Origin of the sequence: Pseudoflavonifractor sp. 60 (genome assembly GCF_009911645.1) — a bacterium.
GTDB lineage: Bacteria > Bacillota > Clostridia > Oscillospirales > Oscillospiraceae > Lawsonibacter.
In genome coordinates this window covers 1-57,324 of record NZ_QWKI01000097.1, presented here as the reverse complement: position 1 = coordinate 57,324, position 57,324 = coordinate 1, and the positions used below count along the sequence as shown (strand labels likewise).

56 protein-coding genes, 1 other RNA gene and 1 pseudogene are annotated in these 57,324 nt (G+C 59.1%); 50 read left to right on the top strand and 8 right to left on the bottom strand.

What is annotated here, in order from left to right; translation table 11 throughout:
• Positions 1 to 135: 135 nt before the first annotated feature.
• Together D1646_RS11370 and D1646_RS11365 are read right to left on the bottom strand one after the other, a co-directional pair.
• Entirely contained in the window at positions 136 to 2,217 is a 2,082-nt protein-coding gene (locus tag D1646_RS11370; RefSeq protein ID WP_160636563.1) for a HAMP domain-containing sensor histidine kinase, read from the bottom strand.
• 2 nt (positions 2,218 to 2,219) lie between these two features.
• Positions 2,220 to 2,912 (bottom strand): response regulator transcription factor, encoded by a 693-nt coding sequence (locus tag D1646_RS11365; RefSeq protein WP_160636562.1) that lies wholly within the window; start codon positions 2,910 to 2,912, stop codon positions 2,220 to 2,222.
• Positions 2,913 to 3,202: 290 nt separating this feature from the next.
• Here D1646_RS11365 and D1646_RS11360 point away from each other — a divergent pair, with 290 nt between their 5' ends.
• The 38 genes and pseudogenes from D1646_RS11360 to D1646_RS11170 all read left to right on the top strand — a co-directional run bounded on the left by D1646_RS11360 (position 3,203) and on the right by D1646_RS11170 (position 43,814).
• Positions 3,203 to 4,690 carry a leucine-rich repeat domain-containing protein gene (locus tag D1646_RS11360; protein WP_160636561.1) on the top strand — a complete coding sequence of 496 codons (1,488 nt, stop codon included), beginning with the start codon at positions 3,203 to 3,205 and terminating at the stop codon, positions 4,688 to 4,690.
• A 52-nt stretch (positions 4,691 to 4,742) separates the two neighbouring features.
• On the top strand, positions 4,743 to 6,110 hold the full coding sequence (locus tag D1646_RS11355; RefSeq protein ID WP_160636560.1) for an MATE family efflux transporter: 1,368 nt from the start codon (positions 4,743 to 4,745) through the stop codon (positions 6,108 to 6,110).
• 73 nt (positions 6,111 to 6,183) lie between these two features.
• Positions 6,184 to 6,849, top strand: coding sequence for a thiamine diphosphokinase (locus D1646_RS11350; RefSeq protein ID WP_160636559.1), 666 nt, complete (start codon positions 6,184 to 6,186; stop codon positions 6,847 to 6,849).
• A gap of 169 nt (positions 6,850 to 7,018) precedes the next feature.
• Positions 7,019 to 7,480, top strand: coding sequence for an SsrA-binding protein SmpB (gene smpB, locus D1646_RS11345; RefSeq protein WP_160636558.1), 462 nt, complete (start codon positions 7,019 to 7,021; stop codon positions 7,478 to 7,480).
• The gene (locus D1646_RS11340) at positions 7,480 to 8,793 is read left to right on the top strand and encodes a hypothetical protein (RefSeq protein WP_160636557.1); all 1,314 of its coding nucleotides are present in this window, start codon (positions 7,480 to 7,482) and stop codon (positions 8,791 to 8,793) included. The genes smpB and D1646_RS11340 overlap by 1 nt, the downstream gene beginning before the upstream one ends.
• A gap of 4 nt (positions 8,794 to 8,797) precedes the next feature.
• Positions 8,798 to 9,325, top strand: coding sequence for a peptidylprolyl isomerase (locus tag D1646_RS11335; protein ID WP_160636556.1), 528 nt, complete (start codon positions 8,798 to 8,800; stop codon positions 9,323 to 9,325).
• 291 nt (positions 9,326 to 9,616) lie between these two features.
• Positions 9,617 to 9,962: a transfer-messenger RNA gene (gene ssrA, locus D1646_RS11330) on the top strand.
• Between the two features lie 357 nt (positions 9,963 to 10,319).
• Positions 10,320 to 11,045, top strand: a complete 726-nt coding sequence (locus D1646_RS11325; protein ID WP_160636555.1) for a hypothetical protein — start codon at positions 10,320 to 10,322, stop codon at positions 11,043 to 11,045.
• A 318-nt stretch (positions 11,046 to 11,363) separates the two neighbouring features.
• Complete coding sequence (locus tag D1646_RS11320) at positions 11,364 to 11,513, top strand: hypothetical protein (protein WP_243154136.1); 150 nt, start codon at positions 11,364 to 11,366, stop codon at positions 11,511 to 11,513.
• Positions 11,510 to 12,730 carry an antirestriction protein ArdA gene (locus tag D1646_RS11315; RefSeq protein ID WP_160636554.1) on the top strand — a complete coding sequence of 407 codons (1,221 nt, stop codon included), beginning with the start codon at positions 11,510 to 11,512 and terminating at the stop codon, positions 12,728 to 12,730. Before D1646_RS11320 ends, D1646_RS11315 begins: the two co-directional genes overlap by 4 nt.
• A complete protein-coding gene (locus D1646_RS11310; RefSeq protein ID WP_160636553.1) occupies positions 12,727 to 13,848 on the top strand; it encodes a DUF6329 domain-containing protein in 1,122 nt (373 codons plus the stop codon). The genes D1646_RS11315 and D1646_RS11310 overlap by 4 nt, the downstream gene beginning before the upstream one ends.
• A complete protein-coding gene (locus tag D1646_RS11305) occupies positions 13,842 to 14,966 on the top strand; it encodes an antirestriction protein ArdA (RefSeq protein WP_160636552.1) in 1,125 nt (374 codons plus the stop codon). Before D1646_RS11310 ends, D1646_RS11305 begins: the two co-directional genes overlap by 7 nt.
• Before the next feature lie 74 nt (positions 14,967 to 15,040).
• Positions 15,041 to 16,372, top strand: a complete 1,332-nt coding sequence (locus D1646_RS23245; protein WP_243154135.1) for an LPD28 domain-containing protein — start codon at positions 15,041 to 15,043, stop codon at positions 16,370 to 16,372.
• Between the two features lie 4 nt (positions 16,373 to 16,376).
• A complete protein-coding gene (locus D1646_RS11290; RefSeq protein WP_160636551.1) occupies positions 16,377 to 16,934 on the top strand; it encodes a hypothetical protein in 558 nt (185 codons plus the stop codon).
• Positions 16,934 to 17,947 carry a hypothetical protein gene (locus tag D1646_RS11285; protein ID WP_243154134.1) on the top strand — a complete coding sequence of 338 codons (1,014 nt, stop codon included), beginning with the start codon at positions 16,934 to 16,936 and terminating at the stop codon, positions 17,945 to 17,947. The genes D1646_RS11290 and D1646_RS11285 overlap by 1 nt, the downstream gene beginning before the upstream one ends.
• A complete protein-coding gene (locus tag D1646_RS11280) occupies positions 17,940 to 19,109 on the top strand; it encodes a DUF4240 domain-containing protein (RefSeq protein ID WP_160636550.1) in 1,170 nt (389 codons plus the stop codon). Before D1646_RS11285 ends, D1646_RS11280 begins: the two co-directional genes overlap by 8 nt.
• On the top strand, positions 19,110 to 20,408 hold the full coding sequence (locus D1646_RS11275) for a DUF4314 domain-containing protein (RefSeq protein ID WP_160636549.1): 1,299 nt from the start codon (positions 19,110 to 19,112) through the stop codon (positions 20,406 to 20,408). It begins immediately after the preceding gene.
• On the top strand, positions 20,401 to 21,621 hold the full coding sequence (locus tag D1646_RS22705) for an antirestriction protein ArdA (RefSeq protein WP_201754645.1): 1,221 nt from the start codon (positions 20,401 to 20,403) through the stop codon (positions 21,619 to 21,621). The genes D1646_RS11275 and D1646_RS22705 overlap by 8 nt, the downstream gene beginning before the upstream one ends.
• On the top strand, positions 21,621 to 23,042 hold the full coding sequence (locus tag D1646_RS11265; protein ID WP_160636548.1) for a hypothetical protein: 1,422 nt from the start codon (positions 21,621 to 21,623) through the stop codon (positions 23,040 to 23,042). The genes D1646_RS22705 and D1646_RS11265 overlap by 1 nt, the downstream gene beginning before the upstream one ends.
• A gap of 14 nt (positions 23,043 to 23,056) precedes the next feature.
• The gene (locus tag D1646_RS11260) at positions 23,057 to 23,683 is read left to right on the top strand and encodes a hypothetical protein (protein WP_160636547.1); all 627 of its coding nucleotides are present in this window, start codon (positions 23,057 to 23,059) and stop codon (positions 23,681 to 23,683) included.
• A gap of 295 nt (positions 23,684 to 23,978) precedes the next feature.
• Positions 23,979 to 24,305 carry a hypothetical protein gene (locus D1646_RS11255; RefSeq protein ID WP_160636546.1) on the top strand — a complete coding sequence of 109 codons (327 nt, stop codon included), beginning with the start codon at positions 23,979 to 23,981 and terminating at the stop codon, positions 24,303 to 24,305.
• An 8-nt stretch (positions 24,306 to 24,313) separates the two neighbouring features.
• Entirely contained in the window at positions 24,314 to 25,183 is an 870-nt protein-coding gene (locus D1646_RS11250) for a DNA adenine methylase (protein ID WP_160636566.1), read from the top strand.
• A 22-nt stretch (positions 25,184 to 25,205) separates the two neighbouring features.
• Positions 25,206 to 25,712 carry a hypothetical protein gene (locus D1646_RS11245; RefSeq protein ID WP_160636545.1) on the top strand — a complete coding sequence of 169 codons (507 nt, stop codon included), beginning with the start codon at positions 25,206 to 25,208 and terminating at the stop codon, positions 25,710 to 25,712.
• Positions 25,702 to 26,460 carry a DUF3849 domain-containing protein gene (locus D1646_RS11240; RefSeq protein ID WP_160636544.1) on the top strand — a complete coding sequence of 253 codons (759 nt, stop codon included), beginning with the start codon at positions 25,702 to 25,704 and terminating at the stop codon, positions 26,458 to 26,460. Before D1646_RS11245 ends, D1646_RS11240 begins: the two co-directional genes overlap by 11 nt.
• 37 nt (positions 26,461 to 26,497) lie before the next feature.
• Positions 26,498 to 26,866: a SpoVG family protein gene (locus D1646_RS11235; RefSeq protein ID WP_016323227.1), complete on the top strand. Its 369-nt coding sequence runs from the start codon at positions 26,498 to 26,500 to the stop codon at positions 26,864 to 26,866.
• Between the two features lie 14 nt (positions 26,867 to 26,880).
• Entirely contained in the window at positions 26,881 to 27,915 is a 1,035-nt protein-coding gene (locus D1646_RS11230) for a cell wall anchor protein (protein ID WP_160636543.1), read from the top strand.
• Between the two features lie 36 nt (positions 27,916 to 27,951).
• Entirely contained in the window at positions 27,952 to 28,806 is an 855-nt protein-coding gene (locus D1646_RS11225; RefSeq protein ID WP_160636565.1) for a class D sortase, read from the top strand.
• A 127-nt stretch (positions 28,807 to 28,933) separates the two neighbouring features.
• Positions 28,934 to 29,713, top strand: a complete 780-nt coding sequence (locus D1646_RS11220; RefSeq protein WP_160636542.1) for a CAP domain-containing protein — start codon at positions 28,934 to 28,936, stop codon at positions 29,711 to 29,713.
• Positions 29,714 to 29,788: 75 nt separating this feature from the next.
• On the top strand, positions 29,789 to 36,568 hold the full coding sequence (locus D1646_RS11215) for a SpaA isopeptide-forming pilin-related protein (protein WP_160636541.1): 6,780 nt from the start codon (positions 29,789 to 29,791) through the stop codon (positions 36,566 to 36,568).
• An 89-nt stretch (positions 36,569 to 36,657) separates the two neighbouring features.
• Positions 36,658 to 36,990, top strand: a complete 333-nt coding sequence (locus tag D1646_RS11210) for a DUF3852 domain-containing protein (protein WP_160636540.1) — start codon at positions 36,658 to 36,660, stop codon at positions 36,988 to 36,990.
• Between the two features lie 16 nt (positions 36,991 to 37,006).
• On the top strand, positions 37,007 to 37,363 hold the full coding sequence (locus D1646_RS11205; RefSeq protein WP_160636539.1) for a hypothetical protein: 357 nt from the start codon (positions 37,007 to 37,009) through the stop codon (positions 37,361 to 37,363).
• Positions 37,364 to 37,369: 6 nt separating this feature from the next.
• Positions 37,370 to 38,269: a conjugal transfer protein TrbL family protein gene (locus D1646_RS11200; RefSeq protein WP_160636564.1), complete on the top strand. Its 900-nt coding sequence runs from the start codon at positions 37,370 to 37,372 to the stop codon at positions 38,267 to 38,269.
• A 16-nt stretch (positions 38,270 to 38,285) separates the two neighbouring features.
• Positions 38,286 to 40,248: pseudogene (locus D1646_RS11195) on the top strand (DNA cytosine methyltransferase).
• A 112-nt stretch (positions 40,249 to 40,360) separates the two neighbouring features.
• Positions 40,361 to 40,711 carry a hypothetical protein gene (locus tag D1646_RS11190; RefSeq protein WP_160636537.1) on the top strand — a complete coding sequence of 117 codons (351 nt, stop codon included), beginning with the start codon at positions 40,361 to 40,363 and terminating at the stop codon, positions 40,709 to 40,711.
• A gap of 47 nt (positions 40,712 to 40,758) precedes the next feature.
• Positions 40,759 to 41,025, top strand: coding sequence for a hypothetical protein (locus D1646_RS11185; RefSeq protein ID WP_016317197.1), 267 nt, complete (start codon positions 40,759 to 40,761; stop codon positions 41,023 to 41,025).
• Positions 41,022 to 41,393 carry a hypothetical protein gene (locus tag D1646_RS11180; RefSeq protein WP_016317196.1) on the top strand — a complete coding sequence of 124 codons (372 nt, stop codon included), beginning with the start codon at positions 41,022 to 41,024 and terminating at the stop codon, positions 41,391 to 41,393. The genes D1646_RS11185 and D1646_RS11180 overlap by 4 nt, the downstream gene beginning before the upstream one ends.
• An 11-nt stretch (positions 41,394 to 41,404) precedes the next feature.
• On the top strand, positions 41,405 to 41,983 hold the full coding sequence (locus D1646_RS11175) for a hypothetical protein (protein WP_160636536.1): 579 nt from the start codon (positions 41,405 to 41,407) through the stop codon (positions 41,981 to 41,983).
• Positions 41,976 to 43,814, top strand: a complete 1,839-nt coding sequence (locus tag D1646_RS11170; RefSeq protein WP_160636535.1) for a DUF87 domain-containing protein — start codon at positions 41,976 to 41,978, stop codon at positions 43,812 to 43,814. Before D1646_RS11175 ends, D1646_RS11170 begins: the two co-directional genes overlap by 8 nt.
• A 7-nt stretch (positions 43,815 to 43,821) precedes the next feature.
• On the opposite strand, the gene D1646_RS11165 is transcribed toward D1646_RS11170, so the two are convergent.
• The 6 genes from D1646_RS11165 to D1646_RS22700 form a co-directional block, all read right to left on the bottom strand.
• The gene (locus D1646_RS11165) at positions 43,822 to 45,231 is read right to left on the bottom strand and encodes a DUF4179 domain-containing protein (protein ID WP_160636534.1); all 1,410 of its coding nucleotides are present in this window, start codon (positions 45,229 to 45,231) and stop codon (positions 43,822 to 43,824) included.
• 14 nt (positions 45,232 to 45,245) lie between these two features.
• Positions 45,246 to 45,707, bottom strand: coding sequence for a sigma-70 family RNA polymerase sigma factor (locus tag D1646_RS11160; RefSeq protein WP_160636533.1), 462 nt, complete (start codon positions 45,705 to 45,707; stop codon positions 45,246 to 45,248).
• A 147-nt stretch (positions 45,708 to 45,854) separates the two neighbouring features.
• Positions 45,855 to 46,331, bottom strand: a complete 477-nt coding sequence (locus tag D1646_RS11155; RefSeq protein ID WP_160636532.1) for a hypothetical protein — start codon at positions 46,329 to 46,331, stop codon at positions 45,855 to 45,857.
• 43 nt (positions 46,332 to 46,374) lie between these two features.
• Positions 46,375 to 47,688, bottom strand: coding sequence for a hypothetical protein (locus tag D1646_RS11150; protein WP_160636531.1), 1,314 nt, complete (start codon positions 47,686 to 47,688; stop codon positions 46,375 to 46,377).
• A gap of 41 nt (positions 47,689 to 47,729) precedes the next feature.
• Positions 47,730 to 48,134, bottom strand: a complete 405-nt coding sequence (locus D1646_RS11145; protein ID WP_160636530.1) for an MmcQ/YjbR family DNA-binding protein — start codon at positions 48,132 to 48,134, stop codon at positions 47,730 to 47,732.
• Position 48,135: 1 nt separating this feature from the next.
• Positions 48,136 to 48,288: a hypothetical protein gene (locus tag D1646_RS22700; protein ID WP_201754641.1), complete on the bottom strand. Its 153-nt coding sequence runs from the start codon at positions 48,286 to 48,288 to the stop codon at positions 48,136 to 48,138.
• Positions 48,289 to 48,428: 140 nt separating this feature from the next.
• Between D1646_RS22700 and D1646_RS11140 the strand changes: the two genes are divergently transcribed.
• From D1646_RS11140 to D1646_RS11090, 12 genes are all read left to right on the top strand, one after another.
• Positions 48,429 to 49,217 carry a hypothetical protein gene (locus tag D1646_RS11140; RefSeq protein WP_160636529.1) on the top strand — a complete coding sequence of 263 codons (789 nt, stop codon included), beginning with the start codon at positions 48,429 to 48,431 and terminating at the stop codon, positions 49,215 to 49,217.
• 17 nt (positions 49,218 to 49,234) lie between these two features.
• A complete protein-coding gene (locus D1646_RS11135) occupies positions 49,235 to 50,638 on the top strand; it encodes an ankyrin repeat domain-containing protein (protein ID WP_160636528.1) in 1,404 nt (467 codons plus the stop codon).
• Complete coding sequence (locus D1646_RS11130) at positions 50,631 to 51,686, top strand: M23 family metallopeptidase (RefSeq protein WP_160636527.1); 1,056 nt, start codon at positions 50,631 to 50,633, stop codon at positions 51,684 to 51,686. The genes D1646_RS11135 and D1646_RS11130 overlap by 8 nt, the downstream gene beginning before the upstream one ends.
• A 23-nt stretch (positions 51,687 to 51,709) precedes the next feature.
• Positions 51,710 to 52,552, top strand: a complete 843-nt coding sequence (locus D1646_RS11125; protein ID WP_160636526.1) for a DUF6329 domain-containing protein — start codon at positions 51,710 to 51,712, stop codon at positions 52,550 to 52,552.
• A 13-nt stretch (positions 52,553 to 52,565) separates the two neighbouring features.
• The gene (locus tag D1646_RS11120; RefSeq protein ID WP_160636525.1) at positions 52,566 to 53,399 is read left to right on the top strand and encodes a hypothetical protein; all 834 of its coding nucleotides are present in this window, start codon (positions 52,566 to 52,568) and stop codon (positions 53,397 to 53,399) included.
• Positions 53,400 to 53,412: 13 nt separating this feature from the next.
• Positions 53,413 to 53,688, top strand: a complete 276-nt coding sequence (locus D1646_RS11115; RefSeq protein WP_160233597.1) for a DUF6103 family protein — start codon at positions 53,413 to 53,415, stop codon at positions 53,686 to 53,688.
• Complete coding sequence (locus tag D1646_RS11110) at positions 53,685 to 54,356, top strand: hypothetical protein (RefSeq protein ID WP_243154133.1); 672 nt, start codon at positions 53,685 to 53,687, stop codon at positions 54,354 to 54,356. The genes D1646_RS11115 and D1646_RS11110 overlap by 4 nt, the downstream gene beginning before the upstream one ends.
• Positions 54,357 to 54,376: 20 nt before the next feature.
• The gene (locus D1646_RS23240) at positions 54,377 to 54,688 is read left to right on the top strand and encodes a hypothetical protein (protein WP_243154132.1); all 312 of its coding nucleotides are present in this window, start codon (positions 54,377 to 54,379) and stop codon (positions 54,686 to 54,688) included.
• 135 nt (positions 54,689 to 54,823) lie between these two features.
• Positions 54,824 to 55,375: a hypothetical protein gene (locus D1646_RS11105; protein WP_016323202.1), complete on the top strand. Its 552-nt coding sequence runs from the start codon at positions 54,824 to 54,826 to the stop codon at positions 55,373 to 55,375.
• Positions 55,376 to 55,452: 77 nt separating this feature from the next.
• A complete protein-coding gene (locus tag D1646_RS11100) occupies positions 55,453 to 56,184 on the top strand; it encodes a hypothetical protein (protein WP_160636524.1) in 732 nt (243 codons plus the stop codon).
• A 427-nt stretch (positions 56,185 to 56,611) separates the two neighbouring features.
• Positions 56,612 to 57,058, top strand: coding sequence for a hypothetical protein (locus D1646_RS11095; RefSeq protein WP_160636523.1), 447 nt, complete (start codon positions 56,612 to 56,614; stop codon positions 57,056 to 57,058).
• A 20-nt stretch (positions 57,059 to 57,078) separates the two neighbouring features.
• The gene (locus tag D1646_RS11090; RefSeq protein ID WP_160636522.1) at positions 57,079 to 57,324 is read left to right on the top strand and encodes a hypothetical protein; all 246 of its coding nucleotides are present in this window, start codon (positions 57,079 to 57,081) and stop codon (positions 57,322 to 57,324) included.

The window sequence follows — 57,324 nt, the reverse complement described above, 5'->3', positions numbered from 1 at the left end:
TTTTCTTGTCTACATCATCGCCATAAGGCTTTTTTTGAACCACTCGCCTAGCGAGTGGTTTTCTTTATACAAAAAATCGCCCATCCCCGGACGGGATGGGCGAAGGAATCTGCGGCGATTTTGCGCCGGCCCGCCTCACGTCGCCTGAGGTAGGGTCACAATGGCTTTAAACAGGTCTCCGTCCACAGCCAGCTCGAAGAAGCCGCCCTGGAGCTCGGTAAGGGACCGGGCGATGGACAGGCCCAGTCCGGACCCCTCTGTGGAACGGGACTCCTCCCCCCGCACGAACCGCTCCATCAGCCGTTCAGCGGGGACGTTCAGGGGCTCCCGGGAGATGTTCTTCACCTGGAGCGCCACCTGGCCCTTCCCCCGCTCCAAGTCCAAATAGATGCGGGTCCCCTCCATGGCGTACTTGGCGCAGTTGGACAGCAGGTTATCCAACACCCGCCACAGGTGCCGCCCGTCGGCGTAGACCCAGGTCTCCCCCTCGGGCATGGTTGTCACCAGGGTCAGCTTCCGGCCAGCCAGCTTCTCCTCCCACTCCCCCAGGGCTTGGTCGATGAGCTGGGACATACCGATCTTCTCCCGGGTCACCGACAGAACCCCTGTGGACGCCTTGGAGGCCTCCACCAGGTCCTCGGTGAGCTTTTTCAGCCGCTGGGACTTGCGGTCCAGTACCTCGATATAGTCCCGCGCCTTGGGGTCGGTCTGTTCGGTGGACTTGAGGAGGTTGACATAATTGATAATGGAGGTGAGAGGGGTCTTCAGGTCGTGGGAGACATTGGTAATCAGCTCCGCCTTGAAGCGCTCGCTCTTCATCTTCTCGTCCACCGCCCCGGCCAGACCCACCGAAATATTGTTCAGGTCCTCCGCCTGAAGGCGCAGGTCGTAGGGCATCCTGCGGGTGTCGATTTGATACTCCAGGTCGCCTCCGGCAATGGTCTTGGTGCCCTGACGCAGGCGGTAGTAGCCGTAGGTCCACCAGGCTATGAAGCAAACAACCGCCAGTTGAATCACCCAGTAGATCAGCAGAAAGAACCCGTCATAAACTCCCCTGGCAATCAGCCAGAAGGTGAACAGCACATAAATTCCAAAGCCCAGCACCATCTTCCAAGTGAAGGGCAGGCATTGAACAAACTCATGGACGCTCCTGAGCGTCCATGACACCACCCTGCACAGCAGGGTGGTGTTGGCCAGGCAGCGGGCCTTGAGCCGGACCGCCAAAGTCCGCAGCAAAAGGGCGCTGCACCCCACCCCGGCGGCAAAAAGGGCCCCAGTCCCCATCACGCCCAGGTTGAAGAAGGTCTCAAAGTCCTCATTCTGTATGGCGTAGGAGTTGACGGTTCCCCAGTAGAGCTGATCCCCCGCCCAAATGGTGCAGCAGGCCAGCATGACAACAGCGGCGATGGCGGCGGCAGCGTACAGGTCAAAGAAGATCCGATCCTGCCAGCTGAGGACAACGCCCTCCTCTCCCTTTTTGTGTCCGGCGGTCCATAAAATCCAAATCAGCGCAAACAGCATCAGGCCCCCCAGCCAGCAAAAGCCGGTGAGATAGTGGTCGAAGAAGGCCCGGTCGTTCTGCCAGGCGGCCCGGATTATGGTGAACTCGTCATGGACAAAAACGCTGCCTGTGTTAATCTCCTCCGGGACCCCGTACTCCAGCACCACCTTGACGGCTTCGGCGCTCTCCCCCTCCACCTTCGGCGCGACAGGCGTTATGTCAGCTTCGGCATACGGGTCCTCATAGTAAACATACGACTCCCCCTCGCGGAGCTCAAAGGAGAAGTAGTGTACCGTCTGCACCACACCGGAAAGTGTTTCATCCTCCCTCAGGTTGGTGCCCAGAAGAGTCTGCCCGTTGTCGGTGAGTACCCGGAAGCGGAACCAGGTGTTGTCCCGGGAAAAGCGCTCCTCCACTGCGGCCCGCTGTTCCCGAAGGTACTCCGCATCGGCGTAGGCCAGAGGGCCGGCCCTTCCAGCCTCCATCTGCTGCTCCAGCAGTTCCAGCTCCTGGGACAGGTGTATTCCCTCCACCAGCTCCAGCCGGCGGTTTTCCACCGCGTTTTGGTACCGGACGCTGTCCTGCCAGCTGTCACTGACCACCGATCGGAAGCTGACTCGTGCCTGTACTCCGAACAACCCCGTCCCAAAGGCAGCGGCCAGGAGCACCACCCAGACGCAGACCTTGGCGGCCAGACTGTTTTGCAGCTTCTTCACAGCTAAGCCCCCTTCTCGATCTTATAGCCCAGGCCCCAGACCACCTTTAAATACCGGGGCTCGGCGGGGTTGATCTCAATCTTCTCCCGCAGGTGGCGGATGTGGACGGCCACCGTGTTCTCCGAGCCGTAGGCCGGGTCGTTCCACACCTGCTCATAGATCTGGGCGGAGGAGAACACCTGACCCGGATGGGACAGCAGCAGCTTCAGGATGTTGTACTCGATGGGGGTCAGGGAGATGGGCTCCCCGTCCACGGTGACCACCTTGGCCCCGTCGTCCATAGAGATGGGGCCGGCAGTAATCAGGCCCGGCCCCTTCTCCGCACCCCCCAGGGCAGTGTACCGCCGCAGCTGGCTCTTCACCCGGGCGATCACCTCCAGAGGATTGAAGGGCTTGGTAATGTAGTCGTCCGCCCCAATGTTCAGACCCAGAATTTTGTCCGTGTCTTCGCTTTTGGCGGTGAGCAGGATGATGGGCACATTGCTCCCCTCCCGCAGCTTGGCGGTGGCCCGGATCCCGTCCAGCTCCGGCATCATAATGTCCATCAGGATCAGGTGGATCTCGTGGCTCTCCGCCGCCCGAAGGGCCTCCCTGCCGTTGTAGGCCTTGAGGGTCTGGTAGCCCTCGCTGGTGAGGTAGATATCCAGCGCGGACACGATATCTCTGTCATCGTCGCAGATCAAAATAGTGTACATTGGCCGCTCCTCCCCTGTTTCTCTCCCAGTTTCATTCAGCCGGGCACTGTGTTTCTGGGATATAGGATAGCACAGACAGTTTAAATCGCAAGGGGGAAAATATTAAGAACCGCTTAATTTTTACGGGAGAACCCCAAATTTCTCCTCCCAATGGGAGAGAAGCGGGAAAATCCTGGCTTGCGCGGCGGAGCGGGCTGTGATATACTAAAATATTAGAGAAAACAGCACAGGGGAGGCGGACAGCTTCCCTGTTTTGTCGTGGATTTCTAAAAGAGAGGAGCGAAATACATATGGATAAGGCCCAGTTGCAGCTGACACAGGAAAAGCTGATGTTAAAGGCGAAGCTGTCCCCCAAGCTGCTCCGGCTGGACGAACCGGTAGACCCGGATTGGCTGGAGGCATTCGAGGCGGAGCGGAACATCGACCTGCCCTGGGACTACCGGGAGATTATTCTGAACTATGGGGACGGCGGCTATGTGCCCGACGTGCTGAGCAAGCGGTATTGGCGGCCCCTGGAGGAGATGGCGGAGATCGCGGGCCCTCTGGACGCACTCTTTCTGCCAACTGCGGCGGAGGACGTGACCAGGCTGCCCGGCCAGCTGCCCCTGATGGGCCACAAGGACCTGTGCTGGTCGCTGATCACCGCCGGCCCCTGGAAGGGGGAGGTGTGGACGCTGGGGCACTTCGGCGTGCTCCGGGCCCCGGCGTGCAGCTTCGCCCAATGGCTGGAGCTGGTGCTGGACGGGACTTTGGAGCCCTACCTCACCTACTGCCTCACCGGGGCCCAGGGGCGGCAGGCCTGGGTCCGCCCCCTGCCTGACTTGGGGAATGCAGCCCCCATCTGGGCGCCGGGGGAGGACCCGGTCCAGCGGTGCGCCCGCTGGCTGGAGGACAACCGCTTTGTCCACCAGGGCCCCAGCAGCAGCTGGAGCGACTATCTGCGGGGGCAGATCAGCCACACCCTCCACCCCCTGCCCCAGGAGCGGGACCGGCAGCTGGCTATCCGCCGGGAGGCCCAGAAGCTGCCGGACTGGCAGTGGGACACCGAGTGGACCAAAAAGTGGGCCCGCATCGGCCAGCTGATCCAGGTCATCCGGGCGGCGGAGGAACAGGGAGAGGCGTGGGCCGCCCAGGGCCCGGAGGAGGAGCTGTACCGTCAGGCGGCGGAGCTGCTCCACGCCAAGCGCTTTCAGGCCCGTGGGGAGGGGGTCCGGGACCTGTCATTCCTGGAGGGTCTGGCCCGGCTGAAGGAGCTGGACCTGTGGGACAACGACATCGAGGACCTGTCCCCTCTGGCCACCCTCACCGGCCTGCGGGAGCTGAGCCTGCCCTACAACCTGATTTCCGACCTGTCCCCCCTAGCAGGACTGGACAAGCTGGTGCAGCTGAAGGTCTACGGCAACCAAATCACCAGCCTGGAGCCCCTGCGGGGACTGACCAATTTGAACGTGCTGAACCTGCGGGGCAATCCCCTGGAGCCGGGGACCCTGGCCTGTCTGCGCAAGTGCAGGCGGCTGGGGATGCTGGACCTGGCCGGCACCGGCCTGGAGGACATCTCTGACCTGGAGTTCTGCCGGGCCTGGAATCTGGACTTGTACGACAATCCGGACCTCACCGGACTGGAGGTCATCTCCACCATGAAGAAGCTGAGCTGCCTCTATCTGGACACGGCCATTGCCCAGCGGTACGATATCCCCGCCCTGGCCCCTCAGCTCACCCAGCACGTGGAGCTGGGCGGCCTCTCCCTCTATGTCTGGCCGGAGAAGTATTTCGATTGAGCAGTCTCGAAGGGAAACGAGATCCTATCATAAAAAAGGGGGATACACCGCTATGCCGCACCTTCCCAACAGACACCAGGCACACCCGGACCAGCGCACCAAAATGCTGGAAACTCCCGTTGACAAGCTGATTCTCACCCTGGCGGCCCCCACCATCGTCAGTATGCTGGTGACCTCCATCTACAACATGGCGGACACCTACTTTGTCTCCCAGCTGAACACCAGCGCCTCGGGGGCGGTGGGGGTGGTGTTTTCATTGATGGCCATCATCCAGGCGGTGGGCTTCACCGTGGGTATGGGCTCAGGGTCCATCGCCTCCCGGCTGTTGGGTCAGGACAGAGGGGAGGAGGCCAACACCTATGCCTCCTCCGGTGTGGCGGCCGCCCTGGTGGTGGGAGCGCTTATGGCGGGCACAGGGCTGGCTCTGCGGGAACAGCTGATATGGCTATTGGGCAGCACCGCCACGATCCACCCCTATGCCATGGACTACGCCTTATACATCATCCTGGGCGCACCGGTGATGATCCTGTCCTTCACCCTGAACAATCTGCTGCGCTGGCAGGGGAAGGCCAATCTGTCCGTTTTCGGCCTGGCCACCGGCGGCATTCTGAACATGGTGCTGGACCCCATCTTTATCTACCTGCTGGATATGGGCATCGCCGGGGCGGGGGCGGCAACTCTGCTCAGCCAGTGTGTCAGCCTTTGTATTTTGACCTCCTTCTTTCTGCTGAATAAAAGTGATTTGAAGGTGACGCCGGGAAAGATCTCCCGCTCCCCCGGGATATATTTGGCTATTTTAAAGCAGGGAATGCCCTCCTTCTTCCGCCAAGGTGTTCTGTCCGCCGCCACCATGGCCCTGAACTACAACGCTAAAATTTACGGTGACGCGGCGGTGGCCGCCCTGTCCATCGTAACCAAGGTGTTTATGGTGATCCAGTCCATTGTGATTGGCTTCGGCCAGGGCTTCCAGCCGGTGCTGGGCTACAACTATGGGGCGAAGCGGCTGGACCGGGTCAAGGAGGCGGTGAGCTTTTCGGTAAAGACCTGTACCGTCATCCTCACGGTGGGAGCGGTTGTGGGCTTCTTTCTGGCCCCCCACATCATCGCCCAGTTCCGCCGGGATGACGCCATGGTGATTGCCATCGGGACCCGGGCTTTCCGCTATCAGTGCCTCACCCTGCCCCTGGGGGCGGTGCTGGTCTTTGCCAATATGTTCTTCCAGTCCCTGGGGAAATCCTGGCGGGCGGTGGTGCTGGCCGTCTGCCGACAGGGGCTGTATATCCCGCTGGTCTACATCATGTCGGCCCGGCTGGGCCTGTCAGGGCTGGAGATGACCCAGGCCTGCGCCGATGTGCTGTCCTTTGTTCTGTCCGCATCGGTGATTGTCCACTACTTTAAAACGGAGTTCGGGCGGGAATAGGGCGGGTTTTCGTCTTGCAACACCGCCCAGAATTTGGTATGATAGAGAGGTACATTTTTTGGGAGATGATGGTATGCAGCAAGGTATCTGCTATATTGTAGGGGCTATGTCCCTCACCCCCGACCTGCGGCCCTGCCCCCGCCGAGAGGACTATGTGATCGCCGCCGACCGGGGCTTTGACTCTCTGATGGCCTACGGCGTAAATCCCAACCTGGCAGTGGGAGACTTCGACTCCCTGGGCCACCGGCCCAACCACGCCAACGTCATCCAGCTGCCCACCGAGAAGGACGACACTGATATGGTCTTCGCCCTGCGCAAGGGGCTGGAGCTGGACTACCGCCGGTTTATCCTGCTGGGAGGCGTGGGCGGACGGCTGGAACACACCCTGGGCAACCTCCAGCTTTTGGACTGGCTGACCCTCCGCGGGGCCCAGGGCTTCCTGGCGGGGGAGAAAACGGCGGCCACCTGTATCCGGGACGGCCAGCGCCTCACCTTCCCCCCCTCCATGTCCGGCTACCTCTCCGTGTTCTGCAACAGCGGCAGGGCGGAGGGGGTCTCTCTGGCAGGGCTGAAGTTTCCGCTGGACCATGACACCCTTACCAGCAACTTCCCCCTGGGGGTGAGCAACCAGTTCCTGGGAGAGAGCGCCGTTGTCTCGGTGGAGAAGGGCAGTCTGCTGCTGCTGTGGGAGGACAAGGGGGATTTCTACTCCTGTCTGCCCAGGCTGTGGGCACAATAGGTCCCGCTCCTCCTCACGGTCTGGCCCGAAGCGGAGAGAAACGATTGATCTCCATGAGACAGGCATAATAGCTGGAGCTATAACTCAGGGGAAGCGGCAACTTTTCCCTTGCCTTTTTAACCCTAATGTGGTATAGTAATCTGACTTTTCCCGGGAGGAGGTGTCCGCTGTGGGCGAGGCGGTAAAAATTGTCGCCAAAAACAACAAGGCCTATCACGACTATTTCATTGAGGAGAAGTACGAGACCGGCATTGAACTGGCGGGTACCGAGGTGAAATCCATTCGCCTGGGCAACGTCAATCTGAAGGACTCCTTCTGCCTTATCAAGGACGGGGAGATTTCCGTCCTGGGGATGCACATCAGCCCCTATGAGAAGGGGAACATCTTTAACAAGGACCCCCGGCGCCCCCGGCGGCTGCTGATGCACAAGCGGGAGATCATGCGGCTGTTTGGGCGCATCAAACAGGACGGCTATTCCCTGATCCCCCTGGCCGTCTACTTCAAGGGCCCCCGGGTCAAGCTGGAGATCGGCCTGGCCAAGGGCAAGAAGCTCTATGACAAACGGGAGTCCGCCGCCCGCCGGGACGCTAAGCGGGAGATTGACCGGGCTATGAAGACCCGGAACCGGTAATGTCCCGCCTTTGGACCGCCTTTGCCGCCCTGCGGGGCATCCTGGGCGGGCTGCTGGGGGCCTGGCTGACGGCCCGGCTGTGGCTGTGGACCACCTGGAGTCTGGACTTTCTGGGTAGCTGCGCCATCCTGATCCTGCTGTTGGCCGGGGGTGCCGCCTGTCTGGGCTACTGGCTGCTGCGGGGTCTGCGGAACGGGCGGTTTGCCAGGTGGACCACCTGCCTCTGCACCGTTTTGGGAGCCGGCGCGGCGGTCGTTCAGGAATTGGGCGGTCAGTACGCTCTGGCGCTGGCAGTGGGGCTTGCCGCGGTGCCCTCCGCGGTCCTGTGTCAAAATACCCTGCTGCGGTACTCCGACCCCATCTGGTACGCCAATCCCAAACGGACCGCCTGTGTCCGGGCCGGCAACAGTCTCTACAACTGCCGCCTCTATGACGCCGATCAGCCCCCTCTGCCCCCCTCCTTTCAGGTGGGCGGAACCGGTATGCTGATCCATGTCAGCGGTATGACCATCCGCGTGGAGCACTTTTTCCGCAAGGGCTACACCTTTTCCGTAGACGAGGTGAAGGGGGTCATCGTGGGACCGCCCAACGGCAGCAACGTCCTCTACGACCGGGAATTTCGGGCGCTGGCAAAATTCGGCGCCTCCCAGCCCAACGGCCGCCTGTTTGTCCAGTACCTGGAGCACTGGGAAATTCCCTTTTATGATTACCGCAACAGCGTTCCGCTTATCCCGGAACAGAAGCAGGAGGCGGCTGTGGAGACGCCGCCCACCCCTGCTCCAGCGCCGGAATCCGCGCAGGCGCCCCCGCTGTACAGGCCGGACTCCTCTCTGCCCAACTACTTCTCCCTCCCCCTGCGTCTCCCCGCGCCCACCGCCTCTATCTGCATCATCGTGGCGGGATTCATCCTGAGCTTCACCGCCTTTGCGGCCATTCCGGTTTTGGTGGGAACCTTTGCCGCCCCAAGTCAGGTGAGCTTTCTGATGACCTATGTGTGGGGCCCCGTCTCTCTAGTCTTGATAGTGGGCCCCATTGCGGTGCTGACCCTCACCGGGCGTCTGCTTCCCGCTGAGCTGGAGGTGGACGACGGGCGGATATACCAGCTGGGCTTTTTCCTGAACCGGCGGGAGTTGACCGGGCAGATTGCCGCCTTTCGCCAGGACCGCTCCGACAACTGCTGGGTCCTTCTGGACCATAGAAACAGACCTATCGTCAAGTTCAGCGGAGACACCTTGGAGGCCTCCATGCTGCTGAAATATCTGAGAGAGCAAAATATCCCTTGGCTCCGCGACGAGAGCCAGGAAAGGAATTGATCTTATGTCTGACAAGAAAAATCCCATTGTCACCATTGAAATGGAGAACGGCTCCGTGATGAAAGCGGAGCTCTACCCCGAGACCGCCCCCAACAGCGTGAATAACTTTATCTCCCTGATTCAAAAGGGTTTCTACGACGGTCTAATTTTCCACCGCTGCATCCCCGGCTTTATGATCCAGGGCGGCTGTCCCCAGGGCACCGGCACCGGCGGCCCGGGGTACTCCATCAAAGGAGAATTTACCGAAAACGGCTTCCAGAATGACCTGATCCACCAGCGGGGCGTGCTGTCCATGGCCCGGGCAATGGACCCTAACTCCGCCGGGAGCCAGTTCTTCATCATGGTGGATCAAGCCCCCCACCTGGACGGCAGCTACGCTGCCTTTGGTAAGGTGATTGTGGGCATGGAGACCGCTGACGCCATTGTCTCCGCCAAAACCGACTGGAACGACTGCCCCCGCCAGAAACAGATGATGAAGAAGGTCACCGTGGATACCTTCGGCGTGGAGTACCCTGAACCGGAAAAAATCTGATCTCTCACCCGCTCTGACTCACAGGGCGGGTTTTTCTGTACCACTCGTGTTTTTTGTGGAAACGGAGTAAACCCGCCTTATACCCTGAACATTTAGGGTTGAACTGCTTTGTCTGCGGCAACGGTGTGGACACTCCCTACAAGCCCGACCCTTCTCGCCGCTGACTGCTTTGAGAATATGACCCGCTAAACAGCAAGGGGCAGCTCCACGCCGCTCCCTGAAAATTGTTACCAAATCGTAACACAATTCGACCGCCGCTTGTGATATACTATAAGTCCCAAGCGGTTGCATGGGGGCGTACCGGTTTCGACGGGGGTATAGAAGCAGGAATAGCGAGCGGATGCGCCTAACATCCTAAAAATGGGCACTTATAAATTAAAGAACGATAACGATTACGTTCTCGCCGCTGCTTAATGCGGCCGTCCTGCCCGGAAGGACCACGAGCCGGGTCTGGGCGTAGCCTTAGTGGTGCCCGTGCGTTCGGAAAGAGTTGACCGTTCCACGCATTATGACTCTACCAAGCTCAATAGTGTGACGACCCACGCTTGAGTGAGGGAATGTAAATGATCGTCTGCGCTCGGAGAAGTTTCTGTGGAAGTGCTTTCGGACGGGAGTTCAACTCTCCCCGCCTCCACCAGAAAAAGAGGTCAAAAAAGATTTTCGGTGAAAAAACCGAGAGATTTCAAGACCTCAGAGGCCCTTGGATAGTGAAAATCCAAGGGCCTCAAAATTTAGATTTTTCCCCACCTCCTATTCACTCAGGCAGGACTTAAACCTGCGGCACAACAGTTTCAAATAGGGCGCTACGATTTTGAGCGCCTGTATTGAGCGTCGATCCGTCAGTTCTAAAGGAATTGACAGACCGGCGCTTTTTGTTTTTCCAGGAAAACACAATACTCCCAGCGCCTGTTTTCAAAACAGGCAAAATCAAAAAGGGCCCCAGACTTTTCAGCGCAAAAAGTTGCCATTATATTAGAAAGCAAGGAGGATCAAAATGAACGCAGAAGAAAAAAACAGATACTTCCAAGAACTAACCCTGAACCTCCAGCACGAGGGCTTTGCCGTAAAACCGGAAACGGAGGAGGGCCTCCTGCCAATAGAGCTGGACGGACAGCGTCTCTGTCTCGCGCTGGATACCGGCTCGGTGAGGTACTGGCGGGAGGATACGGCGGATGATCACAGGAGCGCCGCTCTGGACAAAGCAATCTCTATCACCAAAACCACTGCCGAGTACATGTGCCAGATGGAGACGGCGCCCCAGCTGACAGCCAGCGGCCTGACGGGAGACTACAGGCTGCTGGCGGATTTCAACGATGTGGTTCTGGCGGGCCACCCCACCAGGTACGGCGTCCAGTTTGCTACCTGGGAACGTGTGCGGGAGCGCACTGGCCTGAACGCGGGGAACTTCTACGGACCTCCCGGCGGTGTGGACAGTTACACCGCGGCCAAGCGCGACTTCGCTACCCGCTCCGGCCTCATCCCCCACGTTGTCCTTTTTACTCCCGAACAACTTACAGAAGTCTATCGCAGTATCCATGAAACATTGGAAAACTTCAGCATTACCAGTGAACGGCAGGAGCATCTGAGCTCTGCGGCGGAACAAATAGAGCGCACTATCCCTGATTTGGAGGATCGAGTTGACATTTCCTTGCAAAAAGAGGAAGAATTTTGTGACTCACTCGATCCTGAACAAAGCGGTTATACATTTTTTATAGAATAACAACCCCACAGATGAACGATGGAAATGCCCGGAATCCACCGTGGGACCAATCGAACGCAGCGTCCCGGATCTGGAGGCGCTGGCAGAGGCGTCCAACCAAAAAGAGTTGGAGTTTGCGGCTATAGAGCCCCCGTGAGAGGGCGGGATGCAGTTAAGTTAAAACCCAATATTTGTACCAGATAAGGCCGTTTCCCTGAAAAAAGGGCAGCGCCTTTTTTCGTTTTGTCCTCTTTTCAGGGATTGGAAATACCAAAACAGGAGGACAGAAGAATATGGCACGATATTTCATGGGCGATACCCGCCTGGCGGGGTGAGCGGATGATGATGGACCCGTCCAGATCGCCGTCTACCCGCATTGACACCCGGAAAAAGAGGCCCCAGAAGAAGCTGCCCTGCAACCGGCCCACCAAGCCGAGGCAGCGTGAGTGGGAGATGAAAGAGGGCTTTGAGGAGGGCGGCGGCGTATGAGTTATGTGATCCAAGCGGTTTTGAGCAACCCCCGACGTCCGGAATGCGATCAGATCACTATCCCCTTTCCCATTCCCGTTGACCAGTACGATAAGACCATTGAGATGCTCCAGGCAATTGACCTGGGCTTTTCCGTCAACCGGGACTGCACTGTGGATGAAGTAAACAGCCGGTACAGCGTGCTGAACACCCTGGTGGGTACGCTGGTCAATATCGATCAGCTGGACTACCTGGCGAAACGGCTGGACGGCTTCTGCGCCGGCGAGGTCAGTCAGTTCCAGGCTATGGCTCACAAGCTGGGGCTGTCCGAAATCAAGGACTTTATTAACCTGACGTACTGTTGTCAACAGACAACGGTTATCACGGATTTCTCTGATTTGGAGCAGATCGGGAAAGACCACACAATGACACTGAACGGCGGCGCAATGCCGATAGACCAATACCAGGCAGTGAATGGCAAAGAAGCCGCCCTCCAGCTGATTAACGGCGGTAGAGGAGTCATCACCCCTTACGGTGTGGCCTACGACAACGGCATGAAGCTGGAACCGGTCTACAACGGACACCAGTTCCCCTCATATCTATACGATCACAGCCTGCTGGTGTTGGAGATCACGCCAAAACGGGGTCTTGTGGAGGGGAGCAATCCGGAATATCTGTACCTTCCCGCTTCGGAACACCAGATCGAGCGGACGCTGCTCCGTGTCGGCGTCACCACACTGCACGATGCTAAGATGCGCATCGACTGGGACGAGTTGCCGGAAAAAGTTGTGAATGCGCTGGAACTGGACCACCTGAGCGGCAGCGATCTCCCGGCCCTAAACCGGATGTGCCAGGCTATCGAGCCGCTGAAGGAGGCGGATATGGAGAAGCTGAATGCGGTAGTGCTGTTTGCGGAGGCTGGAGACATGATGGCCGTCCGCCAGCTGGCGGAAAACCTGGACCTGTTTGACTTTGTCCCCGGCCTCCAAACCCCGGAGGAATACGGCAGGCACATGATCCGGGAGTCCGGTCATTTCGACTACGACGAAAACCTGGAGGGCTTCTACGACTACCGCCGCTACGGTGAACAGCAGCTCCGGCAGGAAGGCGGGCAGTTCAACGAATGCGGCTATGTGGTGTACCAGGGCACAATGCCGCTGGAGGAGCTGATGATGGAGGACCCCGCAGAGAAGCATCAGCGGGAACAGGGACTCCGGATGGGAGGGGTGGCGCAATGATTCTTTACCTGGAGTGCCGGAGTTACGGTATTGCGCTCGATATCCCCACTACCCGTGATGAGGCGGCAAGCACGATCTTTAGCCTGATCGCAGGCTTTGAGGATGAGCCTGCGGAAATCAGCATCAGCGGTGTGAACAGCCCCATCCCCAACCTCTATCCGTATGTCCAGCACGCCGATCTGGAGAGCGGGGCTGACATTGAGAAGCTGAACACCCTGGACGCCAGAATCAACGGTATGACACAGGAGGAACAGCGCCTCTTTTCCGGGGCGCTGGAACTGGAATGTACCGGCGATCTGGACTTTGCGGTTCATGTCGCAAACAGCCTGGACCGTTATGAGATATTCCCTAAAATTAAGACAGACGAGGATCTGGGCCGCTTTCTGGTGGACACGGCGTTCATGACCGGAAAATTCTCCTTCCCCGATGAGGCCCGGCCTTACTTGGATTACAGTAAGATCGGCGCGGAGCAGCGGGATGCCCTTGGAGGGATATACACGCCCCATGGCCTTGTCAAACGCCGTGAGGAATCGCCAGTGCAGGAGGAGACGCCAAAAGCCATGCTTTTGACACTCACAGCCTCAGAACAGAGTTATCCCCTTGTCCTCCCCGCCTCCGAGAAGCAGCTGGGACAGGCAAAGGAGTCCCTGAGAATCGAGGACTTTGCTCAAGCGGTGATCGCCAGCGCCGAATATACAGCGCCCTATTTGAACCGGCTGATCCCTATGGACAGTATCACTGTAGAGGACGCCAATGAGATGGCTCTCTGTCTCCAGCGCCTTAAAAAAGACGGCGAGATCATAAAATACTGCGCCGCTCTGGAGGTGGAAGAACCGTCCACCTTCACCGAGGCCCTTGATATGGCCATCGACATCGACGACTATGAGCTGATCTCCGACAGCGAACGGGAGTATGGCCGTCAGGCCCTGCGCCGCATGGGTGCAAACGACGAAGTTCTGGAGGCCATAGAAGGCTGCACTGATTTTGACCGGCTGGGCAGTGAGATGATGGATGAGGACGGCGTTCGGCAAACCGGGTTCGGTCTGGTGCGCCGGCTGAGTAAGCCCTTTCCTCCTGCGCAAGAGCCGGACCAGCAGATGGGAGGTCTATCATGTTAAAGCTGAATATATCCAGCGGCAGGGTACTTGAACAGTTGAAACTGCCGGTGCCGCCGGATGAATTCAAACGGAAAGTTGATGAAATTCGTGCGGCGGGCCAACCCAATATCGCACCCACGGTATTGAACGCTGACAGTTCCGTCCCCGCACTCAACTGGCATCTCCAGCAAACCAGGCTGGACAGCGATTCCACGCTCCAGAAGCTGAACCAGCTGGCGGAGACAATAGACGGGATGAACGCGGCGGAACACTACCATCTGTCCAAGTCTCTGAACCCGGAGTCTCAACAGAGTCTGGACGATGTGCTTCGGATCGCCGCCCATATCAAACCGGCCAGCCTGGATTGCTACGAGGTCATTCCAGGTGTGACCTCCCACCAGGAGCTGGGCAGATGGCTGGTGGAGCATGACCGTCTGGAGGATAAGGTACCGGAGACTCTGCGGCCCTACCTGGACTATCGCTCCATCGGCATCGACTACTGTAACAGCCATGAGGGAGAGTTCCTGGCCGACAGCTACACCGGGATTCAGTCAGGCGCTATGGAGCAGGTCTTGGAAGAGCAGGGCGTCCTCCGCCTGACGCTTTCCACAGCAAAGGGTACATTTCCCCTCAGCTTTCCCGCCTCGGACGAGCGGCTGGAGCAGGCAAAAAGGGCGCTGGACGTGGAGGACTTCGCCCAGGCCGAAATCACCGCCGTCAAGTTCTCCTCTCCGTATCTGGACGGCCTCCTCCCGCTGGATACAATCACTGTGGAAGACGCCAATACGCTGGCGCTGTGCCTTCAGGAGATGGAGCAGGAGGACGGGGAACTGATGAAGTTCTGCGCTGTTCTGGAGGTGGAACAGCCGGGTGCCTTCACGGAAGCCGTCAGCATCGCCATGGACCGGGATGACTACGAGCGGGTCCCGGAGGATATGGATGAGTACGGGAAGCAGGTACTCCGCCGCACTGGGGCTGACGATGAAGTCATTGATACCATCGACGGGTATATGGATTTTTCCCGTCTGGGCGAGGACTCCATGGCAGAGGACGGCGTCCGGCGGACGGAGTTCGGTCTGGCGCGCCGTCTGAGCAAGCCTTTCCCTCCCGCACCGGAGATTGGGCAGGCGATGATGTAAAAAGTTTTTGTAGACTTTCGCCGGGAGTTGTGGTATCTATTGTTGCTGACCAAAAACGAAAGGGAGTGAAACCGTTGCAAATCAATATTTACAAGGACAAAATGCTGGGCGCCCGCCTGTTCGGGGCCTCAGTGCTGTTCAGTGCCACGCCCATCCCCCGCGAGGATGTACCCCAGGGCTGGTACTGCTACGACTTGCGGGGTACAGTCCGGCATCCGGACGAACCCCACGCACTGGTGGATATGGCGGAGGAAAACCATACCGGTTCGATCCTCTCCTATCTGCCGCTGAAAAAAGCCCATTCCCAGTTCCGGCTGGTCAAGGATATGTTCCAGATGACCGGTACAAATCCCTGCTTGGCGGAGTTCTGTGCTGAGGAAAAGATCCGCTGCCCTGAAACGCCTGTCCGCCATCAGCTGTGCCCCGCATCCCCCGAGGATGCGGGGCTTTTTTATGCTCAGACGCCGGAGAAGGATGAGGAGCTGGGGGCCATCGGCCATGTCCGCATCGACTTCGGACACAAGGGACGCGAGGGTTTCTACCATACCTGGTGGCCCAGAGGCCCCGAAGAGCTGAACACCCAGGAGTTCCGGGATGAGCTGGACAAGGTGGTGAACGATCTTCGCAAGGGAGTCCTGAAAGACCTCCCCTCCATGCGGCGGTACTGCTATGGCAGTAAGGGCGCCATTGCCGGCGGCTCCTGCTGCCAGAACTACGGCTTCACGCTGGAGACGGGACGGTATCTCTACCGCCTGCGTTGCAATCCCATAGAGGGCGACTATCAGTGCTATCTCAGCTGCTTCGACAAGCAGGCCCAGCAGATGGGTCTGACGGAAAAAGGACTCCAGGCGCTCAGAGACGCCGCCGATCCCACACTCCCCCATAGCTATGAGTGGTATGTGATCGAACACATCAACACGCCTGAGCGGCAAGTGACCCACCAGCTCCCGCTGGAGGGGGCCATGCAGTTATACGCCGGTCTTGACTGCGAGGACAAGCGGCTGGGGGTCACCAAGGACGGCATCGCCGCGGTGGATCTGGCCATCCATTGGGATGGCCGGGAGTGGCTGTCAGAGGACCGGCTGAGGATGGACGAATTCAAGGATGACCCGGTGGTGGCGGAGGCTGCCGCCCATCTCCGGCAGGTACTGGACGAAAGCCCGGCTGTCGGGCGGGTCACCTTCGCCAGTGGGGAACGGTGGAACTATACCGATCCGCAGAAGTACCTCCAGACTGTCCGTGAGGAACTGCCCTGCCACGCCGCCACCGGCTTCCGCTGTGAAACCCTGACCGATGACCCGGAGGTCCGCAAAGCCGTGGACGATATGCTCTGCGACCTGTATGGTGAGGAGAATCCCCGCCAGATCGAGGACTACGGTGGTACCGGCATGACGATGGGGGTATAGGCTGATGAGTGAATCAGATCGGATTTTTTACCCCAAAGCTGCGCTGAAACAATGGCTTGGCCGCGGAGCCCCCCAATCTTCTTATAATCTGGATGAGTTTCTGAAACTGATTGAGCCGACCTATCAGGCGTATGAGGAGTACATCCGAAGATGTGTTGCCGGTCTGACTACAGTCGCCGCACAGCGGGCGGCGCTCCATCAGGAGGAAGATATCACAAAACTGCGGGAGATTATTCTGAAATTGGTGCCATTCTGGGGCTTGGATGGAGGCGCCTACGCGGATAAAGAAACCTCCATCCAGCTGGAACGGCGGTACAGAGAATCATTTGACCAGGCCGTGTCAGCCGCGCGGAGATCCGGTCAGGCTCCCGCGCTGCCAGACAGCGCCAAAAATGATATTTTAATCGCATTGGAAATTCACCGTCAGGAGTTGGAAATCGACGGCGAACTGGATGACTGGATCGAGGAATGTGTGTCTCTGCAAAGACAGCTGCGGTCAGAGTGGCAGATGGACGCTGATCGCTCCCAGCAGACAGCGCCGGCAATGGAGGGTATGAGCTGATGAAAGACCTTGTTCAATGTACGGTTTCCCGCAATGATTTCCAGCGGTGGCTGGACTGGGGAAACGCGCCTTTGACAATCTGTACGGATGAGAAAGCCGTCACGATGCTCCTCAAAATCGAAAAAAAGCCGGTTGACTATCTGTACCAGACTGCCGTGGAAGCAGATGGCTGTATCTCCTGGAAAAACGGCCTGACGTTTTGCGGTGTACACGACATCGGAAAAAAGACACTGTATCTGACGAAGGGCCTGTCAACTATTCTTATAGACGGGCAGGCCCCGTTTGCGGCCAGGGCCATCCCCTCTATGGTGGATGAAATATGCGCCAAAATCAATCAGCGCGTGGAGGAGATCATCGCGAATGACCGTAGCAACCTCCCCACACAGATAGTCTCCAGCGGACAAGCGAAGCGCGATCTTCAGTATTATCAGGACTACGGCGCCAAAGAAACGGTAATCTGCCAAATTTTTGCCAACCAGGCGCCAGATGGGCAGTTCCACAGCGACTATATTCTGAATGAACTGCCGGAGGCCGCTTTTATGGCCTGGCTCCAGGACCCGGAGGGCTTCATTGAGACAGAGGCGGAGCAATATATAAAAATAAACCAGGAGAAATTTCTCCTGCAATTTCTGAAAGATGACGCTCTGTTAGCGGAATATCAGGCGCTGATGCAGGATACCGAAAATCCCATCCATCGAATGAAAGCCATCACAGAGGCGTTAAAAGCCAGCGGCGCTAAAACGGTGACCGTTACGGTTGAGAAAGATGGCAAGGAACTGACTTTCAAGACGGCGGCAAACTCCCTGACAGGCCATAGGAATTATTACAGCACCTATGATATCCCCGCACAGGACCGCCGTGAGTTTGAGCGGCTGTTTGGCCGCAGCGCCGATTACTGCGCGGAGGACATCATCCGAATCACCTACGGAAAAAAGACGCTTTACGAGGCTCCGCCTATCCAGGCTGAGGATATGGCGGAACGTATTGAAATGGGAGGAATGCAGCTTGGATAACAGAGAACAGACATCGCCGGCCCAGGGCGAAAACACCCGCGGCTATACCGTCGATGAACTTCTCGCTCAGATGGAGCCGCAGTATCAGGCATATAAAAACACGATGCGCCAGTGCATCGCTGGCCTGACGGAACACGCCGCCCGGCTTGCCGCACAGGGTCAGGAAGAACAGCTGCCCACATTCCGCAGACTGCTCACAGATATGGCTGAGTTCTGGGGATTGGCTGAGGATGACACACCCAAGGGATACCGGGAGATGGTGGAGCAAATCGGCAGTACATTCGATCAGGCGGTATCCGCCGCCAGAGACTCCGGCGGCGCGCCTGAGCTGAGTGAACAGACCAGACAGAATATCCTCAGCGGCTTGGAACTCTACGCCCAGGAGATGCGGGCCAACGATGAGGAGCTGGAACAGTGGGCAGCGGAATGCGACAGCCTTGCGGGAGGCCTGAAGAAACAGTGGTATCCGGCGCAGCCGGGGATGGAAATGAGCAAGTCCGATTTCTGGGAGCTGATCGCCGGAGCAAAGAAAGAATGCGGTCAGAATATGGACGCATCCAGCCAGTGGCTGGCCGGGCAGCTCATTGCCCGCGGCCCCCAGCAGACACAGGACTTCCACGACATTCTGAACGGATACCTGAATCTATCGTATCAATACGGACTGTGGACCGCCGCCTCGCTGATGTGTGAAAACGGCTGCTCAGACGACGGCTTCATCGACTTCCGGGCATGGCTCATCGCCCAGGGCGAGGAGGTCTACATGGCGGCGTTGGCTGATCCGGACTCTCTGGCAGATGTGGAAGCCTATGGAGGCTGCCAGTTTGAGGAATTACTCTACACTGGAAACGAAACGATGAAGCATTTGACCGGCAAGGACGCCTATGAAAACACAGACCCGGACGCATACAAAGCACTGACAGCCGCGTTAAAAAAAGATATCGTCTATGGCGAAGGTGTCAACTATCCTTACGAATGGGATGAGATCGAGGCGTATTTTCCTCGCCTGTGCGAAAAATACCTGGAACCGGGCGCTGTGGAGTTCCATCTGAAGTCTCATCACACAATTTGGTTCTCCGACTGTCCGGACATTCAAAAGGCGCGTGAGGGCGGGCCCCCGCAGAGGAACGGGCCGCAAACTGATATAAAAATGGAGGGAATGTAAATGGACCGGATACCAAAAGAATGGCTGGATTTTCTGCGGGAACAGTTTCCAGTGGGCAGCCGGATCAAGCTCCGCGAGATGAAAGACGACCCCCACCCGGTGGAGCCGGGGAGCATGGGGACGCTGAAGGGCATCGACGACGCCGGCCACTTTCTGGTGAACTGGGACAGTGGCCGCAGCCTGAACCTGGTGCTGGGGGCGGACAGCTTCTCTGTCCTGCCCCCGCCCCTCCAGACGCTGAAGCTGTACGCCCCCATGACCGCGGAACTCTTTGAACCCGATGAATACGGCGGAATGGATGAGGATGGTACTCCTTTGGACGGGCGGGATCTTCGCCACTACGCGGACAGCATCCTGGCCGCCCTGATCCGGGAACGGATGCCGGAAGAAGCGGAGCGCGGCATTATGCACTGGTACGGCAAAGATGATGCCGTGGATCGCAAGGTCCGCTCTGCTCTCTTCACTACAGAGGAACGGGAAGGCCGGCTCTGGGCGGTAGTGGAGTGCAAGGCAGCAGAAGCGCTGACCCCTGTGGAACTGGACACTTTGACTGATTATCTGAGCGGGCAGATGTCTGATGGCTGGGGCGAGGGCTTTGAGCAGCGTGATATTGGCATCGGAGATGGCTGTGAGCTGTATGTCCACCTGTGGCAGAGCAAGAACTGGAGCATCATGCCGGAGCAGGACCGCTTCGATCCCCACTTCTCTGAGCGGCTCCCGGATATGTGCTTCTCTGTCCTGCCGGAGGATGACTCCCTGATCTGCATTACCAGAGGCGCCGGCTATCAGGTGTCGGAGAACAGCAGTGAGAAACCCGGTCTGAACCGGCACATAGCGGACTACCGCAATCAATGCCGCGGAATCAGCAAGGCTCAAGAGCAGGCCATGCTGGGAGGCTGCCTGCGTGGCTGGGACTCCCCCGCTGCTGATCCCAGGCACCACATCCAGGAACAGGCGCTGATGAAAAAAGCGGCTTCTGAACAGAAGTTGGCGGAGGGACTGCCGGAACTGTGCTTTTCCGTCCTGCCAAGCACTGGGGCGCTCATCTGTATCAAACGGGGCGAGAGCGGCTATTACCCCTCGGACTGGGATACCGGCGTCCCCGCCCAGAACCGGGAGCTGGCGGACTACAACAACCAGCGTCTCGGCGTCACCGGCGCCCAGCGGCTGGCAATGGAGGCCGGGTCTATGCATGGCTGGGACTGCCCTGCCGCTGATCCCAGGACCTATGAGCAGACCCTCCAGTCCCCCACTGATATGGAGGCTGGAGCGCCGATGGGAGGGATGACTCTTGGATAAGGTATTCCATATCCGCACATTCAGCAGCCCCAACGGAGCCTATCAGGAAGTGGAGCTGGATCTGCCAGCCACGGATTACGAACTTCTCGACGCGATGGAACAGCTCCGGCTGGAGGACGGAAAGCACCCATATCTGGAGTTCCATGCTGTCGAGGAATACGACTACTTGAACGAGCGCATTCAGGAGACAGACATCTTCCCGCTCAATGCCCTGGCCAAGCGGCTGGCAGAGCTGGACACGCGAGGTATGGCCGTCTTCGAGGGGCTGGTCTGCATGGATATTCAGAAAGGCGTGGAAACGATCCCCATTGGCAGCCTGATCGACTATGCCCACAGCGGGGACTGCTGCCATGTGGTGGAGGATGCTGTGACCGATGAGGAGTTGGGCAGGTTCCTTGTGGAGAACGGGTTTATCCCGGAAACAGACGCCATTCCGGATGCCGCGCTTGAACTGCTGGACTACGCGCAGATTGGGAAGAATCATCGGGAGGCGGAGGGCAGTACATTTACCGGCTTCGGCTATGTGGAGCGGCACAGCGAACCGCGTCAGATTTACAAAACCTTGGATCTCACGCCGAAAAAGCCCGCGTACACCATCCTGGCTGAGACATTTGACGGAAACCGGGTGGAGTTCCCATACCCGGCCAACGCTCCCATGGGGACGGAGCCGGTGCGCTGTGTGGACTGCACCGCGCCGTCACTCATCGGTCTGACCGCTGGAATGGAAACTGTGGACCTGCTGGCCCGCAGACTGGCAGGTCTGGAGCCGAAGGCCCTGACCGCTTACAAGGCCCTGCTGGAAGCCACAGATTGCAAGGACATCCTGAGCGCCGGGGCGCTCATGGACTCGCTGGACAACTATGTCTTCTCCCCCCAGTACAGCTCCCCCATCGAAGTGGCGAAGGGGGAGCTTTCTCTTATCCTCTGTGAGCCGGACGCGGCGACACTCGCCCCACACCTGAATCTATACCAGTACGGACAGGCGCTGATCGAAAAGTGCGGCGGCGTTCTGACTCCCTATGGCCTGATTGAGCCACGGGGTCCCCACATGAGCCCAGCGGAGCGGGTCATGTGGGGAGCGGAAGAGCAAGGGAGTGAACGGAGTTTTCGCCTTCAGGCGGAAACGGAGGTGAACGGACTTTGCGATGACGCTGGACAGCCTGTCCAGGGTATGGAAGAAAGCCCTCAGCAGGGCGGAATGGAGATGATGTGATGATGAATGATTTCAAAGAATTCCTGGAACTGCCCGGTACGCCCCAGGAACAGGAGTGGCTGAAGGAGCGGCTGGAGACGTTGAGCGTCTGGGAGAGTTATGCCCTCGCCGCCGTCTCGATGGGGTATCCGCCCGAAAAGGCGGCTGACGCCATCAACAGTATTTTGAGCCTGCCCGACTGCACGCTCCATCCGGCTGGGAGCTATGAGGATTTGGGCAAGTACAGCCAGAAAGGAGCGGCCAGCCTGCCGGAGGACGTCCTGCCCTATGTGGATTTTGATCACATCGGGCAGGAGTTTGAGGATGAGCACCCCGGACTGTTCATCGGAGGCTATTATGTGGAGTATCCGAAAAGGGCAGCAGAACCAGCTTACTCCGGAAAAAATGCGTTTTTGCCGGAGGACAGTGATTGGAGCGTCAAGCTGAAGCTGGCCTCCCCTGCGGTCCCCGAGGGCGTGTGGCTCCGGCTGCCGGGATATGACGGCAAAATGGTGGAGGACGCGGACGAGGTCGTGCTGGCACTGGACGAGCTGCGGGTCAAGTCTCTGGAGGACTGCACTCTGCTGGAAGCCCGGTGCATTCTCCCCGAGGCCGGAGACCTTACGAAGCAGTATTCCAGCATTACCGATCTGGTTCGGGATGGGGATAATCTCGGCTATGTTCTGGCTGAGCAGGGCCAGGGCAAAGCGCACTGGCTGGACAAGTTTGCCGCCGCTTTGGAGTATGAAGACTGCCGTACTCTGAAATTTGCCCTGGACATCTCACAAAACCTCCACTGCTATGAGTGGATACCAAGCAGCAGAATAAAGGAGTTTGCTGTAAACAACCTCCGCTCCTGTGGTGTGTCGGAAGAACTGATCCGGTCCGGCAATATTGATCTGGACGCCTATGCGGAAGATCTGCTGGAGAGGTCCGGATACATGGAGACCGGCAGTGAAACCGGCTATCTGACGCGCAACGGCAAGGAATTTGTCCGTGATCTTACTGCCCCGGCCCAGCAGGATGTGCTGAAAGCCGTCCCCATGCTGGAGAAGATGTCCAGCCAGGCCGCCCCGGAGGATGCTGCCGCAGCCAGAGCCGCCATTGCGGAGGCTCTGGCCGGGCGCGGCGAATGCGGCCTCCGGCAGCTCCAGGCGGCGATGGAATCGGAGGACTGTGCCAGTCTGGAGGAGGCGGTGGAGATCGCCGGCCGCCTGGACAGCTATGAGTTCGTAGAGATCGGCAGCTTCCGGGAGAAGGCAGAGAAAGAACTGTTGGAGAAGGGCCTGGACAAAAAGGTGATCGACCGCTGCGTCGACTTCACCGCCTACGCCGCCCTGACCCACGAGTTCGAGAGCATCTACACATCCGGCAGCACCGGACTGTACGTCCACAGGAATGAGGCCATGTCCCCGCCTGAGCAGGGCATGACCATGCAGTGAAAGGAAGAGGTAAATTGTTACTGATCGAGCCTGGAAAGCCCCGTGTGCGGCATTTTATCATGGGGCACATGCGAAACCCCGGATCGCCGCTCTCAAGAAAACTCCAGTCCTGTCCCGCGCTGGCCTGTATTGCCGGAAATATCCCTCCGAAAAAACTCAAGGGCTGGAACTTTTCAGATGAGTTCTATCACGCGCGGTTCAAGGAGATCCGGCTTTGTCTGCACGGACTCATCGGACATGGGGCCTGTCTCGCCGCTCATGGCAGCGGTGAACAACTCCCTGCCCTGCGGGATTTTATCTGCGGTCTTGCGGCGTTTTGGCCTGACCCCTTCGAAGAGGACGATGATCCAGTGGTGCGGGAAGAACACTATGGCGCCCTCTTTGATGATGCGGTATCCGCCGCCCAAAACGGAGTAGATATGCCGGAACTGAGTGAGGGCAGGAAAGAAAATATTATTATCGGGCTGGAGAACTATATCATTGACTTGGCAGACCAGTTCTCCGAAATCAATCAGGAAGCGTTGGACAGCGGGCTTGGAGCCTGTGAGTCCATCGCGGCGGGTTTCCAGGAGATGTGGACCGATCCTGTCCACACCCGGAGAGTGGAAACCATACAAACGCCCAGCCAGGTACTCACCTGAGCAGGGCATGACCATGCAGTGACTGGACCGCCAGCGGAAAGGAGTGGTGTTCCATGGGCACAGCCTATGCCAGACAATCAAGTCAATAACAATATCAGCATCAAGGGGCCGTTTTACCGAAAGGGACAAGCGGCTCCTTCGTCGTCGCAAGCTCCATATCCCTCGCTTCCGGGCGAGGCCCGAAAGCTCGCTCATTCCGCTGCTTCTCCTCTCCCCACGGGACCCGCTTCGTGGGCTCCCGTGGGGTTCCCGCTTGTGCTCTTTTTCGGAAAAACGGCCCCGGAAAGGAGGAATCATGGAGGATAAACAGCTGGCCGAATATCTGCGGCAGTACCATCTGGGCGAGGGCGGCGCCGCTACCAGCCGGGAACTGGAGCGGATCTTCTCCGTCCGTGGCAAGGAACTGCGGGACGCGGTCAACCGGCTCTGGCGCAGGGGCATCCCCATCGCCAGCAGCTCCAACGGCTACTTTTATGCCGCCGCGGAGCAGGAGGTGCGCGCCACCATCGCCCACATGACTCACCGGATCAGCGGCATTGCCGCCGCCATCCGGGGCCTGAACCGGTCGCTGGAGAAGTTCGATACCGCCCAATTCCGTATCCCGGGAGGTGACAGCCCTTGAACAGCTTCATGAGCTGGGTGGGGGGCAAAAAGGCGCTGCGGGAGGAGATCGTGCGACGGTTCCCGCTGTCCTATGAGCGATACATCGAGGTGTTCGGGGGCGGCGGCTGGGTGCTGTTCCACAAGCCCCCCGGCAGGGATTTTGAGGTCTACAACGACTTCAACAGCCTCCTCGCCAACCTGTACCGCTGCGTCCGGGACCGGCATGAGGAGCTGATCGACTCCCTGCGGTATGTCCTCAATTCCCGTGAGGACTTCGAACTGATCAAACAGGCGCTGGCGCGGGATAAGGTGAATTTGCCCGAAGGGCAAAGAGAGGACGCCCTGGGGCGCAGCCCCGCCAGCGATGTGCAAAGAGCGTCCTGGTTCTATCAGATCATCCGCTACAGCTACGCCTCGGCCCTCACCAGCTACGGCAGCCAGCCCCACGATATGCGGGCTAACTTCCCGCTCATCGAGCAGGCCCACCGGCGTCTGAAGGATGTGGTGGTGGAGAACAAGGACTTTGAGAAGCTCATCCGGCAGTATGACCGCCCGGTGAGCCTCTTTTACTGTGATCCCCCCTACCACGCCACCGAGGGGTACTACCAGAACATCGGGGAGGACGGATTCACAGAGAAGGACCACATCCGTCTGCGGGACGCCCTTCTGTCCATTGAGGGGAAGTTCCTGCTCTCCTACAACGACGACGCCTTTGTCCGGGAGCTGTACGATGCCCCCGGCATCCAGATCGAGGCGGTCACCCGGCTGAACAACATCAAGCAGCGGTACGACCCCAACTGCCAGTTTGCCGAGGTGTTCATCGCCAACTATGACATGACCGAGCGGCAGCGTGCCGCCACACAGCTGAACCTGTTTGATTTCGGACAGGAAATTTAATCAGAAATCGGAGGAATATCACATGAAATTCATCAAAGAGATCACCCCCAAGGGACTCCTGCTCCCGGTGACCGCCGCACGGCTGGCCGGGTTCAACGCCGGCGACAAGGTGGAGTACCACACCCTGGATGGGGCCATGCTGGTGCTGAAAGGGCGGATGAGCGCGCCGGAGCTGCTGGCCGTTGTCCAACAGCTCACGAGCACGTCGGCCCAGCTGCTCCACCACCTGTCGGAGGTCTGCGGCCCCTGTGAGGACTGTGATAAGGACAGCTGCCCCTACAACGACTTCGAGGAGGAAGCCGTTCAGGTGAACGAGTATCTGCGGGAGGCCGCCGGCATCCCCGATGGGGCCAAGCTGTGCGCCGAGGTGGACGAGGAGGCCCACACCATCACGGTTCTGGCGGCGGAACACCGCTATGACCTGCGGGACCTTCCGGCGGATCTGCTGGAGACCTTCATGGTGGTGGGCGCCTGCCTGGGCAGGCTGGAGGAGCATCTGATCGCGGAGGATACCGTCTATGGCGGCTGATTTTCCCTATCTGTACCCCTACTCCCGCGCCGACGCCCGCCGTCTGAGGCAGACGCAGATGCACGAGGACAGCTTTCAGGTGAATGTGGACTGCGCCAGAGCCATTGAGCAGGCGGTCCGGGATTATTTCAATGAGGCGGACGAGTTGCTGGCCGAGGGCTGCGCCCAGTCTGTGCTGGAACAGTTCGGCTTCAAGCGGGTGAACTTTGTCCTCGCCAACTCCCTGCAAGAGTTCCATAAGTCGGTCTGCAAGTATCTGGTCAGCGATGAGACCTACCAGTGGGGCAGGAAAACCTTCGTTCCCCCGGACGGCAAGTATAACCGCTACTATGCGGTGGATACCGCCGCGGCACTGCTGGAGTCGTTCATCGGACAGGCCGGGGACGCATACCAGGCGCTGGGGCTGTTCGGCCTGGAACACTGTGCCGGTAACCCGCTGGAGCAGAACTACAAGGGCAAAGTGCTGGTGATGCGTCCCGACACGCTCCGGGAGAGCTGCTGGGACCCCCGCAATATGCTCTGGCTGGCGGAAGGCGGCTTTGGCTGTTCTCCCCACGCCAGAGGTCAGGCGGTCTACGCCACCTGCCTGGGCGACGGCGAAAAGACCCGCTGGAACCGCTCCGACTTCGCTGGCGTTCTGGATGAGAAGTATCTGCCGGACTGGGCGCGGGAGAAGCTGGAGGAGCTTCGCACTCCCCAGCAGGAACAGGACACCGGGCCCGCCATGGGCGGCATGACCATGGAGTAATTCCATTTTACCAAAAATTTTTGAGGAGGAACCGACAATGAAACAGGCCCCTGACCCGACCCTCACATCTCAGCGGGAGACCCTCCCCATGCAGGTGGATGTGAAAATCCACTCCCTCCACGCCAGCGGTCCCGTCCTGGCGGACGCCTCCGTTAACCTGAACGGGTGCTTCGCTATCCGGGGCGTCAAGGTGGTGGAGGGCAGCAACGGCCCCTTCGTCTCCATGCCCAGCTACAAGGGCAGGGACGGCTACAAGGACATCTGCTTTCCCTGTACGAAGGAGTTCCACCAGCAGTTCCATCAGGCAGTGCTGGACGCCTATCAGCAGACTCTGGCTCAGATCCCCCAGCGCCAGCAGGAGGGCCAGAGCCAGGATGCTCCGCCCGCCCCGGAAATGAAAATGTAGAGGAGGAAACGACTATGAAGAAACTGACCACAGTCTGCGCCCTGGCATTGGCGCTGACCATGGCCCTTGCTCCCGCCGCTTACGCGGCGGAGTGGGCGGGGGTACCCCATGCGAGCCCAGCAACGCGGGTCGCATGGGGAACAGAGGAGCAAGGGAGCGAGCATAGTTTTCGCCGTCAGGCGGAAACGGAGCAGAGCGGACTTTGCGACGATGTGGTCTGCTACCCCAGCTCTGTCACCCAGAGTGAGGACGGAACTGAGATCCGCAAGTTCTACGATCTGTCCCCGGAGGACGATCCCACCGGCATCCCCCGCTCGGACTTCGAGCAGGACGGATACCACTACACCCTGGTGGATCTGCTCAAGCAGGAACTTCCGGAGCATGAGAGCCGCCAGCACACCGAGACGGTGACGCTGGACAGTAAAAACAAGGATATGGCCTCTGTGCTGGCCCTGCTGCCCCAGGAGAAGGCGTTCATCACCGACGACGGCCTCGCCGGGACGCTGACCCTGCGGCTGGATACGGTGCAGGTGGAGGTGGCCGGCTACGGCAGCTCCACCAAGCAGGTCTCCGCCACCCGGACCTATCCCAATCTGGCGGGACAGGACACCCAGTACATCCCCAAGACCATCCAGGACGGCGGGCGCACTCTGACCCTCCAGGACGTCAGCTGGCAGACGGACAACACGGGAAGTCTGGACGGCTACGCCCTGGGCGACCGCTACACCGCCGTGGCCACCTACACCGGCAGCGCCACCAGCAGCTATGTCAAAGGCTATACCGTCACCGCCGACTACACTGGGACAGTCAGCAGAATCGCCCTGAACAAGACCCGGTATGTGGCAATTTTCGAGGGGACGCCCCTCCAGCCTGTGGAGCCTGTGGGCGACGGTCTGGAGGCAACCGATCCGGCCCCCGCCGCCAGCTTCAACTGGCCGCTCCTGCTGGCGCCTCTGGGCCTCATCGCCGCGGCTGGCGGCGGCATCGGGATCGCCCTGTTCCTCAAACGGCGCAGTGAGCTGGCCGAGGGCGGCGATGAGGATGCATAATTCCAAACCCGTAATCAGAAAGGACTGGTGAATGTGATGAAGAAGAAACTGACCATGCTCCTCCTGGCTCTGTGCATGATGGCCTCCACGATGGCGACCGCCTATGCCGCGGAACCTCTGGAGTACACGATTGACGGCACTGGCGACCCGGAGTACGGCAAGGCCACGTCCATCGAGGTGGTGCATACCCCTGGCGGCGGCGCTATGAAGAATGAGGATGTGAGTAAGAACGCCGCTCTCGCCCCGCCCGCCTTCGGCAGCTACAGCGCCGACACCCTGCACACCGGCACGCCCCTCACTCCCAATCTGGCTCCCGGCTATCAGCCCACCTCCGGAGCCATTATCAACGGCAGCGCCGGTGTCATCCAGCCTCCCGCCATGGGCGGCAGTATGGGAACGGATTCCGGCAGCGGCTCCGTCTATGTCCCCGGCTCGTCCTCGGTGACAGTGACCAACCCCGGCAGTGCCTCCGGCGGCTACACGGCGGTAACGGACGATCTCTATTATTCCGGAGGACACTTGGGCACGCTGAAGATCCCCGCCATTGGCCTGAGCGTCAAGATCTACCAGGGTACGGACAGCGCCGCGCTGAAGAAGGGCGCGGGACACTTTGAGGACACCTCTATCTGGGATGGAAACGTGGCGCTGGCGGCCCACAATCGGGGCGTGAACAACCACTTCGGGGAGATCCACACGCTGGAGGTGGGCGATACCATCTCCCTGACCACACGGCTGGGGACCCGAACCTATGAGGTGACCAGTGTCTCCAAGGTGAGTGAGACAGACCGCAGTGCCCTCGCCGCCTCCACCACCAACATGATCACGCTTTATACCTGTGTCCGTGACCAGCGTGACCAGCGGTGGTGCGTCCAGGGTGTGGAAATTAGCTAATATGCTTCGTTTTCACCCGCTCGTTTCTCCATTTTGGATTGCATTTTCTTCTCGACTTTTGGTCTCCATTCCGATATTGTATTGCTTGCAAAAGCACCACAAAATACGGAATACAGGAGGAAAAAGTATGACCAGCATGAAAAAACGCATTGCCGCCTCACTGACGGCAGCCACCCTCACCATTGGGCTCACCGTCCCCGCCACGGCAGCGGAAGCGCCCGACGAACCCATCCGGGTGAGCAGCTACAAGGGCAGTACCCTGGAGACGGGAGAGCGAAGCGGCCTGATCATCGGCCCCAGCGGGACCGACTACACCGTCACCTCCAGCGACCCGGACACGGTAGCGGTGGAGCAGGTGCTGACCTTCTGGGTGGCTGTCGCAAAGGGGGCGGGGACTGCGGAGATCACCGCATCCAACAGCGCCGGGGAATGCGGGAGCATGACGCTGACGATCGGCTCCGCCGCCCCCGCCGCGCCGGAAGCTCCCGCCAGCATGGACAGCGCCAGCCTGACGGACAACCTGGAGATTCGGCAGGAGATGATCCGGCTGATCAACCAGACCCGCAAGGCCAACGGCGTGTCGGAGCTGCCGGTCAGCGAGGCCCTGATGACCGCCGCCCAAGCCTGCTCCGACCGGCGCTACACCTGGCATCACGCCGCAGAGGAGGGCCAAGCCGCCGCTGACGCCGGCTACCCCTACGGTTTCGGTGACAACCTCACCGTGTTCACCGGCACAGACGACGCCGCCCGGCGCGCCGTCGACAACTGGATCAACTCTCCCGGTCACTTCGAGACCATGATCGACTCAAGATGCGACTGCATCGGCGTGGGTGTGACCCAGTACGACGGCATCACCTACTGCTACATGTTCGTCGGAATCCCAAACAGCGTCAATTTTTATGCGTAAGCGAAAATAAAACCAAAACGGCCTTCCAGCGCAAGCTGGAGGGCCGTTTTCTGTCAAAAAGGAGGCTGACAAGCTATGAAAAAGTTCTATTTTCCCCGAACCCGCCTGATCGCGGCTCTGCTGGCCCTGGTCTGCGTGCTGGGCCTGCTCCCCGGCACAGCCCTCGCCGCCACGCCAGACACCATCAAGATGGACGACTGCACCCACAATGGGGTCAAGTATGAGTCCCCGGCTCTGGGTACCTGCCATCTGCACCAGATGCACTTTGGACTTAACGGAAAGAGCACCATGGGCTTCTGTGCCGAGAAGGGCAAGGGCATGGGCTGGTCACTGGAGGGCCACACCTGGGGGAGTCCCAAGCCGGTCAACGACCCCACCGTCAAAACCATGATGGCGTACTTCTACGCCCACTCCACCGGCGTCTTTACTGATCAAGCCAAGGCTTTGGGTGTAGATGATGTGTGGGACAGCAACTACGCATGGACGATGAACTCCTGGACCCAGGCCATCGTCTGGCGCTACAAGGCCGGTCTGCTGTCCGACCCCGTGGTTGCCTGCGCTGAGGAACTGCTGTGCGTCTACAACAATCTGGAACACACCAATTATTCCAGTATTGACGAGACTATGGACGGCAGATCGTTCCGGGACCGGGCGCAGTATATCCTCGACCTGGGCGCGCAGGGCGTATGGGGCGACTGCGCCGTTTATGAATACGCATATGCCGGTCCCGGCTCCAGCTACCATCCGGCAAATGATGTGCAGGCCATCATGATCGGTGAACTGACCGTGACCCGTGAGCTGTATGATCTGATCATCAAAAAGGTAGACAGCACGAATCCCAACAAGGGCCTGTCGGGGGCGCGGTTCAAGGTAGCCTCCGAAAATGGTGCCTACTCCAAGGAAGTGGTGACAGGCAGCGACGGCACTGTTACCGTATCCAAGCTGGAAGCGGGCACCTACGCCGTGACGGAATTGGAAGCCCCGGAGGGTTATGAGATCGACAATCCTGGGCCTCAGTATGTTGTTCTGCCCAGCGGCAACGATAAAACTGTGACCGTCACCTTTACGGACACGCCTGAAATCACCGGCGAGGGCAGTATCCGCAAGGTGGACGCGGACGATCCCACCAGGGGCCTCGCTGGGGCGGTCATTAAAATCGAGGGCGTGGACAACGACTTCACCGGGACCTATGTCACCGGCGCGGGCGGCTATCTGACGGACGTGCCTTGGAAGGATATGCCCCTGGGCAGTTACACCGCCGAGGAGGTCACTCCCCCGGAGGGCTACACCAAAAGCCCCGATGTGAATAAGACCAAGCAGACCTTTGTATGGGACGGCAAAACTGACGTGGCCCTGGTTTTCGAGAACGACGCCAAGGTAAAGGTCAGGCTCATCAAGCTGGACGACAGCGGCAATCCCCTCCCCGGTGCTGTTTTTAACATTGTGCGTGACGGTCAGATCATCGGCACAGAGGAGACCAAGGCAGACGGCTCCATCACCGTCACCGATGTGACCGAGGGGATGTACGCTTTCGTGGAGGTGTCCGTACCGGCTCCCTGGGCCACCCTTACCGAGCCGGTGATCGCCCATGTGGATCAGGCAACTGTCAACGGCGGCGGAACGGTGACTGTGACGGCCTCCGACAAACGGCTGCCAAGCCTCACCATTCTCAAGCGGGACGCGCAGACCGGGGATGTGATCCCCAACACCCATTTTGAAATCCGCGGCATCCATTACGGCTACCACAACGATGTGACCACCGGGCCGGACGGCAGGGCGGTCCTCTCCAATATTCCTGTGGACAGCTACGAGGTGACGGAAAAGTCCGTCCCTGATCCCTATGTGGTGGGAGACGAACCCACCCAGACGATCTGGCTGGGGGCCGGAGACAGCAAGGAGCTGGTCTTTGACAACCTGAAGCAGCCTGTCCTGAAAATTTCCAAGGTAGAGCAGGGGTCCAACACCCCCATTCCCGGCACTGTGTTCACCGTGGAGGGCATCGACAGCGACTACCGCCAGGATGTGACCACCGAGGCGGACGGCTTCGCCACTCTGCGCGTCGCCCCCGGCAGCTACCGGGTCACGGAGAAGTCCGTCCCGGACCCCTACTGTCTGCCGGAGGACGAGGCCGACCGGACCCAGACCATCAGTCTGAACGGCGGCGATGAAAAGACCCTGATCTTCAAAAACAGCAAGAAGCCCCTGCTGACCCTCTCCAAGATTGACGCCGATACCGGAGTGCCTGTTCCCGGCACTGTCCTCACCGTGGAGGGGATCGACAGCGATTACAAGGATGATTGGAGAACCGGGCCGGACGGCACTGTTGCCCTCCGTGTTGATCCCGGAACCTACCGCATCACGGAGAAATCCGTCCCCGCCCCCTACTACCTGCCGGACAAGGACGCCGACCGGGTGCAGACCATCTCCCTGAACCCTGGCGATGAGAAAACGGTGGTGTTCCGCAACCACAAGACCCCGGAGCTGACCATCTTCAAGGATGACAGCGTGGCCGGCGCTCCCATTGAGGGGGCCAAGTTCCGTGTGACGTATACGTCCAACGGCGAGGCCGCGGGCGCTCCCGCCTCCATGGACTTCGGTATCTTCGTCACCGACGCCAGCGGCCAGATCAAGCTCCACGAGAAAGGAAAGAAGCTGTACCCCGGAGAATACACCGTCACCGAGGTGGAGCCTGCTCCCGGTTTCCAGATGAAGGAACCCCTCACTCAGAAGGTGATCCTCCACGGCGGCGAGAGCAAGACGCTCACTTTTTTCAATGAGCCGTTAAACGCCATTGTTGTGGAGAAGTATGACAGTGTGACCCACGAGGCCCTACCCGGCTGCACCTTCCAGCTCCGCTTTTTGGGCGGCACTTCCGGCACTGGCGGCACGGTCATCGGTACGAAGGTGACCGGGAAAAACGGGACCGCCATCTGGACCGGCCTGACTGCCGGCACCTACATCGTGGAGGAAATTGACCCGGCGGACGGCTACTCCATTATCAATGCTTCGGAAACCGTCTACATCTCCGACAAGGGTGAACAGAATGTGGTCACCGTCTCCTTCGACAACGCCCCGGACGGCATCCTGCTTATTCGGAAGGTCTGCGCCACCAACCCCAGCGTGACCCTCCAGAACGCCGAGTTCAAGGTCATGTACGCGGACGGGACCCTGATCGGCGACTCCAACGGCATCTACCGCTCCGATGAGAACGGGGAGATCCGCATCCCCGGACTGAAGCCGGGAAAGAGCGTGGTAGTCACCGAGGTCCGCGCCCCCGCTGGCTTCATCCTGGATACCCAGAGCCAGACCATCCAGATCCAGGCGGGCAAAACGGTGTCTCTTACCTTCAAAAATCAGCCGAAAGGCAGCCTGATCATCCAAAAGCGGGACAGCCAGACCGATGAGGTGCTTCCCGGCGCTGAGTTCCGTATCACAACAGCCGCCGGCTGCGAGGTGGGCCTGGATGGCGTCATTGGCTCGTCTACCCTGACACAGAACGGCATCTTCACCACCGACGCTCAGGGTGAAATCAAGATCACCAATCTGGCCCCCGGCGCTTATGTGATCAACGAAATCAAGGCCCCGGACGGCGGGTACGTCATCGACACGCCCTCCACCAACGTGGTCATCGGGCAGGGCGGAGACACCCAGACTGTGGTGATCAAAAACACCCGCAAGGGTGGTTTGATCATCGAGAAGTATGACAGCGTGACCCGTCAGCCCCTGGCTGGGGCGCAGTTCAAGGTGATGACCGCCAACGGGGAGCTGACCCCGGACAACGAGGGGATGACCTCCTCCAACGGACTCTACACCACCGACCAAAATGGTCAGATCGTTCTGTCCAAGCTGCTCCCCGGCACTTATGTGGTGTCTGAAGAAAAAGCACCGGACAATTACCGCAAGGACCCCACGCCCCAGACGGTCGTGGTCAACGCCGGAGACACCCAGACCATCCGGTTTTACGATGATCCCCTCTGCACCCTGACCATCCTGAAGCGGGACGCGGTGACCAAAAAGCCCCTGCGGGGCGCGGAGTTTATGGTGCGGGACAGCTCCGGCCATGTGATCGGCCCCAACAACGGCCTCTACACCACCGGCACAGACGGTACTGTCACCATCACCGGGCTGGCTCCCAATTCCACTGTGGTCGTCTCCGAGAAAAAGGCCCCCAACGGGTACATTTTGGACGAGACTCCCAAGAATATTGTGGTGCGCAGCGGTGTGGCCAATACCCTGATCTTTGACGATGAACCCGGCACTACGCTGATTATCCGTAAATTTATCGAGGGCACTGAGAACGAGCCGCTGTCCGGCGTGGCCTTTAAGGTTGTGGACGGTAACGGCGGCGCTGTCGGTCCGGACGATGGGATCTATTACACAGACAAGGCCGGCGAGATCGTGCTGGAGGGCATCGAACCCGGTACCACCGTGAAGGTGCGGGAGATCAAGACCGTGGAGGGCTTCGTGCTGGATGGAACGCCCCAGGATATTCTCATCAAGGGCGGCGAAGTGCAGCAGTTGACCTTCTGGAACAAGCGGGCCGGAACCCTGGTCATCCAGAAGAAAGACAGTGTGAGCGGCGCGCTCATTTCCGGCGCGCAGTTCCAGCTCACCTACGCCAACGGCGGATACGTTGATAACGACAACGGCCACCTGAGCAGCAACGGCCTCTACACCACCGATGATAAGGGCGAAATCCGCATCAACGGTGTCACCGGGACCGTGGTGGTCAAGGAGACCAAGCCCGCCCCCGGCTATATCATTGACCAGAGTACCCAGACCCAGACGGTCACCGTCAACCCCCTGGACACCCAGACCCTCACCTTCCTGAATGAACCCCTGTGCAGCCTGACCCTTACCAAGCTGGACTCCGTCACCGGCAAGCCTGTTCCCGGCACTGAGTTCACGGTCAAGGACGGTAACGGGACGATTTTGGGCCGCTACACCACCGGCAAGGATGGGACTGTCGTTGTAACGGGCCTTGTTCCCGGCAGCACTGTGGTGGTCAGCGAGAGTAAAGTCCCCAGCGGTTATGTGCTGGACACTACCCCTCAGACGATTATTGTGAAAAATGGCTCCAATTCCGTGAACAGCGGCACCGTGGGCGGAACCACCAACGTCGCCCCCGGCGGCACGGCCAATGTGGGCGGCGGAACCAATGGCGGCAACGATTTGGTGTTCGAGAATGACCCCAAGACCCGGCTGGTCATTGAGAAGTACATCACCGGCACCACCACCCCTCTGAAGGGCGTGACCTTCCTGGTCACCGAATCCAACGGGCAGGTGCTGGGCAGCGCCAACGGCGAGTACACCACCGACGAGAATGGCCGGATCGTGATCGAGGGCCTGGAACCCGGCAAGACCATCATCGCCAAGGAGATCCGCACCCTGGACGGCTACCTGCTGGACACCACCCCCAAGTCCATCCAGATCAAGGTAGGAGACGCTCAGACTTTGAAATTCTACAACACGCCTGTGGGCGGGCTGGAGCTGATCAAGGTCAACGAGGCTGACAAGAGCCAGCGAATCCCCAACACCACCTTTGAGATCCGCCGCATGGATGGCGGCTTGGTGGACACCATTACCACCGACAAGCAGGGCCGCGCCCACCTGGATCTGGATGCCGGGGACTACTACGCGGTGGAGATTGAGGCCGGCAAGGGCTTCGAGCTGGACGCCACCCCCACCTATTTCACCGTCCGGGACGGCAAAGCCACCACAGTCACCGTCACCAATCGGGCAGTCAGCGGCATCCTGATTCACAAGGTCGACAGCGTTACCAAGCAGGGCATCTACGGGGTGACCTTCCTCCTCTATGACGCCAACAAGAATCCCATCGGGCAGTACAGCAGCGATGACAAGGGCTACGTCCATATCGACGACCTGCCCGGCTCTGGCCGCTACTACCTGCGGGAGTTGGAGAATGACGGTTATCTGGTGGATACCCAGCTGAAGACGGTCTATGTCACTGATGGGACCACTACCGAGATCACCTGGGAGAACACCGCCATCACCGGGCAGATCCAGATCACCAAGACCTCTGAGGACTACAACTCCATGAACGGCTGGCCCGCCGGTACGCCTATCCCTGGTACCGAGTTCGAGATCTACCACTACCGCACCGGCAATCTGGTGGATACCATCCGTACCGATAAAAATGGTGTAGCCGTGTCCAAGCCCCTGCCCCTGGGCCGGTACAAGGTGGTGGAGTCCAAGGCCGCTGAGTTCTATGGCCTGGATAAGACGCCCATTGAGGTGGAGATCGAGCACGCCGGCCAGATCGTCAAGACGGCCATGACCAACAAAGCCCTATACACCAACGTCTCCATCAAGAAGACCGGCTACACCGAGGTCATGCCCGGCCAGCAGATCCGCTATGATTTCTCTAACATCGCCAACAATTCCACCACCGCGCTCACCAGCTTCTACTGGCGGGACACCCTGCCCGTCCAGGCGGTGCGGCTGGACAAGATCGTCACCGGTACCTACAACGTGCAGGGGAATTACAAGATTGTGTTCAAGACCAATCTCAACGGCGAGTACCGCACCATGTACGACAACCTGAGCACCATGCAGAACCATGTGCTGGACGCCTCCCCCGCCGCGCTGGGACTGGCCTCCAACGAGTACGTCACCGAGTTTATGGTTTCCTTCGGCATCGTACCCGGCAATTTCCGGCAGGTGGAGTCACCCAAGGTATACTGCAATGTGGTGTCCTGGCTCACCGGAGGGACCCAGTTCGTCAACCAGGCGGATGTAGGCGGCGTGTACAACGGTCAGTGGATCATGGCCACCAGCAGATGGGTCACCAGGGTCTACAAGCCCGCCAAGCCCCTGCCCCGCACCGGCTATTGAGCCGATCCATCCATGCTGAATGGGGAGCCGCCTGTCAAGGGCGGCTCCTCTTCTGTAAATCTGATTTGAATACAGGGAGGAAAATCAACATGAAACTCAAAAAAATGCTCCGTATCCTCGCCGCCGCCATGGTGGTGGCGGCCCTCTGCTGCGCCCCCGCCTTCGCCGCCGGGGATGTGGCCTCCGCGGTGGAGAGTACCTGGACCGACGCCGCGACCCAGATTAAGACCGTGGTGGAGAACGTGGTCTTCCCCGCGCTGGACATGGTCCTCGCCATCGCCTTCTTCACCAAACTGGGCATGGCTTACTTTGATTACCGCAAGCATGGCCAGTTCGAGTGGACCGGCCCGGTAATTCTCTTCGCCTGCCTGGTCTTCACCCTCACTGCTCCCTCCTATATCTGGGGCATCATCGGGATTTGATGGGATCGGACAGCGGATGCCCTTCGGACAGGAACTGCGGAACGCCGTCGCCAAACGCCGCCCGGACGCTGTCTGTCTGGGCGGCGTCTGCTGCATCCGGCTGGGCGTGGAAACTCTGGCAAAGGCCGCGCTCACCTCTGGGGGCGGCTATTATGACGGAATCCAGGTGACGGTCCTGAACCGGCGCACCGGACCTGTGGACTCCATCACCATCCGCTCCTGGGATGTGCCCTGCGGCACGAAAAAGCCTCCTGACTGCGGGGAAAAAGCGGATTGGGATATCTACCGTCCCACGCTGGATATAGACAGGCTCTGGGAATTGGCGGAGGAATACCTGCGCCTTTTCCAAGAGCCTGATACGGAAATGAGGTGATTCTCAATATTTATCTTTGATTTTGTAGCGTCCACCATCATGGACAATCTGATCGACTGGTTCTATGGGCAGGTGGTAGGCTTCCTCGGCAACTTCTTTGCTGAAATGGGGAACATGGGCGTGGAGCTGTTCGCGCTGGACTGGGTGGAGGCCATCGTCCTGTTTTTCTCTCAGCTGGGCTGGGCGCTGTTTGGCGTCAGCCTGGTGGTCTCCGGTTTTGAGTTCGGCATTGAATACTCCACCGGCAGAGGCAACCTCCAGCATACGGCGCTGAACGCCATCAAGGGGTTTATGGCGGTCAGCCTGTTTACCGTGGTGCCTGTGCGGCTTTACGCTCTGTCCGTGTCCCTACAAGGGACCTTCGCAATTGGCTTGACCGGAGCCGGAACCAGCATCGGCACTGTGGGAGAACGGATCATTGAGGAACTGATGAGTGTGGAGAGCCTTGCGGATATGGCCGGTGCGCCCAGCTTCGGCCTGAGCGTCCTCACCAGCCCGATCATGCTTTTGTTCTGCATCATCATGATGGCCTATGCTGTGATTAAGGTCTTTTTCGCCAACCTCAAACGAGGCGGCATCCTGCTCATCCAGATCGCCGTGGGGAGCCTCTATATGTTCAGCGTCCCCAGAGGCTACACAGACGGCTTTGTCCAGTGGAGCAAACAGGTGATTGGCCTGTGCCTGACGGCCTTCCTGCAATCCACCATTTTGGTAGCGGGCCTGATGGTGTTTAAGGACCACGCTCTGCTGGGACTGGGCCTCATGCTCTCCGCAGGAGAGGTGCCCAGGATCGCCGGGACCTTCGGTCTGGACACCACCACCAGAGCCAATATCATGAGCGCCGTCTATACCGCCCAGGCTGCCGTCAATACTACCCGCACCGTTGTGCAGGCGGCAGCGAAATAAGGACAGGAGGAGAAAAATGCTCACTATGGGGAGCCTCTTCGACGGGATCGGCGGCTTCCCCCTGGCGGCGGTTCGCAGCGGGATCACGCCTGTGTGGGCCAGTGAGATCGAAGCCTTCCCCATCGAAGTAACAAAACACCGCTTTCCCGACATGATCCATGTGGGGGACATCACCAAATTGGACGGGGCAGAATTGCCGCCTGTGGACATCATCTGCGGCGGCAGCCCTTGTCAGGATCTCAGTGTGGCTGGAGCGAGGGCTGGTCTGTCCGGCGCCCGCTCCGGCCTTTTTATGGAACAAATTCGAATTGTGAAGGAGATGCGAAATGCAGATATGGAACGAGGACGGACAGGGCTCGCTGTTCGCCCACGATGGATGTGCTGGGAGAACGTGCCCGGCGCATTCAGCTCAGGGACCCCCAAGGGGGAGGACTTCCGCATCGTCCTCGAGGAGATCGTCCGAATTAAGAACAATTCCGTTTATGTCCCTGGACCTCACCCCTGGGCATGGCAACCTGCTGGGCGAATCGTACTGGGAACTGGTTTCTCCCTGGCCTGGCGGGTCTTCGACGCTCAATACTGGCCCCGCACCCCTCAGCGAAGAAGACGTATTTTCCTTATCGCAGATTTTGCAGGACGCTCCGCCCCGCAAATACTATTTGAGCAAAACCGCCTGCCTGGGTATCCTGCGCAGGGCGGGGGAACGTGGGAAGGAGCTGCCGCCCCAACTGAAAGCGGCGCTGATGGCACAGGCGGGGCTGATTCCACTGGCGGCTCCGGCCTCTGAACCCATCGCCTTCGCCGCCAACCAGAGGGACGAGGTACGGGATCTCCACGATGTGGCCGGCGCGCTGGGAGCGCAGCCGGGGATGAAACAGCAGACCTTCATCGCGCAGGACTGCCTCACTCCCTGGGACACCCAGCAGGCCCGCATCTTCACCCCGGAGAGCAAGGCCCCCACCCTGGCCAGCGCGGACGGAGGCGGCGGGCGGAATCCTGGCGGGCTGTTGTTTACAGCTGGAGTAGCTGGCAGTCTGACTCCCTGGGATAACCAGCAAAGGCGTATCTCTACTCCCTATGGTGTCGCCCCAACGATCAACAGCGGTGAGCTGAAGCCGGGTGGACTTCTGTTTGTAGCAGGCTTCTGCGCCGGAGCCGCCCCTTCGGCTGGCGGGATCGGTTATCAGGAGGAGATCGCTCCAACGCTGAAAGCGACCGCCAGTGGGAACATGATGCCCTCCATTCTCTGCCTCACCGGTCATGGGGGGCAACGCATGGACATTACAACCGATATGACGCCCACGCTCCGGGCGCAGATGGGCGTCCATCTGCCGCTGATCTGCCTCAACGACCAGGGCGGCGGCATCATGTCCTGCTCTGAAGATGTGGCTGGGACGCTGCGGGCACAGGAGCATGGACATCAGCCGCTGGTTATGGGGGTGCAATTATTTGAAAACCATGGCATTGATGCGAGATATACAGGGCCGCACAAAGTGTCTCCAACATTGACAAATCGTGGCGGCACTGGAGGCAACAATCTCCCTCTCGCCCTGCAAGTGCGGGAACCAATCTGTATCTCCGGCAACGCCATTGACCGCCAGCCTCAGAACGGCGGCAACGGTCTGGGCTGCCAGGAGGGGATCGCCTATACGCTGACCGCCACGGATCACCACGCCGTCTTTTCCCGCCAGCGAGTGGATGTGTTTCGGGATGACAACGTAGCGTCTACCGAAAGCGCCCGTCAGCATAAGGACGCCACCGATCTTGTCTTACAAAATACAGGGGACGAAAGGCCATTGCTTATCAGGAGGCTGACGCCGCTGGAATGCGAAAGGCTCCAGGGTTTTCCCGATTTTTGGACAGACCTGCCGGGGGCCTCCGACTCCTCTCGCTACAAAGCCCTGGGAAACAGTGTTGCAATTCCATGTGTAGAGTACATCATGCGTGGCATTGCCATGGCGATCATATCCACAAAATAACATTGTCAGTTTTGCTTCGTCTTGCAAAAACTTCTTTGTTGGTATGTGTGAATAGCTATTGTCCGGCGTTTCCGATATACTTGCCATACCGCCCAGGAAAGGAGAGCCCTATATGGCAGAGAAAACAAAAAATCTGTGCGCCCAGATCCCGGAGTCCCTCCACGCCAAGGTGCGGGAGCGGCAGGAAGCGTCCGGGCAGACACTGGGTCAGTACATGACCGAACTCATTGCAAAATTTTATGAACAGGAGGGTAAACCCACCATGAAAGAGAACCAGAGAACTGTAGCCTTCCAGGTGTCCACCGAGCTGTTCGATCAGTTCAAGGACTACCTCAAGCGGAAGGGCGTCAAGCAGAACGCCTTCTTCCTGGACTGCATCCGGCAGGCACTGGAGGAGGCTGAACAGACAGCCAATGGGGAATCGGAGCCGGAGGCGGAACAGGAAACGGAACAGGCTATGTGACCCAGTAAGGGCGGCAATGCCGCCTTTACTTATTGGAGGTGATTGTGATTTATATCTACCCTGATAACCTGAGAGCAAAACCCAAGCTGTGGCTGTGGGAGCTGCGGGACGTGGCGGTCATTGGCATCGGGTTTTTATTCTCTGTCCTGGCGTTGGCGAATGGGTCTGGAATGCTGCTGATGATCCTGACGGTGCTGTTCGCTTTCCTCTCCATCCGCATGGAGGGAGCCAGCATCCTGGACTTCCTGCGCTGCGCTGTCTGCTTCCTGTTCCTGCACCAGCAATATTACGAGTGGAGTGCCCCACAAAAATGACAGACGCAGAAATGAGACAGTGGCTGGCTGTCACAGAAAACAGCCGCTTTCAATGGACTGAGGATAAAATCACAAGTCTGAATGGCCGCGGTGCGCTTTACTATTTCGGCGGAGAGGACGGAATCTATATCCGAATCCAGCCGGGAGGGGAACTCTCTGTTGGAACCTATAAGGGGGCGTTTCCTCATATCGGAGAAGCACTCTTTACCCGGAAAGCGGTCATGGACTGCGGTGACTTCAACCGGGCGTTTCAGAAAGCGGCACAACTGGGAGGCCGGCAGTTTTTGCAGGATATGTTTTCCAGCAAGCCTTCCCAGGAGTTTATTGAAATTCCTGCACCTCCCGGTATGGGAATGCAGATGATGTAGGAGGTATCCACTTGAACCGAAAACAGAAAAAAGAGCTGCGGCGGCATCTGTCCACCCAGCAGCTCATGGGGATTGACCAGCTCACCGATCACGGCCTGAAGACGGCCAGAGGTGAGCTGGTTTTTTATCTGGTCAGCCCGGACAACCTCTCCGTCCTGTCCGCCGAGGGGGTCCGGGGCCGCGTCCGCGCCCTGACGGAGCTGCTGCGGGGTATGGAAGCAGTGGAGCTGCTGGCCCTGGATTCCCGCGAATCCTTCCAGAGCAACAAGCACCACTATCAGGCCCGGCTGGAGCAGGAGGATCTCCCCGCCCTGCGGGAGCTGCTCCGGCAGGACATGGGCCACTTGGACGAGATCCAGTCCACCACCGCCTCGGCGCGGGAGTTCGCCCTCGTCTACCGCAGGGAGGAAAAGTCCACCGAGGACGCCGGGCACCTGAAGCAGATCGAGAAGCGCGTCCGGGACTGCGGCTTTCACGTCCGCATGGCGGAGGAGCAGGACATGATGCGTCTGCTGGCGGTGTACTACCAGCAGGACGTGACCACCGAACAGTTTGACCGCTTTGACGGGGAAAGGAGCGCCAATGGCTAAAAAGCAGATAAAAAGGAAGAAAAAAGCAGCATTAAAACCAGAAGCTGTACCGCCCAAGGACTTCCTGGACATGATCGCCCCCGCCGCCGTGAAGTTCAACACGGACAGCTATATCCTGGGCGGCGCGTATCACTGCACCCTGGCCCTGCGCGGATACCCCACCAGCACCGAGGAACTGGCCCTGCTCCGGCATCTGGGCGAGAAAAGCGGCGTCACTCTGCGGATCTACACCCGCCAGGTCACGCCGACCGAGGAGAACGCCATCCTCCACAACGCCACCAATAAGAGCAGGATGGAGCGCGGCAACACCAATGACATGAAGCAGAGTATCACCGCCGAGGCCAACCTCCAGGACGTGGCCGCGCTCATCACCACCATGCACCGCAACCGGGAGCCGCTGGTACACTGCGCCGTGTTCATCGAACTCTCCGCCAGGGACTCGGATAGTCTCCGCACCCTTCGGGACGATGTGACCGCCGAGCTGACCCGCTCCAAGCTGAACGCCGACCGCGTCCTCCTCCGCCAGCGGGAGGGCTTCCTCGCCTCCAACCCCGCCGGCAGCAACGTCTTCGGCTCCCTCTATGAACGGGTATTGCCCGCCTCCAGCGTGGCGAACCTCTTCCCCTTCAACTACTCCGGCAAGAACGATCCCAACGGCTTCTATGTGGGCCGGGACCGCTACGGCTCCAACATCATCGTAGACCTGGACCGCCGCGCCGAGGACAAGACCACCGCCAGCGTCCTCATCTTGGGCAACTCCGGCCAGGGCAAGAGCTACCTGCTGAAGCTCCTTCTCTGCAATATCCTGGAGAGCGGCAAGTCCGCTCTCTGCCTCGATCCTGAGCATGAGCTCATCGACCTGTGCGCCAACCTGGGCGGCTGCTTCGCTGATCTTATGAGCGGGCAGTACATCATCAACCCCCTGGAACCCAAGCTGTGGGATACCGATGGTGAGGACGATCCGGAAGCGCCAGCCGCCTTCCGGCAGCGCACCCGCCTGAGCCAGCACATCTCCTTCCTCAAGGACTTTTTCCGGGCCTATAAGGACTTCTCAGACCGCCACATCGACACCATCGAGCTGATGCTGGAACGGCTGTACAAGAAGTGGGGACTCAACAATCACACGGATTTCCAGTCCATGCGGCCCGATGATTTTCCCGTCCTCTCCGACCTTTACGATGTGATCGAGGACGCCTACCAGCACTATGACAGAGAGGAAAATCCGCTGTACCCGCGGGAACTGCTGCAGGAAGTCCTGCTGGGCCTCCACTCCATGTGCCGGGGCGCTGAAAGCAAGTTCTTCAACGGCTACACCAACATTACATCCAGCCGATTCTTGGTCTTCGGCGTGAAGGGTCTCCTCCAGGCCAGCCGGAACGTCAAGGACGCCATGCTCTTCAATGTCCTGTCCTACCTCAGCGACAAACTTCTGACCGAGGGAAACACCGTGGCCACGCTGGACGAGCTGTACATCTGGCTTTCCAACGTGACCACCATTGAGTATATCCGCAACACCCTCAAGCGGGTGCGGAAGAAAGAATCCGCCCTCATTCTGGCCTCGCAGAACCTCGAGGACTTTGACGTAGACGGCATCCGGGAGCTGACCCGGCCTCTCTTCGCCATCCCCACCCACCAGTTCCTCTTCAACGCCGGCAGTGTGGATAAGCGGTTCTATATGGACAACCTCCAGCTGGAGGAGTCCGAGTTTGAGCTGATCCGCTACCCCCAGCGGGGCGTCTGCCTCTATAAGTGCGGCAATGAGCGGTATCTCCTGGAAGTCCACGCCCCGCCCCATAAGGCGGAGCTGTTTGGGAAGGCAGGCGGACGGTAATAGTTTTTTATCGTTCTGCCGCCAGCGATACCCGGACAGGCTCGACATACTCGGCTACGCTGGTATAGCTCAATTCCAGTTCCACAGCGTCCCAGGAGTAGTTATCCAGATAAAAGACCTCTTTGTGTTTGGCTTCTCCGCTGTCGCTGTCCTCGGCGTCCACACGAATGGTAGACACCTGATGCCATTTATGCTCGCCGCCCTCCGGGTCCCAATAGGTGTGGGAAAAGCTCTGAGCAAACTGCTCCCGCAGTTTTGGTGACAGGATCGTAAGCTCCACACCGCCTCCGATGGGACGAACCTCCACAAGCTCCACTCCCGCGGGCAGGCCGGTGGCCTCGCCGCTGGTCAGGTCTACGACCACATGGGGCGCATCCTTGTCCAGCCACTCCGCCTTATCAACGCACAAGGTCAGTCCCTTGGGCGGGTCGTAGTAGAAGCTCTGGAAATAGTAGGTGAGCTGGGATGGAGATTCCAGTGTGCTGCTGGAAACCAGAGAGCCGTCCTTATCATCATACCGGCGGCCGGACTGGTCTTCAAACCAGAATTTCAGCGATTTGAGCCAGGCGGTGTTGGTCTGATCCTCGCCCAGATAGAGGATGGTGCGGGTGGGTGTGTATTCCAGCCGCTCCACCTGGATGCGCTGTCCGTCCAGCTCCATCCAGCGGTTCACTGGGACAGTGATGGGCTGGGCGATACGGTTCATATCCAGGGCCACATCAAAGGTAAAGCACAGAACGCCGGGGTCGTTTTGGGGGTCTGTCCAGTCCTCTATCGACTCTCCCAAGGACGCCTTTGGAGGAGCGGGCATGGCTGGCGTCTCCGGCTGCTGCTCCGCCAGGAAATACATGTTGATGGTGAATCGCTCAGGCAGTTCGTTCGGTGCGCTGAAGGAGAGGATCATGGACTCCATGCCGTTTGCCTGCCCGCTTATATCCCCTTTGACGTTGGATGTGGAGTAGGCGGCAGCAATATGATCCCCGTTTTCATCAAGCAGCTCCGGGCTGGTATAGAATCTGCCCCCATCTATTGAGTAGACGAATACCATCTGGTGCTGATCCACAATGGCGTATCCCAAATCTACCTTTACCCCATCCACCGTCTGGGACTGCCCAATATACTGCACATAGTCGTGGGCGACGGCAGCGGACAGGCTGGGGGAAAAAGCAACGGCGGCGGCCAGCTCTCGGATGACCGGTACACTGGAGCAGGCCAGGGCGAAGGTGGGGAAAAGGTTCACCATCAGTACAAAGCAGGCGGCGACCGAGGCAACGGTCCCAAGGGGAGCGGAGAAGCGGCGGAGCATCCTGGAGCGCCGGGCGCGTCTCCGGGCGCGCTGCATACTGTCCTCCAGCAGCTTGGGAGGCGAGGCCAATTCGTTCATCATGGCCTGAAATTCTACAATTCGATTTTCCATCTGACAACCTCCTTCTATTCGTCAGTCAGCTCCAACCGGAGCAGAGATAGGGCCTTCTTCTGCCGGGTGGAGACAGTACCCCGTGGAATGTCCAGGGCTCGCGCCGTCTCCTCCAGGGTGAGGCCGGTGAAGTAGCGCAGGATGATCACATCCCGCAGATCCTTTGGCAAGCGGCGCAGCGCCTCCTTCAAGGGCAGGGCGTCAAATTCCTCCTGGGCCGTTTCGGGCAGTTCGGCCACGGCCAGTTCTCGCTTGCGCCGGCGCAGTTCGCTGTTGCAGACATTGATCAGGATGCGGGTGAGCCAGGTATCGAAAAACTCCGGCTGCCGCAGCTTTGAGTAGGCCAGGAAGCCCTTGTAGAACGCTTCATCCACTGCATCCACAGCATCGGAAGGACTGCCCAAGTAGACTGCTGCACAGCGGTAGAGCTGTTCTTTTAAGGATTCCGCCCGGCGGATGTACTCCTGTTCGGTCAAGCCTTCCCCCTCCTTTCTGCCTATTAGACGCGGTACTGGTTGGTTTTGCCTTTTACATTCCAAAAAAATTTTTCGGAGGCATAGCAAAAGACGGGAGACATTTGGCGCGTCTCCCGCCTGAAATAGTTTGTTACAGGGTTAGGTAAATCAATTAAACAGGGTTGCACATCTATAAATATCTTTTTCTAAAAAATCGTAAATGTTTTTTGAAAAAGGCGAAAGTGTATTGCAAATCCTATTTTGGAAATACAATATTCCAGTTTCATCTACCAGCCAATCCCCCATTATGTCATATCCTATTCCGATATATAGAGCGCGCTTTCCAATCTTTTGACTTACTGCCTCTAACTTTGGATATACAGAAGCATCGTAATTAAAAAAATCGAATTCAATTGCATCACAGGATGAACCAACACCAAGTTCTGGACACTGATTTTTGATTCGTATTCCATCCAAAGCGTCAATAATGTCTCTGGCGCTATCAAAAATAATATCTGGGGGGACTTGCGGCGGAAATCTCCAATCAAGATGTGATAAATGCTTTTGAAGAAGGCCCTTATATAAAGGTGTCCACCCAGCATCAACCAAAAGGCTGTTTGCTTCTAACCGCACATAATTCAGCATTTATTGTCTCTCCCCAACCCTTTCTATTTTGTTGGACGGCTTTCTAATCCCAAAAGCTGTGGGCAATCTGCGTCAGGTAGTCCTGGGCGCTGCTGTGGATGCTGGGTGGTTCCTCCAGGTTCACGAAGTAGTCAATGAAGAAGGCTTCCACGTCCGGGTCACCTTTCAGCTCCGCCAATACCTGAAACGACTCTGCCTTCAGACTGCAATATTGGTCCCCCACGGCGGCGCACCGGAGGGCGGTATCCTTTAAGCGGGAATCTCCCCGGTCCCGCAGAACCACCAGCGCCCCTCGCAGCTTGGGCCGGTAGAGGCCGGGGTCTGCCAGCCAGGTTTCCAGCTCCTGGTCTGTGGGATAGTTGATCTCCGCCGCCGACACAAGGGCATACCCCTTGGCGGTAGGATAGCGTTTCCCGGCAGTCAGCAGCGCCTCCGGTAGCTCCGCGTCCGCCAGACGGCCCTCCGGCAGAGGAATGGAGCTTTCGGTGAGCTTCCAGGGCGCTTTTAGCAGATTGATTCCATTCATGTCCTCGATAGGCACTGTGAAGGGGCCAAAGCAGCCAGCTTTCTTTTCCCGGCTTCTGGATTCAGCCAGCGGACGCAGCTGGTAATGCTCCAGCCGCAGCACCGTCAGGCAGGGCAGAGTCCGGCCCAGCAGGGCGGCGGCCGCCGCCTTGTGGTGCCCGTCCAGCAGGACGGACATCCCCTCTGTCACATAGACGGCAAGCCCGTGGGGCAGAGGACCGTCTTCCCGGAAGCGTTCTTTGTAATAGTCCACCCGCTCCATGTCCAGCCGCGACCGCCGCTGGGAGGGGTAGAGGAATTTCGGAGGAATGCTTTCATAGTTGTAATCGTAGTCATCGTCAGAAAGCCAAACGAGGGCGGTGGCGGGGTTCGGCTCCAGACAGTCGGACACACCCCAGAAAAACTGCCCACAGCCGTCAGCGGGATAGGCGTCGCTCTCGGCCAGCACATAGACGCCCTCTGGCAGCAGCTCCAGCAGGGGCGACAGGGCGGGAACGGCCTCCTCCAGCTGGGTACAACCGCCGTTGAGGGTTTCCCGCAGAGCGTCCAGCTCCGGGCACTCCGCCGTATCCAGGCCCCAGCCGGTGCAGAGCCAGCTTTCACTGGTTTCGCACACCGCGGCGAGCCAGGACAGCAGAGGCGCACCCCGGAGGGTAAGGCAGAGAGGGGTTTCGTAGGGGTCCGCCTTCATCGGCGGAAGCCTTCTCTCCCAGCGCAGCACACCGGTCCCGCGGATATGGAGCAGCAGAGCTTCCCGGCACCAGGGCTGCTGGGCCAGATCGAGCTTTGCGGGAAGGACGCGGACGGCCTCTTGGTTCCAGGGCATCTTCATGGGCGTTCTCCTCCTAACCTGGTTTGCCCAGCATATGGGGTCTATTCCTCCTCCGGCTGGGGATGCTTTTTCCGCCGCTTGGGCGCAACACTGTCATAGCTCAGTTCCAACAGAGGTGTGATTTGATCGTCGGAAACAGAGCCGTCCAGAATAATGGAAATCCAGTGGTTCTTATTCATGTGGTATGCTGGGAAAAACCCTTTTGTGGAGAGCAGTGAGCCAATCATAATGGTGCTGCATTTTATATCCATCACATCAAGGGCTTCTTCTCCCGCCAATCCCAGCTTCTCTGGAAGAACGCGCATCATGGCGGCGTACCACTTTCTGCTGGCGGAGTGGCGGAATATCGCGTTGCCGGGACTGTCCGCCCATAAATATTCCGCCTGCGTTCCGTAGGTGTCCTGTATGTACTGTGTGATACGTTCACGCTGCGAAGAATAGGCCATTTTATATCTCCCTTGGCTCTTTCAACCGTTTCTCATACTCCTGCCGCTCCGCTTCATCCGCTGGGCGGATGGCGTACTTCCCGCAGTCGGGACACTGCTCCGGTTCAACGGTGTAGCTAAAGAGGAAATGGCAGTTGTCACAAGCATAGATCATTTTCATCACCTGCAACATTATAGCAGAAAATCTCTCAATTCACAAGGCATCCCAAACCGAGCCAAACAAACTCTAAACCATCATCGCAGCCTGCCCAGACCAAACAAGCTGAAATTATAACAACCCAAGGAGGTATCTCTATGAATATCGTCGGATACGGCGGCGGCACGAACTCAACCGCTATGCTCATTGGGCTTTACCACCGGAAAATCCCTGTGGATTTAATTCTATTTTCCAACACAGGCGGTGAGCAGCCCCACACCTATGACTATCTTCCCATTATGAACCGCTGGCTGGCGGAACACGGCCTGCCCGGAATTACCCAGGTGGAATACACCGATAAGTACGGGAACCGCCTGACGCTGGAGCAGGAATGCCTCCGCTCCGGCACGCTGCCCGCCATCGCCTACGGCTACAAAAAATGTTCTCTCAAGCACAAGGTTGGTCCCCAGGATAAATTCTGCAACCATTACCCGCCCTGCCGGGAGGTTTGGGCCAGAGGGGAACGCATCGTCAAGTTTATTGGTTTTGACATTGGGGAACAGAGGCGGCGGGAACACGCTCAGCCCATTGACGATGCTGATACCAAATATAAAAAGGAATATCCGCTCATGGACTGGGGCTGGACGCGGGAGGACTGCGTCGCCGCCATATTGCGGGAGGGTCTGCCGCTGCCCGGCAAGTCCTCCTGCTTTTTCTGTCCCTCCATGAAGAAGCGGGAGATTCGCACCCTTTACCACCAGCACCGGGATCTGTATGACCGGGCTATCGCCATCGAGGACGGCGCCCGGCCCAACCTCATCACGGTCAAGGGCCTGGGGCGGGATTGGGCATGGCGGGATTTCGTGGAGGCTGACCTGAACCAGACCGCCATGTGCTGGATGTTCCCGGAGGACGACCTGCCCTGCAACTGCCACGACGGTGGCTGAGAAAGGAGCGTTTTGAGATGGATATTATTGAACTGGAGCAGTGGAAACCCTCTGAAGCTAACCCGCACAAGCTGGAGTACGCCGGCCAGCCTGTGGCGCAGGAGGTATTCGAGGAGCTGAAGCACCGGCTGGAGGGCATGGGATACCTGCCGGACGAGTATTTTCTGCTGGACGGCCACTGGAAGGATGGCCGGGAGATCCCCAAGGATGCGGATATCTTCTGCACCACCGATTACGGCGCCAGCGAGGGTGTCTATCTGGATGTATATCTCAAGTGGTATGAGGATGGAAAGCCCATCACCAGGAGCTTCATCACCGGCAAGACTCTGGGTGAGAACGGCAACGATCTGGACAGGATGTTCCTCACCGCCTCCGCCATCACCAAGGCGTTCCACGGCGATCACGCCACCCACGCCCGATACATGAAGATCGGCGGTGTGGAGGAGGACACCGGCGGTTCTGTGGTGCATCTGAGCCAGCAGGAACAAAAGGTTATCATCGAGGCGCTGGTGGAGCAGCGGGAGCGGCAGGAGCAGGCCATGGGCCAGACCGAGCAGCTCCTGCGCCGCATGACCGGGAGCATCACGGAGTATGTCAACACGGTAGGAATGCGCCCTCTGCGGATGAGTGACTTTGACAAAGCTGTGCTGGCGATCCAGGACGGCGAACTGGAAGCCTTCAAGAAGTACGCAGCCAGGATTCCGTACCAGCAGGAGGAGACCCTGCTGGTGGAGGCGGCTGGCCGTCCGGGGGCCGTGGGCCGGAAGATGACGGAGCTGCTGATGCGGGACAGGTGCAATATCGACTACGCGGCGTACTGTAACGCCTGCAAGAGAGCCATCGATATCAACGATCCGGAGAAGGTCCTGTCCATGATGGTGAGGGCACAGGCCAGCGTGCCGCAGCTGGAGCCGTCCTTCTTTGGCGAAATGGCCTCCTACGCCCACTCAGACCATCGCTTCATTGCTAAGGAGATCATCAAGCGGTGCGGCGAGGAGCAGATTGCCGCCGCGCCGTCTTTCCTTCTGGAGCAGTTTGCTATGGACAAAGACTTTCGCACATTATCTGCGCTGGTGGAAAAAGGGATCTCCGGAGGAGGCAGTTCAGCAAGGACACTCCATATGCTGACCTATGAGGGCCGTGACAGCTGGATCGCGGAAGAACTTCTGGAAAAGCGGATGTGGGTGGACGCCAACGACTACAGTGCGCTCCATGCCTGTGTCCAAAACGACGCGGTGGAGGTGTGCAGGCTGCTGCTGGACGGCGGCATGGACTTCGACCAGTACCGCCAGTGGGCACAGACACGGCCCTGCGCCGGCCATGAGGAGACCCTCCAGGCTCTGGCGGACCACTGGTCTGAGATGCAGGCAGAGGTGGAGCAGGCGCCCGCCCAGGAGAACGGAGGTATGACCCTTGGCTAATCCGGCTCTGATAGCAAAGGCCGCCGCCATCATCCTGACCGATGAAAAGGCACGGAAAGTGGTGGGCTGGACGCTGGTGGCGATTCTCTCCCCCCTCATCCTGCTCATCGCCTTTTTGTGCGCTCTGGGCTCCGGCGCCACCGAGCACAACATCACCGCTGTGGAACTGTGTTTTTACGATACCATCGAAATTCCAGCGGAAACCCCGGAGGAGTACCGGCTGTGCATCGAGGCCATGCGCGCCAGCTTCGCCCAGCTGGATATTGCCATTGCTGCCATCAACGAGAATACAGAGGAAGAAACAAGCCTTGACGATATCCGTGTCAAGGCGATTTTTTATGCTCTGTACTTCGGCACTGAAAGCCATGGGGACGCTCAGTCCTTCGCGGACTGCTTTGTCACCTGGGAGGAGCGTATCCGCACGGTTCTCGTGGAGGGCAGCGACCCGCCGGAGGAGACGGAGGAGACCTACTCTGTGGCCATTCCCATCGAGGATCTGGGAACTGTCTGGCAGAACATCGCCGCCATGGGTGTGGCGCCTGCCGCTGAGCAGCGGAGCAACGCCGACAGCATCTATAACCTGATTCGATATGGAGCGGCGGGCGGCGGCAGCGGCTTCGCCGGGTCGGATGTGCCCTTCATCGGCGCGGACGGCTTCTGCTCCCCCATCGGGGAGAACTGGCGGAACGTGGTCACCTCGGAGTTCGGCAACCGCCGTGACCCCTTCACCGGGGAGCGGCGGGGCCACACGGGGATGGATCTGGCCGTTCCCACCGGCACATCTGTCCGCGCCGCCCTGCCGGGAACAGTGACGGTGTCCACCTACAACCAGGGCGGCTACGGCTACTATGTGATGATCGACCACGGCAACGGTCTGTCTACCCTGTACGGCCACAACTCCCAGCTGCTGGCGCGGGTGGGCCAGACGGTGGAGGCCGGGGATGTGATCGCCCTCTCCGGTTCCACCGGGCGCTCCACCGGCCCCCACCTCCACTTCGAGGTACGCATCAACGGAGAGCGGACCAATCCCAGAAGCTATCTGCCATAATTGCAGAGAGGAGGAAACGCACTATGAAATTCAAAGCAAATTTTACAGAAAAGCCGGTCAATTTTCAGATGGACGACTGCCAGATCGAAAAAGTGGTGGAACTGTCCCATGAGGATTTTTGCCGGCTGAAGATCACCCCACTGGTGGAGCAGCCGTTTATTCGGGAGAACAAGGGCTGTATGTTCCACAGGAACGGTATCATCCACTGCCTGCTGGCGCTGGGCCAGGGCAGCAATGATGGGGTGCTCGTTGACGCGGAGAAGTATGACTACGCCCGCCTCGCGGCCTACATTCCCGGAATGCGGGACATCGTCAACGCTCAGATGGATCGGGCGGCGGACTTTATCATCCGCTGGGGGACGGAGAATACCACCAGCGGAAACTGGTGTGTCTATTTCGAGGATCTGGAGGAGCATCTGGATCTGACAATCCAGGAGGGCAGCGGGCTGGACTCTATGCTCCGAGCTGCCCTGAAGCAGCGCCCCGAAGTATCGGCGGTGGATATGCACGACGGCTGCATCGAAGTGGAGTATCATCCGGAATACTGCCAGCAGCTCCAGGAGAAGAAAGCGCCTGAGCTTCTCCTGAAGGATCTGCTTCCCATGCTGAAAGGAGGCGGGCTGATGTTCCTGTGCCATGAGGAAGCGGAGCAGTCGGTGCTGGTGGAAAATCTGTGTGAGCTGACGGACGCCGGGCAGGAGGATCATGCCGCCCTGCTCAATGCCCGTGTGTCTGAGATCTGCGACACGCCTGAAGGGACAGAGATCGTACTCACCGGCGTAGACCCGGAGGAACTGGTGCGGTTCAACGAAGCCCACGACGCTTTTATGGAGGCGGAGCAGTCCATGGGGCCTGTGATGGGATAGGGGGTGCGGAGCTGTGAACAGGTTCAATATCCCCCTCGTGGCCGAGGGCCTCACCGCCTACGCCATCGAGCGCCAAAACGGATGGGAACGCCACCAGCCGGAGGGTGCTCCCCCCTGGCAGGCCCAGCGCCGCCTCTGGATAGACGCCATCCTCCAGGGCATGGCAAGGCTGGAGGAACAGGTCCCCGATCCGAAGCTGATGGAGCAGTTCGACCGTGAGCTGGAACAGGCCGGCGGCAGCGCGGCGGCTGTGCCCGCCTCTCTCCAATTGCAGAGAGGGACCATCCAGAATCTGCGGAACTTCGTGACCGCGCTGGAGGACACCGGCGACGACCGCCGCCGCCAGGTCAATGTGGTGCGGGAACTGCTGGAGGACATGGCCTCCCACCTGCCCTGGACTGGCAAGAGCAACAGACTCGACCTTGCCCGAGATGAGGCGGAGCGGTCGCTGGTGCGTATGACCGCTCAGATGCCTATCCGCTTCACCCACATTGCTCTGGGCGGAGACGCTGGGCCGTACTGGGCAAGCGGTTTTGTCTCCGGCTCTGTTACAGACGCTGAAACTGTCAAACAGTCCGCGGTGTATCAAGGTGCGCTTCGGGATCACCCGGAGATCACAAACTGGGCCACCCTCTGCGTGGTCTATGTGGGGCGGGGCCTGCACTCCGCGCTTGGGACGGTCGACGCTTCTGACTTCGACCTGGAGATCATGAACCGGACCGGGGACAGGTTCCTGGATGAGCGCGGCGTTCGCTGGCTGAGTGGTCCCTACCAGATGACCATAGCCGCCGCCCCCGCGGAGAGTCTGGATGGGTCTGCCCTGTTCCAAATGGGACACATCATGTAGGAGGGATGATGGAATGGAAAATAACGAAATCAAGCTATCCTTCAACAGTGAGAAGATGGAAGCGCTGGTGTTCTATCTGAAAAAAGACAACACCACAGTGCAGAAGAAGATGGACGAGGCCCTGCGTCTGCTCTATGAGCAGACGGTGCCTGAGCCGCTGCGGGAGTATCTGGACGCCAAGTCCGCGCCCACCCGGCCTAAGCGTCCGCCCCGTCCCAACCAGCCCAAGGCGGCTGCGCTCAAACCGGCGTCCGCCCCCACGGAGCATGAGAAGGAGGGCGGCGTATGAGCAACTATGTGCAGTTGGACGTATGGTTCCAGGAGGATAAGCTGAGCGCCCTCTCCTCTGTACTGGTGGAGCAGGGCACCACCGTGGAGAAACGGATGCAGGGGGTGCTCCTGGACATGTATGAGGCGTTAGTCCCGCGTGAGACACAGGAGGCGATCCGTACCCGCCTCGACAAAGAGGAAGCTAAAGCACGGGCGGCGGAGGAAGCGGCCCGAAAGTATACGGCGTTTTGTGTTCGGGAGAATGGAGAAAGGTCGTTCTTCCAGCTGGACAGGACGGAGGATATCCTGGAGATCGCCAAGTTCCTGCGCCGGTATCTGCGTGAGGAGCAGGGGCCGGGGATCGCCGCGCTCCAGACGAGCGCCTTCGCTGGAATGGAGCCGGTCACCGCCGAGCAGTATGACCAGCTGCTGGCACTGCGGATAGAGACGCCTGATAAGATTACCGGCGCGTTCGATCTGGACTTCGCACCGTGGATGCTGACGGCTGGAAGACCTGGCCCATGCAGGATGTCTCCACCGCCGTCTATCACGCGTACCGTAAGAGCTATCTCAGGCCGGAACAGTATATGTCCCGGTTCCTGGAAAAGCTGGAGGGCAAAGAACTCACCTCGGCGGGTCACCTCTCCGCGCGGGATATCTCCTTCGCGGAGGAGATCACCGAGATAGACAGCCTGCTGGATTTTTACATGGAAACAAACTTCGACGTGGACGCGGTATTCGGCACACACGTCTGCACCGGCGAGAACGACGATACCCTGAACGTCTACGCCAACTACGACATGGCCTCCGGACAGGTCTGCGATGAGCTGGAGGTCGACCTGCACCGGGCAGACGGGCGTGAGGAGCCGGTGGAATACCGGCTCAACGCTGTTGAGAAGGCGACCCTGCTGCGCAAGATGGACGCCTACTGCCAGGGGCAGACCGGGCAGACACTGAAGGACTACAACGCCCAATGGATGGCGGAGGAGATGGCACCGCCCACACAGCCCACGATGTGATATAGACTTTTTGCGTCTATGCCAATCTGACAACCCGATTTTTCGTTGGCTTTGCTGAATAGCTTTCACGGCGAAAGTGTGCCATTGTGTTTCTGCTCCCCCCAAAAATAAAATGCAGAAAGAAGGAAACAACGCATGAAAGCAAATACCAGATCCGCGCTCACGCCCCTTGACCTGTGTACCCTCATCGCCCATGAAACAGTGTCTCTTCTGAACGCCGACGCGGAGGCACTGGATTCCGCTCTCCGGCTTCGGACAGGGCTGGATGTTTACGCGGCGGCCAGCGAGCTGGGTAAAGAGGTCATACCGCTCCTGATGTGGATCGACCGGGAGATGGAGAGCGCCCGCCAGTATACTGCCACAGAGCAGGACACACCCCACCTGATCAGTCCAGACCGCTTGCTCCCGGTGCCGGATGCCGCCGCCCAGCTGAATGCGGTCTGGATGCTGTTTCAGACTGCGGTGAATGCTCCCGAGGACTATCGTCAGACGCTCCTGGAAACAGCCAGAACGCTCACAGAGATGGGTGGGCTGGAGGATATGCTCCTGACCACCAAAATCCCCGCTGCAGGATTCGTGAGCGTGGAGGATCTTCGGACGGAACTGGAGGATGTGCGTGTGGCGCTCCACCTCCAGGAGGCAGCGGACCATATCGCCGGACAGCCGGGTCAGATACTCTCACCTTGATCCCTGGATCACCACACCAACAGCAGAGGGGCGCTCCTGCCAGGAGTGTCCCTCTCAGATAGAATGGAGGATGCTAAATGACAAAAGAAGACTTTGAGGGAAAACTCAACGCTCTGGTACCCCAGCCTGACCCTGAAATCACTGCCGCGCTGTTTGCCTTTGGGCAGGAGCTGGGTCAGGAAGAAGCCTGCGACGGAGTGCGGGAGCTGCTCAACAGCATGAGTTTTGTCTCCCGGCACTTCTCCGCTGTGACCACGCAGAGCGTTTACGAGATCATCCAACACGGCTCGGCGGCCCTGCCTGGTGAAATGATGGCGGCAGCTGTGTATCTGGAGAACGGCAACACACTCCAGGACGTCGCTGAGATGGCAGACCTGGGAATGCTCATGTGCTTCCACTGTCCGCGGGACATGGAGGAACTCAGTCCGTTGGCTCTGTGTGTTGTGACAGAGGGCGGACACAGCCGGTGCTTCCACACGCTGCACTTCGGCGCGTTCGATCCTGATACTGCTCTGCGGTCTGCGCGGCAGTACGCTCACGACCGGCAGATCTCCGTCACAGACGCTCTGCTCTCGCTCACCACGGACATGGTGCTGGACGCCAACGGCGGTGCAAAGAAGATCCTGGTGGGCGGCGATCCAGATATGACTCAGGCGCTGTCCGCCGTCTTCTCCCGCTGCCCTGCGGCAGCCGCGCGTCTCACCTTCGACGCTGACCGCAGCCAGACGGCAGTGGAGTACAACCCGCTGTGGCTGGAGCTGCGTCAGAAGCAGGGACCTGCTCAGAGCGGGATGAAGCTGACGGTGTAGCGGGGTGCGTCAAGGGCCGTTCCCGATGCGGAGCGGCCCTCGCTCTTGTTCCCCCGCTGTGCGCCACAGCGAGGCCCCTGTGTGCCGCCCGGCCCGACAGGGCAGCATCCCTGCCCCTCCCGACTGACACGCCGCCCTGCGCGGCCGTGTGGCGAAAGAGAGAAAATCGGCGTCCCCAAAATGTGCAGGTGAACCGGGGGGTCGAAAAAAGTGCAGGATAAAGGCAGGTGGTCGCTTTCGCGCCCACCTGCCGTTTACCCCGCCCCGCAACGCGGGTCGGGAGTGGGGACGAGGTGGTCGGTTTAACCCCCTGTTAGCTGTGACAGGTGGTCGGAAACGAAAATAACAGAGGAAAAACCGCCTGGTTTCAGCCTTTCCCAAGGTGGTTGTGCTGGGTGGTTTTTCGAAAAAATGGAGGAATTCAATAATGAGAAGAAAACAGGCAGTTTCAGTGGAGCCGGGTGCCTCTGCTGAGATCAAGACACGCATCCCCGTCTGGCTGTACCCCTCCACGCTGGAGGTGATGGACAGAGCGGCGGAGACTGCCGGGTGCAAGAGCCGCAGTGAGTATCTGGAGAAGGCCGCGCTGTTCTACGCCGGGTACGTCTCCGGTCAGGATGCCACCGCCTACCTGCCGCCCGCGCTGGCCTCCGTCCTGCGCGGCACTGTGCAGGACACGGAGAACCGCATCTGCCGTCTGCTCTTCAAGCTGGCGGTGGAGCTGGACATGGTGATGAACGTGCTGGCGGCAGGGATGGAGATCAGCGACGACGCGCTCCGCAGTCTCCGTGGCCGGTGCGTCCAGAACGTGAAGAAGACCAGCGGCAGCGTCACGCTGGACAAGGCAGTGGAGTACCAGCGAGGCGGCGTATGACAGAAAGGCGGTGACGCTCCATGCCCCGGATCATTTTCAAGTGCCCCTACATCAAACCGGGGACAGAGAAAGCCGCCGCCCACCTGAACAACTACGTCCGCTACGTCGCTACCCGTGACGGTACGGATCTTCTCAAGCCGGACAAGGCCGGCCAGCCCGCCACGAAAAAACAGCGGGCCATGGTGGAGCGGCTCGAAAGATTATCATATGAAGTGCAACACAAGAAAAAAGGGAGGACAACAAGGGAAACTTCGTGTAAAATGTAG

Coding starts and splice junctions, on each gene's coding strand:
- D1646_RS11245 (WP_160636545.1), top strand. CDS start 25,206: ATGAAATTCATCAAAGAGATCACCCCCAAGGGACTCCTGCTCCCGGTG.
- D1646_RS11135 (WP_160636528.1), top strand. CDS start 49,235: ATGGATATTATTGAACTGGAGCAGTGGAAACCCTCTGAAGCTAACCCG.
- D1646_RS11090 (WP_160636522.1), top strand. CDS start 57,079: ATGCCCCGGATCATTTTCAAGTGCCCCTACATCAAACCGGGGACAGAG.
- D1646_RS11140 (WP_160636529.1), top strand. CDS start 48,429: ATGAATATCGTCGGATACGGCGGCGGCACGAACTCAACCGCTATGCTC.
- D1646_RS11290 (WP_160636551.1), top strand. CDS start 16,377: ATGAGTGAATCAGATCGGATTTTTTACCCCAAAGCTGCGCTGAAACAA.
- D1646_RS22700 (WP_201754641.1), bottom strand. CDS start 48,288: ATGATCTATGCTTGTGACAACTGCCATTTCCTCTTTAGCTACACCGTT.
- D1646_RS11350 (WP_160636559.1), top strand. CDS start 6,184: ATGCAGCAAGGTATCTGCTATATTGTAGGGGCTATGTCCCTCACCCCC.
- D1646_RS11335 (WP_160636556.1), top strand. CDS start 8,798: ATGTCTGACAAGAAAAATCCCATTGTCACCATTGAAATGGAGAACGGC.
- D1646_RS11105 (WP_016323202.1), top strand. CDS start 54,824: ATGAAAGCAAATACCAGATCCGCGCTCACGCCCCTTGACCTGTGTACC.
- D1646_RS11240 (WP_160636544.1), top strand. CDS start 25,702: ATGGCGGCTGATTTTCCCTATCTGTACCCCTACTCCCGCGCCGACGCC.
- D1646_RS11210 (WP_160636540.1), top strand. CDS start 36,658: ATGAAACTCAAAAAAATGCTCCGTATCCTCGCCGCCGCCATGGTGGTG.
- D1646_RS11095 (WP_160636523.1), top strand. CDS start 56,612: ATGAGAAGAAAACAGGCAGTTTCAGTGGAGCCGGGTGCCTCTGCTGAG.
- D1646_RS11255 (WP_160636546.1), top strand. CDS start 23,979: ATGGAGGATAAACAGCTGGCCGAATATCTGCGGCAGTACCATCTGGGC.
- D1646_RS11190 (WP_160636537.1), top strand. CDS start 40,361: ATGGCAGAGAAAACAAAAAATCTGTGCGCCCAGATCCCGGAGTCCCTC.
- D1646_RS11340 (WP_160636557.1), top strand. CDS start 7,480: ATGTCCCGCCTTTGGACCGCCTTTGCCGCCCTGCGGGGCATCCTGGGC.
- D1646_RS11110 (WP_243154133.1), top strand. CDS start 53,685: ATGAGCAACTATGTGCAGTTGGACGTATGGTTCCAGGAGGATAAGCTG.
- D1646_RS11275 (WP_160636549.1), top strand. CDS start 19,110: ATGGACCGGATACCAAAAGAATGGCTGGATTTTCTGCGGGAACAGTTT.
- D1646_RS11315 (WP_160636554.1), top strand. CDS start 11,510: ATGAGTTATGTGATCCAAGCGGTTTTGAGCAACCCCCGACGTCCGGAA.
- D1646_RS11285 (WP_243154134.1), top strand. CDS start 16,934: ATGAAAGACCTTGTTCAATGTACGGTTTCCCGCAATGATTTCCAGCGG.
- D1646_RS11150 (WP_160636531.1), bottom strand. CDS start 47,688: ATGAAGATGCCCTGGAACCAAGAGGCCGTCCGCGTCCTTCCCGCAAAG.
- D1646_RS11170 (WP_160636535.1), top strand. CDS start 41,976: ATGGCTAAAAAGCAGATAAAAAGGAAGAAAAAAGCAGCATTAAAACCA.
- D1646_RS11305 (WP_160636552.1), top strand. CDS start 13,842: ATGTTAAAGCTGAATATATCCAGCGGCAGGGTACTTGAACAGTTGAAA.
- D1646_RS11215 (WP_160636541.1), top strand. CDS start 29,789: ATGAAAAAGTTCTATTTTCCCCGAACCCGCCTGATCGCGGCTCTGCTG.
- D1646_RS11115 (WP_160233597.1), top strand. CDS start 53,413: ATGGAAAATAACGAAATCAAGCTATCCTTCAACAGTGAGAAGATGGAA.
- D1646_RS11125 (WP_160636526.1), top strand. CDS start 51,710: ATGAAATTCAAAGCAAATTTTACAGAAAAGCCGGTCAATTTTCAGATG.
- D1646_RS11250 (WP_160636566.1), top strand. CDS start 24,314: ATGAGCTGGGTGGGGGGCAAAAAGGCGCTGCGGGAGGAGATCGTGCGA.
- D1646_RS11360 (WP_160636561.1), top strand. CDS start 3,203: ATGGATAAGGCCCAGTTGCAGCTGACACAGGAAAAGCTGATGTTAAAG.
- D1646_RS11265 (WP_160636548.1), top strand. CDS start 21,621: ATGATGAATGATTTCAAAGAATTCCTGGAACTGCCCGGTACGCCCCAG.
- D1646_RS11325 (WP_160636555.1), top strand. CDS start 10,320: ATGAACGCAGAAGAAAAAAACAGATACTTCCAAGAACTAACCCTGAAC.
- D1646_RS11165 (WP_160636534.1), bottom strand. CDS start 45,231: ATGGAAAATCGAATTGTAGAATTTCAGGCCATGATGAACGAATTGGCC.
- D1646_RS11100 (WP_160636524.1), top strand. CDS start 55,453: ATGACAAAAGAAGACTTTGAGGGAAAACTCAACGCTCTGGTACCCCAG.
- D1646_RS11220 (WP_160636542.1), top strand. CDS start 28,934: ATGACCAGCATGAAAAAACGCATTGCCGCCTCACTGACGGCAGCCACC.
- D1646_RS11355 (WP_160636560.1), top strand. CDS start 4,743: ATGCCGCACCTTCCCAACAGACACCAGGCACACCCGGACCAGCGCACC.
- D1646_RS11230 (WP_160636543.1), top strand. CDS start 26,881: ATGAAGAAACTGACCACAGTCTGCGCCCTGGCATTGGCGCTGACCATG.
- D1646_RS11225 (WP_160636565.1), top strand. CDS start 27,952: ATGAAGAAGAAACTGACCATGCTCCTCCTGGCTCTGTGCATGATGGCC.
- D1646_RS11145 (WP_160636530.1), bottom strand. CDS start 48,134: ATGGCCTATTCTTCGCAGCGTGAACGTATCACACAGTACATACAGGAC.
- D1646_RS11365 (WP_160636562.1), bottom strand. CDS start 2,912: ATGTACACTATTTTGATCTGCGACGATGACAGAGATATCGTGTCCGCG.
- D1646_RS11155 (WP_160636532.1), bottom strand. CDS start 46,331: ATGCTGAATTATGTGCGGTTAGAAGCAAACAGCCTTTTGGTTGATGCT.
- D1646_RS11235 (WP_016323227.1), top strand. CDS start 26,498: ATGAAACAGGCCCCTGACCCGACCCTCACATCTCAGCGGGAGACCCTC.
- D1646_RS23240 (WP_243154132.1), top strand. CDS start 54,377: ATGGAAACAAACTTCGACGTGGACGCGGTATTCGGCACACACGTCTGC.
- D1646_RS11180 (WP_016317196.1), top strand. CDS start 41,022: ATGACAGACGCAGAAATGAGACAGTGGCTGGCTGTCACAGAAAACAGC.
- D1646_RS11320 (WP_243154136.1), top strand. CDS start 11,364: ATGATGATGGACCCGTCCAGATCGCCGTCTACCCGCATTGACACCCGG.
- D1646_RS11205 (WP_160636539.1), top strand. CDS start 37,007: ATGCCCTTCGGACAGGAACTGCGGAACGCCGTCGCCAAACGCCGCCCG.
- D1646_RS11310 (WP_160636553.1), top strand. CDS start 12,727: ATGATTCTTTACCTGGAGTGCCGGAGTTACGGTATTGCGCTCGATATC.